Consider the following 54,627-nt stretch of genomic DNA (forward strand, 5'->3'; position numbering starts at 1 on the left):
CCGCCCCCTGCCCCGTCCCCCGTCCCGATCTGCGGAGCCGGTCCCGTTCTGCGGACGTTTCCGCCGGATCTGCCCGCAGATCGGGTCAAGGTCCGCAGATCGGGACGCCGCGGCGCGTGACCCGGGCTCAGGCCTTGTCCGACACCGGAACGGATGCAAGACCGCGCGCCGCCCGTGCGCGATCGACGATCTCCTGGATCACCGCCGTCTTGGCCTCGTTGTACGCGGTGGTGCCCTCCTGAGCCGACACCACGGCCGACTCCTTCGCCTGCTCATAGAGCACGACATCGTCGGGATGCCCGAGCAACCAGTCGCGCAGGATCCGCTGGTTCACGGTCTCCCAGTCCGCCGCGGTGAAGAAGTGCGCGATCGCGACGCGACGCTCGCCGGCCGTCAGGATCATGACGGGATGCGATCGCACGCCGCTGCCGATCTGCCACCCTCTCGCCTCGAGAGCCGGCCGGTGACGCTCGAGGTCGGCGACGGAAGCGATCCGCACCGCGAGATCGATGATGGGCTTGGCGCGCAGTCCGGGCACGGCCGTGGAACCGATGTGCTCCACTGTCCATGCCTCATCACCATGCGTGCGGATCTCCGCGGCGAGCAGCTCGAAGCGCTCGGGCCACGACGGGTCGTAGGCGACGAGCATCCGATCCACCGATGTCAGGAGGCGTCGGCGACCGTCGGGTCCCAGCGACGGTGGCGTTGCTTCTCGTCCAGCAGCCCCCAGACCGCCGGCGTCAGCTCGGGGTACTCGAGGGCGATCTGCCGCAGCACACGGTAGTGTCGAGCGGCGCTCGGACGCACTCCGTCGTTGGCGGCGATGTTGTCGGCGCGCAGCAGGTAGACGACGAGCTCATCGACGCTCGGCAGCTCCTCCATGAACTCCCAGGGGTCCTCTCCCCCCAGGAGTCGCTCCTGAATCAACACGGCGAGTTCGTCCGATGCCTCTGCACGCAGCACTTCGAGGCTGGCGCGGCGGGGAACGGACTCGGTCATGCTTCCAGCCTACGTCGCCTTGCGGGTGCCCCGGCGCTTCACCGTCAGCTCGTCGGTCATCTCCTCGAGCTCCTTGCCCTTGGTCTCGGGGACCTTGAAGTACACGAAGAAGAACGACAGCAGAGCGAAGAACGCGTAGAAGCCGTAGGCGAAGGTCAGACCGATCTCAGCGAACACGGGGAAGGTGGTAGAGATGAAGAAGTTCGCGGCCCACTGCGCGGCCGCAGCGACGGCGAGGGCTCCGGCACGGATCGAGTTCGGGAAGATCTCGCCAAGGAGCACCCAGACGAGCGGTCCCCATGTCGCGCCGAAGAAGACGACGAAGCCGTTGGCGCAGATCAGGGCGACCGTGGCCCACGGGTCGGGCAGCGTCGCCGTTCCCTGCGCGTCGAGCGTGCCGAACGAGAATGCGACGGCCATGAGACCGAGGGTGACGGTCATACCGACCGACCCCACCAGCAGCATGATGCGACGACCGATCTTGTCGACCAAGAGGATGGCGATGATCGTCACCACGATGTTCGTCACCGAGGTGATGACCGAGGTGAGCAGCGCGCTCGACTCGTCGAATCCGACCGACTGCCACAGCGTGGTCGAGTAGTAGAAGATCACGTTGATGCCGACGAACTGCTGGAACACCGAGAGCAGGATGCCGACCCAGACGATCGGCTTGAGGCCCAGGCGGCTGCCACGAAGGTCGCGCAGCGACTCTTTGCGCTCGGTGTCGATGGTGCCGGTGATCTCCTTGATCTTCGCCTCGACATCGAGGGTTCCTGTCACCGTGGTCAGCACCTCGGACGCGCGTTTCAGGTCGCCCTTGCGCACGAGGTAGCGCGGAGATTCCGGCAGGCGGAGCGATACGAGCCCGTAGACGAGCGCGGGGATCGCCGCGACCATGAACATCCACCGCCAGGCGGTGAGGCCCCACAGCGGCTGATCAGCCTCGCCTGCGATGCCCGCCAGCAGTGCGTCAGAGAGCAGCGCGGCGAAGATACCCGTGACGATGGCGAGCTGCTGCAGAGAGCCCAGCCTGCCTCGTACCGCGGCCGGTGAGACCTCTGCGATGTAGGCGGGAGCGATGACGGATGCCGCTCCGACACCGAGTCCGCCGATCACGCGCCAGATGATGAGATCGACGACGCTGAAGGCGAGGCCGGAGCCGATGGCGGAGATGAAGAACATCGCCGCGGCCACCACCATCACCGGGATGCGGCCGCGTTTGTTCGCGATGGGGCCGGCGAACCAGGCTCCCACCGCACATCCGATCAGAGCGGACGAGACGGCGAAGCCCTTCAGCCCGACGCCGAGATCGAAGCCGGAGACGTCACCGGCGAGAGCGTCGACCGCACCGTTGATCACGGCGGTGTCGAAGCCGAAGAGGAATCCTCCGAGTGCCGCGGCGATGCTGACCGCGATCACCTTCCGTTGAATAGCCGGTGTGGGCTGTGACGTGGACATGACTCCCCCTCATCGTGGTGACCACGCGAGTCTATGGGAATACCGGTGTTCTAGGGGGTGGTCACGCCGATCCGAAGCCGGATTCGCCCAGTTCCTCGAGAATGCGATTCAGATCCTGAATCGACGCGAAGTCGATGATCACCTGGCCCTTGCGAGCACCGAGAGAGACCTTGACCCTGGTGTTGAGGCGGTCTCCGAGGTTGCCGGCCACTTCGTCGAGGTACGCGCGTCGCGCACCGGGGGTGGGCTTCGGGGTACGGCCGGCCGATGTCGACGGCTGGCTCTTGGCGGCTGCTTCGGTGGCACGTACGGACAGGTCTTCGTTGATCACCTTGTCAGCCAGACGCTGCATGGCCTCCGGGGTGTCGAGGCTCAGGATCGCGCGCGCATGACCTGCGCTGAGCACTCCGGCCGCGACGCGCTGCTGCACAGGAACAGGCAGCTTGAGAAGGCGGATGGTGTTGCTGATCTGCGGACGCGAGCGCCCGATGCGCGTGGCCAGCTCTTCCTGAGTGATACCGAAGTCCTCGAGCAGCTGCTGGTAAGCGGATGCCTCTTCCAGCGGGTTCAGCTCGGAACGGTGAAGGTTCTCGAGCAGGGCGTCGCGCAGAAGATCCTCGTCTGCGGTCTCTCGCACGACAGCCGGAATCGCATCGAGACCGGCCTCACGGGCGGCGCGGGTACGGCGCTCGCCCATGATCAGCTCGTACTCGCCCTCGGAGTTCTTCCGCACGACCACGGGCTGCAGCACACCGAACTCGCGCACGCTGTGCACGAGCTCCGCAAGATCCTCGGGGTTGAAGTGCGTGCGCGGCTGACGGGGGTTCGGCACGATCTTCTGCGGATCGATCTGGATGAGGTGAATGCCGGGCACGACCTCGAGGTCGGGTTCCTCTTCGGCCACCGTGGCCGCCTGGTCGGTCGCAGGCCGGAGGCTCGCGCCGGGGAAGAACACATCGACCGGACGCTCAGCCTGGTCAGCGGTGGGAATCAGGGCTCCGATCCCCCGGCCCAGTCCAGTGCGCTTCGCCATCATTTCTCCTTGCTCTGCGTCGCTGTGCGCGACGCGATCTCGACGGCAGCCTCGCGGTACGCGACGGCGCCGGCCGATTGCCCATCGTAGGCGATCACGGTCTGACCGAAACTCGGCGCCTCCGATACCCGCACAGAGCGCGGGATGACGGTGTCGAGCACCTGGTCCGGGAAGTGGGTGCGGACCTCATCGGCGACCTGCTGCGCAAGACGGGTACGCCCGTCGAACATGGTCAGCAGGATGGTCGAGAGATGAAGGTCGGGATTCAGATGCTTCTGGATCATCTGGATGCTGCCGAGCAGCTGGCTCAGGCCCTCGAGTGCGTAGTACTCGCACTGGATCGGGATGAAGACCTCGTCGGCCGCGGTGAACGCGTTGATCGTGAGGAGGCCCAGCGACGGCGGGCAGTCGATGATGACGAAGTCCATCGGGTTGTTCTCCAGGTAGTCCTGAAGGGCCCGACGCAGGCGGTGCTCACGAGCCACCTGAGCGACGAGCTCGATCTCTGCTCCTGCGAGGTGGATCGTGCTCGGAGCGCAGAAGAGGTTCGCGTCCTCGGGGCTCTGCTGCACGATGTCGGCGAGAGGAACCTCATCGATGAGAACGTCGTAGACGCTGGGGACGTCGCCGCTGTGTGGGACTCCCAGCGCAGTGGATGCGTTGCCCTGCGGGTCGAGATCGATGACGAGGACCTTCGCACCGAGCCCGGAGAGTGCTGCGGCGATGTTCACCGCGCTCGTCGTCTTTCCGACTCCACCCTTCTGATTGGAGACGGTGAGCACGCGGGTCTCCCCCGTGAACTCGACCTTCACGGAATCGAGCACCCGACGTCGTGCCGAGAGGTCGGCGATCTCGCGCGCGAGCGGCGTATCCATGCCGAAAGAATCCTTCGGTGTTGCCTTGTCGGACTGTTTCACGTGAAACATCCACTCCTTTCGGGGCCGTGTTCCACTCTAATCGCTGAGGCCGACGTTGCCCCGCATGAGTGCTGCCCTGTGGATCCGGTCCAGCCCACCTGCCCTTCGGTACTCTCGTCCTTCCACCGGTGCGCTGCGTGGTGAGGCGCTGGCGCTGGCGCTGGCGCTGGCGCTGGCGCTGGCGCTGGCGCTGGCTGAGCATCGACTCCTCCTGAGGAGTGGGCCGTCCGTGTTACCGCACGTGAGTGGGAGTCGTGGCGACGAACTCCGCGTTGTTTCACGTGAAACGCTGACGGTAGAGGTCGTGCAGGATGTCGACGGTGTCACCGAGAGGTGCTGTCGCGTTGAGCTCCAGCGTCGCCGTCGCACGCAGCAGGGGCTCTACGGACTGTGTGTTCGCGATGATCTCGGCGCGATCCTCCGACGATTTGCCGTACGGGTTGTCGTCGCGCGCGTCGATTCGGCTGAGCATCACGTCGAGAGGTGCCGTGAGCAGGACGACGTGATGCAGTGCGGGGTAGAACTCCCCCTGGTTCGCGACGGTTCCCGAGACGATCACATCGTCATGAGCCCGCAGCAGGTTCGTCATCCTTTCGGTGATCCAGTCGCCAGCGGAATCCTTCCAGCCGACGTCATCTGTGTCGACTGCGAAAGCGCCTCGCCGGGTGAGCTCCCGGATCACGGTTGACTTGCCCACTCCGGACATGCCGGTGACCAGAACTCGTGCCATGTCGACACGATATCCGAGACCGTGCATCGAGCGCGCGAAGTCAATCAGCAGTGCAGATGCATAGTCACGTGGTTTCCGGGTGCCCCAGTGCCAGAATGCCCCAAGCGACGCTCTAGCTGCAGAGAATCAATCTGGGAGCGATCACTCGCGATGTGAGCGCTTCGCAACACCATCGCGAAGATCACTCTGCCTAAGTGCAAAGGACTCGCTCCACGGGTACCGAGAGCGACCATTCAGTGGTGACGCGCGAGTGGCCCTTCACATCACGGTTTAGAAGGAACGCGAGGTCGGAGCAGCTCGCGTTCTGCCGCACCACTCGTCCGCGTCTCGTTCCCGCCGCATCCGAGCCGCATCCGCGCGAGCCGACGGCGTCACTGCTGCAGGTCGTGAAGATATGCCCTCGGCTCATACGGCGCGACGACAGCCACAAAGGAAGGACGGACGATCTCGAGTTGCGCCACTGTTTCACGTGAAACGCGTAGTCGGCGCCCACTTCTCTCCCCGCCGCGGCTCTCACCTCCTCCCTCAGGCCACACGCCAGTGCCCCTTCGACGCCCACATCCTCAGCGTCACAATCGGGAAGCTCCTCGAACCAAGAGAGGGACGCAGCGAACACTCGACAGAGTCAACCCTGCCTGCGAAGGCCACGGTTCCCCTCATTTCCCGAACGTTGCCGCGCCCTGTCCTGTCCTGTCCTGTCCTGCGCTCACATCGACATCCGGAGTGCGTGCGCCTCGCGTAATACACTCGCGAGCGCGTCCCCAAGATGTTGCGCCTTTGTCGTGACGACGGCCACTCCCCTCTCCTCACCCACTCCCCCCCCCCACGCGAGCGCGGTGCCTACAGATCACGCGATACCTGGGTGACTCCGCCCGGCCGCCCGAGACGGCGAGCAGCCAGCTTCACGCTCGTGTGAGACCGAGGTAGATCTCTGCATCTTTGCCAATCTGACGAGACTGCATGCTTCGATTCCTCCACAGCTCGTGCGGCCGGGACAGCAGCCTGAAGTCAGGCTCTCACCGGAAGCCTGACGCCCTCACACCCCGGAAGGTTTCGCATATGTGCCGCGCCTCGTCGGTTACCGCTCCCCGGTCCGGGAAGCGCATAGAGCTGAGTTCATCCCCACTACATGAAGGCCTCGCCGGACGACTCCGGCGGCGACGAATCCGAGCGCGCCCCAGACACCACCACTCGCACGCGTGACCCGCATGATCGTCTGCCGCACCTCAGTCCGCACGCCACGCACCACACTCCACACGCCACACGCCACACGCACCACCACCCTTCAGTTCACACCGTGTGGCGCCGCCGGCGGCGCTCGCACGCGTTGATCCTTCAGGACCAGCGACGCGTGAACCCGTTTCACGTGAAACACCCCGTTGAACGTACTCCCATGCTCCCCGCCGTAGGTGTCGCGCCTCACCGAACAGATGGATCACATCTCGTGCCGTCGAGGTGATGGCATCTACGAGAGGACCAGGCCTCACAGCGATAGCACGGGATCGGTAGATCATTTCTCTTCCGGGCTGGTCCTTCAGGTGAAGATCACCACCCCATCAACGGTGCCTCGATCGATGAGCTGACCACGCGAGCATAGCTACGCAAGGGCGCCGAGGAGTCAAACCCACTCGACCTGATGACCATCGGCCACCCTCACGGCCCCAGGAACGCCTGTCGATTGCAGCGCCATGAGCGTGTGCTCAGTACTCGTGCACACAGCAGATCTCGCGAAGCATCCGAGCCCGGCGGATGCCATAGATGTTTCACGTGGAACACGGAGTTCGCTGGGCTCACTGCCCACGAGGCTGAACGGAGTGATCCGCTCGCGAGGTGGGCGTGCGGACACATTGGACTTTCATGCAGACTGAACACTGTCTCACTCCGGCGTTTCACGTGAAACATGACGCTCTGCAGCATCACGGCGGCTTCCTCGCTCGCTCCGAAGCTGAGGCGTCTACCGTCATGTACGTTGTCAGGGCCACCTCTCCGCGCGGCGATTGGTGGCGACACAGCCGCTCCTCCGGGGGCGGGCTCCATACATCGCTTGTTTCACGTGAAACGTATGGGCATGAATGTTGCAATCAACCGGACCACCCCTCCCCAAGGAGACTGACCGCACGTCGATCCTGGTGTCGTGCAGCCGGTCGGTGCCCGTTGAGCACCGACAAACCCGACAACCAGCTCAGCCCCGAAGACCAGCGAACTCACGTCATAGCGGCGGGCACAAGTGGCCAAGCCTGGCCAGGTGTCTTCGACCGCGATGAAACTCGACCAGCCCTACTCTGTGACGACCGCACGTCAGACAAATCCTCATCAGATCACATCCGCGACAGCAACAAGTGTTCCACGTGAAACACGCAAGTGTCCCTGCGGCACCAGCGGGAGAATGAGCGTCAATCACGCACCCCGGAAGTGCCGGCACGGATGCAGGTCCAGCCACACACCATCTGCGGAGCTTTCCCGTCCCCCTGCCAGCAGATCACGTGAGTGACGCCGGTCCCATCTGTTCTCAGACTCGTCCGCAGCGCGCTGTGTTTCACGTGAAACAACGTGGTTACCCGCGAGCCATCAACGCTCCGCGGTTCACGCCCTCAGTAGAGCATCAGATGAAAACCAACGACCGACGTCACACCTCGGTCGACCGAGTGGCATGACATCAGCACCCGTGAAGCGAATCTCATTGCGTCGAAGTTGCCCCACGGAGACCAGATCCCCTACCCCGCGACACTCCCCACGGCGGGGATACATGACCGCGACGTGTCCACGTCAACGCTCGCACGCAAGCATGGAGCGGGAAGGTCCCGCTGCTCGCGGCGGCACGACCCCCACGACGCCCTCCCCGCGGCAGCTGATGTTTCACGTGAAACGCGCGTCCCCGCAGATCGGATGCACTGCTAAGCCGGACCCACGCGCCGTTGCCGCCGGCAAGCGGTCAGCGAACGCGCGCGCGCAGGACGCGCGTGGTCTCGGGAAGAACGCCCTCGCCCAGTACGTCGACACGAACACTCGACAGTTGGAACTTCTTGATCTGCTTCTGAGCAGCGTCGATCTCGTTCGACACGTTCATCCCCTTGAGCAGCGTGAGCTCACCACCATCGCGAACCAGCGGCGCCGTGAGAGGGATGAGAGTGCGCAGCGCACTCACCGCACGAGCTGTGACGACGTCGAAGCCGTCGGGTCGCTGAACCTCTTCAGCTCGGGCACGAACGACCTCGACGTTCGACAGCCCCAGTGCCGATACCTGCTCATTGAGCCAGGTCACTCGGCGCTCCATCGGCTCGACCAGAGTGAACTGGGCGTCCGGACGCGCGATCGCGAGCACGATACCCGGAAGACCGGCTCCTGACCCGATGTCCGCGACCGACCCGCTGAAGAGCGGAGCGGCGATCGCGCTGTTCAGGATGTGTCGAGTCCAGAGCCGAGGAAGCTCGAGGGGACCGATCAGGCCCCGCTCCTCGCCATGCTCAGCCAGCGCAGCGGTGAACTGACGAGCGAGCTCTATGCGATCCCCGAACATCTCCCCCGCGACGGCGGGCTCGGTCTCCACGACGCTCGTCACCGAGGCATCCGCCCCCGAGAACTCCGACGACATCAGCGACGGCGCAGAACCGTGTGACGATCCGCGCCCTCACCGTACGATTCAGAGACAAGTCCCTGATCAGCGGCAATATCGTGCACCAGCTTGCGCTCGTAGCTCGACATCGCGGGCAGCGAGGCCTGGGAAGCGCCGTCATCGAGCTTGGCCGCAGCCGCGTTCACGAGCGTCTCGAGCTGGCGGCGCCGAGCGTCCCGCGATCCACCGATGTCGAGGATCAGACGAGAGAAGGAACCGGTCTTGTTCTGCACCGCGAGCCGTGTGAGCTCCTGCAGTGCCTGCACGGTGTCGGGTGCCGACAGAAGCGACAGGCCATCGCCCTCAGCCTCCACCGACACGTACGCGCGTCCCTGACGCACGTCGAGGTTGAGATCGCCATCGATGTCCGCGATGTCGAGGAGCTCCTCGAGGTAATCCGCGGCGACGTCGCCCTCGTTCTCCAGCTGAGCCACGGTGGGCTCGACGGTCTCCGTCATGTTCTCGCTCACGCGCCGCCACCCTTCTTCTTCGCACGCTTCTTGCCGACCGGCTGCTGACGCTTCGGAGCCTCGGCCTTGGCCTTCTCGACCTCTTCGAGCAGGCGCTGCTGCTCGGCCTCGTACACAGCCATCGGAACGACCTTGCCCGACGAATCGATCGCCTTGCCCTTGCGCGCCAGGCGCTCCTCACGAGCCTTGGCGGCCTCGGATCCGGGGGTGGGCATCTCGCGGATGACCAGGAACTGCTGACCCATCGTCCACAGGTTCGAGATGAACCAGTACACGACGACGCCGAGCGGGAAGAAGATACCCGAGAAGATGAAGCCCAGCGGCAGGATGTAGAGCATGATCTTCTGCATCTGGTACGCCTGACCGGTCTTGGCCTCGGGCGACAGGTTCTTCGAGATGATCTGCAGCTGAGTGAAGAACTGCGACGCGATCATGAGCACGACGAGAACCACCAGGATGACGATCGCGACGGTGTTGCCGGCGTCGACCGCGTTGCCGAGGGTCTCGTGCAGGGATGCGACCCCGAACAGCTGCGCGTCGTAGAACTGCTCGGTGAGCTCGGCGTTGAGGAGACCCACGCCACCGATGCCGGCCGCGTGGTGCTTCGTCACGTCGTTGAGCACGCTGAACAGCGCGAAGAAGATCGGCATCTGCACCAGCAGCGGAAGACAGCTCGACATCGGCGTCGTGCCGTGCTTCTTGTACAGCGCCATGGTCTCCCGGCTCATGGCCTCGCGAGAGAGCTGATCCTTCTTACCTCGATACTTCTCCTGAACTTTCCGCAGCTCAGGAGCGATTTCCATCATCTTTCGCTGGCTCTTGATCTGCTTCACGAAGAGCGGGATCAGAGCAGCACGCACGACGATGACGAGTCCGACGATCGACAGCACCCACGTGAGACCGGATGCGGCAGGAAGGCCCACCGCCGTCAGCAGCCAGTGCCAGGCGACGAGCACGAGCTCGACCAGCCACTTCAGCGGCCAGAGGATCGTCCCCAGCAGATCGAATCCGCCGGAGGCGGGCGCCGGTGAGGGCGTGGTGCTGGCGAACAGAAGGTCAAGACCCACCGATCAATCCTTTCGGGAAGGGACGACGAAACCGCGGGCGGTCAGGTCATAGCGGAAGTGTTCATGCGGACGGACGTCATCGACGCCGCCGTGGCTCCAGGGATTGCAACGGAGTATGCGCCATGCCGAGAGCATCGTTCCCCGCACGGCACCATGCTGTTGCACCGCACCTACAGCGTAAGCGGAACAGGATGGGTAATAGGCACACACGTCTCCGTACATCGGAGAGATCACTGCCCGGTAGCCGGTCAGGAACCCGAGTACGAGGTTTCTCGGCACCAGTGGGATGCTGCGCACAAGATCTCGGGGCTGCAGTCGTGCGCTTCCGAGTGAGGATGCCGGGAGCGCCGTCATGTCGTCACCGGCGCCAGCCGCCCGAGGCAACGGTTCACATCCGCACTCAGTTCGGCATAGCTCGCGGTCGCGGACGCAGGAAGGGCACGGATGACGACATCCGTGCCCTCGGGAACTCGCGGGAGCGCCTCCGCGCAGACGGCCTTGAGGCGTCGACGGACGGAGTTGCGCACCACTGCGGTGCCAACCTGCTTGCTGATGATGAATCCGAACCTCGCGGCTCTGCTCTCGCCCGTCGTCATCATCGAGGTGACGACGCGCGCCCCGCCACAACGTGTCCCACGTCGAACGACCAGTCGATAGTCGCTACCGCGGGTCAGGCGATACGGGCGGGCGAGCACAGCGGTTTACGCGGAGAGCTCGGTGCGGCCCTTCGCGCGGCGAGCCGACAGGATCGCGCGGCCGGCGCGGGTGCGCATGCGAAGACGGAAACCGTGCTTCTTGGCACGACGACGGTTGTTGGGCTGGAAGGTGCGCTTGCTCATGAAATCACTCCGGGGAAAGCTGCCACCGGGATCATTTTGACCGGAGACATAGGGATCTGCCATTCAGGCATAAGTCAACCGATTAAGGGTACGTCCTGACGGCGCGCAGAGCAAATCTGCGCGCTGGGACACCGGACCTCCTGCACGATCCGCACAGCCATTATCCACAACCCGCGGCCTGCACGTATGCGCAACACGCGCGCGGATTTCCCAGGGCAGGTTGCCGATCACAGCCGCGATGACTACCGTGGCATCCGAAGTTATCCACAGGGAGACGCCCGTCGCCGAACCCTCCCCGATCACCCAGCTCCGGAGCGTCATGTCCTCACCAGCCCAGCCCGACGTCCCGATCTGGACCACGGTGCAGGAGCTGCTCGAAGCCGACGACCGCGTGACGCCCCAGCTCCAGGGTTTCCTGAGTCTGGCGGTCCCGGCCGGAGTCATGGCCGCGACTCTCTATCTCGAGGTGCCGAACGACCTCACCGCAGCCCAGATCAACAAGAGACTCCGACTGCCGATCATGGAGGCTCTCTCGCACATCGGCGACGAGGTCACGTCGTACCGGGTGGTGGTGAACCACGAGCTCGCCGAACAGCCGACCGCGCCGATCGCAGTCCCTGACTTCGGCCGACAGGAGAACGTCCGCATCGAGTCGCCCATGGAGCAGCCCACTCCGATGCGGCACGAGTCGCGACTCAACCCGAAGTACACCTTCGACAACTTCGTGATCGGTCAGTCCAACCGCTTCGCGCACGCTGCCGCGGTCGCCGTGGCCGAAGCGCCGGCCAAGGCCTACAACCCGCTCTTCATCTATGGAGACTCCGGGCTGGGCAAGACACACCTGCTGCACGCGATCGGGGATTACGCACAGTCCCTCTATGCAGGAGTGAAGGTGCGGTACGTCTCGAGCGAGGAGTTCACGAACGACTTCATCAACTCGATCGCGAACAACCGCGGCGCCGCGTTCCAGGCCCGGTATCGCGACGTCGACATCCTCCTCATCGATGACATCCAGTTCCTTCAGGGGCGTGCCGAGACGCAGGAAGCCTTCTTCCACACCTTCAACACACTGCACGACCACAACAAGCAGGTCGTCATCACCAGCGATGTGGCCCCGAAGCACCTGACCGGCTTCGAAGACCGCATGCGCAGTCGGTTCGAATGGGGCCTCATCACCGATGTGCAGGCGCCCGACCTCGAGACGCGCATCGCGATCCTCCGCAAGAAGGCACAGAGCGAGGCGCTCCACATCCCTGACGAGGTGCTCGAGTACATCGCCACGGTGGTCTCCTCCAACATCCGCGAACTCGAGGGCGCCCTGATCCGGGTGTCCGCGTTCGCGAGCCTGAACCGTTCCGCTCTCGACATCTCGCTCGCCCAGACCGTGCTGCGCGACATCATCGACACGGCGGAGGACAACATCATCTCGCCGACCGACATCATCACGGCGACGGCGCAGTACTTCAAGCTCACGGTCGACGACCTGTACGGCTCGAGTCGTTCGCAGCAGATCGCGACCTCACGACAGATCGCCATGTATCTGTGCCGAGAGCGCACGAGCCTCTCGCTGCCCAAGATCGGTCAGCTGTTCGGAAACCGCGATCACACGACCGTCATGTACGCGTACAAGAAGATCAGCGAACTCATGAAGGAACGCCGTTCGATCTACAACCAGGTGACCGAGATCACCACGCAGCTCGGTCGTCGCTGAACGGGCACCGCGACTCCGAAAAGGGGGTCACAGCATCCGAGAGGACGCTGTGACCCCCTTTGCGTGCGTGCGACGCGCCGTGTGAAGAACGGATCGATGCCACTTTGCACATGTGGATAACTTGTGGATGGATGGGGATGAGCTCGGGACGAACATGGGAGAAATCGTCGAACCTGTGGATAACTACGACATGCTCGCGATCGCATCGGATGCTCCCCACCCGCGTAATCCTCAGGGATTCCACAAGTGACAACCGTGTAGTTCCCTACTCGCGTCTGCTTTCCACCGAGTTATCCACAGTATCCACAGCTGTTAACACCGTTAAGGAGTTAATCCAATCCAGGGGCGATCCGATCACCAGACGGTGTGGAAACCCGACCGGTCCCCGGGAATCACATCCGCGTAGGGATCCGTGTGACTCTGGGGCTAGCATGGGAAGCCCTGCACCGGCAGGGACGATGACGACGCGTCTCAGAACGACGACAAGGGAGCACCCGTGAGGTTTCAGGTCAACCGCGATGTCTTCAGCGAGGCTGTGTCCTTCGTCGTCAAGCTGCTTCCGCAGCGCAATCCGCAGCCGATCCTGGCCGGAGTGCTGATCGAGGCCGACGGCTCCGGGCTCACGCTCTCGGCATTCGACTACGAAGCATCGGCGCGCACCACCATCGAGGCCACGGTCGAGGATCCGGGCACGATCCTCGTGCACGGTCGACTGCTCTCCGACATCGCCAGCCGACTCCCGAACGCTCCCATCGAGATCGCCGTCGAAGACGACGGAAGCATCTCGGTCACCTGCGGATCCGCACGCTTCACCCTGGCAGCCATGCCGGTCGAGGAATATCCCTCCATCCCTGAGGTCTCCGGATCCTCCGGAGTCGTCCCCGCAGATGACTTCGGCACCGCGATCGCGCAGGTCGGATTCGCCGCATCGCGCGACGACGTGACCCCGGTGCTCACCGGTGTGCAGCTCGAGGTCTCCGGTCAGAGCCTCAGCCTGGTCGCGACGGACCGCTACCGCGTGTCGCTCCGCGACGTCCCGTGGGACGGAGAGGCCGTTGAAGCCACGGCACTCGTTCCCGCACGCACCCTGCTCGAGGTCGGAAAGACCTTCGGACACGCCGGCACGATCCAGATCGCGTTCTCGGGTGCCGGTGACCGCGAGATCATCGCCTTCACCGCCGGGAACAAGACCGTCACCTCGCTGCTCATCAAGGGGAACTTCCCCCCGGTCCGCCGCCTGTTCCCGGAGCAGACCGACCACTACGCGGTCGTCAACACCGCCGACCTCGTCGAGGCGGTGCGTCGTGTGTCGCTCGTCCTCGACCGGGCCGCGCCGCTGCGGTTCACATTCGCCAGCGACGGGGTGACGATGGATGCGTCCGGCAGCGAGCATGCCCGTGCCTCCGAGTCTGTGGATGCGATCCTCTCGGGTGGTGACGAGGTCACGCTCGGTCTCAACCCGCAGTACCTCATCGAGGCACTCGGTGCGGTCAAGAGCGAGTTCGTGCGTGTGACGTTCACCTCGAGCGACAACGCCAACAAGCTCAGCCCCGTGCTCATCACGAGCCAGACCTCGGTCGACCAGGCGGGACTCGACTCGTTCAAGTACCTGCTGCAGCCGAACCTGCTGCTTCGCTGACCCCGGTACGAACGGGCAGACGCCCGCGACTCCGAGTGTCAGAGGCCGAAGGTAGGCTGACAGCGTGATTGTGGAGCACCTGAGTCTGGTCGATTTCCGCAATTATGCGACCGCCGAACTCACCCTGCACCGCGGGCCGAACGTCCTCGTCGGTCGCAACGGTCAAGGCAAGACGAATCTCGCGGAGGCAGTGGTCTTCCTCGCGACGCTCGGCTCTCACCGTGTGTCATCCGATGCACCGCTCGTGCGCGACGGTCAGGAGTACGCGATCATCCGCGCCCGGCTCTCCCACGGCGAACGCCGGGTTCTCGTCGAGGTGCAGCTCAACAAACAGGGCGCCAACAAGGCGCGCATCAACGGGTCTCCCTCCAAGATCAATGAACTGCCGCGCTATGCGCATGTCGTGCTCTTCGCCCCCGAAGATCTGCAGATCGTCAGAGGCGACCCCTCATCCCGTCGCCGGTTCGTCGACCAGCTGCTGATCCAACGCACGCCGCGCATGGCATCGGTGCTCGGTGACTACGACCGCGTGCTCAAGCAGCGCAACGCCCTGCTCAAGTCCGCTCGAGCTCGCGGGATCAAGGGTGAGGGACTCAGCACCCTCGACGTCTGGGACGACAAGCTCGTCTCGCTCGGCGCCGAGATCATCAACGCCCGCCAGCGCCTCGCGGCAGATCTGCAGCAGCCGGTCGCCGAGGCCTATGCCGCGATCGCCGGTGAGGATCATCGTCCGCAGCTGGAATGGGCGCTGTCGGTGCGCGGCGCAGATCCCGAAGACGGCGAATCCGCTCCGATCGACACCGACGGGGTGCTGAGCACGGCGCAATGCGCCGAGATGTTCCACGCGGCCCTGCTCGCGAAGCGGCCGAACGAGCTCGAGCGCGGTCTCACCCTCACGGGTCCGCATCGCGATGACCTCGTGCTGAGGGTTCGCGACCTTCCGGTGAAGGGCTATGCGTCACACGGAGAATCGTGGTCCGTGGCGCTGGCGCTCCGACTCGCCTCCGCCGAGCTCCTGCGCAGCGAGTCGCCCGCGGGCGATCCGGTGCTCATCCTCGACGACGTGTTCGCCGAGCTCGATGCCGATCGTCGCCAGCGACTCGCCGCTGTGACCGCCGGCTACGAGCAGGTGGTGGTCACCGCCGCGGTGGAGGAGGATATCCCCGAGGTGCTGCATGCACACGTCGTCAGGATCACCGCCGGCACGATCAGCGATGACCGCGAGCGCCAGTCGCCACAGAAACTGAGGGATGCGCGGGACGCAGAACCCGCGGATGCGGCGACAGCCCCCGAGACGACGAGCCCGGCGAGCGAGAAGGACGAGACGGATGACTGACATCGCTCCGGTTCCCGCCGCGGAGACTCCCGAGACCGTGGCGACCTATCTGCGCCTGCGCGGACTGCAGCCCAGCTCGAAGAACTGGAAGCGGAAGCGCCGCGTCGTGGTCGACGACGACAATGCGCCCTTCACTCCCGGTCGCGATCCGGGCACGCTCGGCGCGGTTCTCGACAGGCTCACCCGCGATGCGGGGTGGGAGACGACCCTCGCCCGGGAAGACCTCGTGCGCCAGTGGGGCGACCTCGCGGGAGCGGACACCGCGAAGCACTCCGAACCGGTGTCTCTCGAGCGCGGGGTGCTCACGGTGAAGTGCGATTCGACGGCCTGGGCCAAGAACCTGCAGTTCATGCGAGGCACGATCCTGACCGAGATCGGACGCCGCTATCCGTCGGCCGGCGTCGAGAATCTTCGCTTCATCGGACCCGACGTACCCTCGTGGAAATGGGGTCCCAGAGTCGTTCCAGGGCGGGGTCCACGCGATACCTACGGGTAGGACACCACGCAAGGGGTCCGACACGCTCAGAGGCCCACAGGTGGCCGCTGAGCCGCATCTCGCCACGAAAGACCGCTAGACTGGGAGTTCGTGATATCGATGTGGAGAATGCTCTCTGATGACGCCTGAATCCCCCGCTGACGAGACGGAATCGACCAACGGAGACCCCTCGACGGTCGCCGACTCCGGATCGTCGGCACCCGCACCCAAGGCGAAGCAGCCGGGCGAGTACGGTGCCGACTCGATCCAGATCCTCGAAGGCCTCGAAGCCGTCCGGAAGCGCCCCGGAATGTACATCGGATCCACCGGTCCGCGCGGTCTGCACCACCTGGTCTACGAGATCGTCGACAACTCGGTCGATGAGGCCCTCGCCGGGTACGCCGACACGATCCTGGTCACACTGCTCGAAGACGGCGGCGTCCGCGTCGTCGACAACGGTCGCGGCATCCCCGTCGATCCGCACTCGTCCGATCCGACGAAGTCGACCGTCGAGGTCGTCCTCACGATCCTGCATGCCGGCGGAAAGTTCGGCGGCGGAGCCTATGCCGTCTCGGGCGGTCTGCACGGTGTCGGTTCGTCGGTCGTGAATGCGCTGTCGACCCGGTTCGACGTCGAGGTCAGGCAGAAGGGCTTCGTCTGGCGGCACAGTTTCGCGGACGGCGGAGTTCCGCAGCAGCAGCTCGAGAAGGGCGAGGCGGCCGACACCACCGGCACGACCATCACCTTCTGGCCGGACGGCGAGATCTTCCAGGAGACGCTCGAGTTCGATTACGACACTCTCCGCACGCGCTTCCAGCAGATGGCCTTCCTCAACAAGGGCCTGCGCATCGAGCTCGCCGACGAACGGCCCTCCTCGGCCTACGAGATCGAGGAGAACGGGCAGGCGATCGTCAAGCAGCCCGGCGACGTCTTCTACTACGAGCGCGGTCTCGTCGACTACGTCGAGTATCTGAACAAGGTGCGCCACGCCGAGGTCGTCAACGACGAGATCATCGCGTTCGAGTCCGAGGACACCGAGCGCAAGATCTCGCTCGAGGTCGCGATGCAGTGGACCACCTCGTACACCGAGAACGTCTTCACCTACGCGAACACGATCAACACGCACGAGGGCGGAACCCACGAAGAGGGCTTCCGTGCCGCGCTCACGACGCTCGTCAACAAGTACGCGCGTGCGAACAACCTGCTCAAGGAGAAGGACGACAACCTCTCGGGCGACGACGTCCGCGAGGGACTCACCGCGGTCATCTCGATCAAGCTCGGCGAGCCCCAGTTCGAGGGTCAGACCAAGACCAAGCTCGGAAACACCGAGGCCAAGGCGTTCGTGCAGAAGGTCGTCGGCGATCAGCTCGGAGACTGGTTCGACCGCAACCCGAACCAGGCCAAGAATGTGATCCGCAAGGCGATCGATGCGGCGACCGCGCGTCTCGCGGCCCGCAAGGCGCGTGAGACCGCTCGTCGTAAGAGCGTCTTCGAATCGGCGGCGATGCCCGACAAGCTCAAGGACTGCACCAGCAAGGACCCGTCGATCAGCGAGATCTTCCTCGTCGAGGGTGACTCGGCAGGCGGCTCGGCGGTGCAGGGTCGCGACCCGCACACGCAGGCGATCCTCGCCCTGCGAGGCAAGATCCTCAACGTCGAGCGCGCACGTCTCGACAAGGCTCTGGGCAACAAAGAGGTCCAGGCGATGATCCAGGCCTTCGGCACGGGCATCGGCGAAGAGTTCGACATCGAGAAGGCGCGCTATCACAAGATCGTGCTGATGGCGGATGCCGACGTCGACGGCCAGCACATCACGACGCTCCTTCTGACGCTGCTCTTCCGCTACATGCGCGGGCTCATCGAGGCCGGATTCGTGTATCTCGCGATGCCGCCGCTCTACCGTCTCAAGTGGACCAACTCCGCTCACGAGTATGTGTTCAGCGACGCCGAGCGCGACGCTCTGCTCAAGCACGGGCTCGACAACGGCAAGCGGATCCCGAAGGACGCCGGAATCCAGCGCTACAAGGGTCTCGGTGAGATGAACCCGAAGGAGCTGTGGGAGACCACGATGGATCACACCACCCGCACCCTTCGCCAGATCACGATCGAGGATGCCGCAGCGGCCGACGAGATCTTCAGCGTGCTGATGGGCGAGGACGTCGAGTCCCGACGCAGCTTCATCCAGCGCAATGCCAAGGACGTCCGCTTCCTCGACATCTGACGCCACGCGGGTCCCTGAGCTCGTCGAAGGGTCCCGGATGCTTCGACAGGCTCAGCAACCAGGAAACAGCTCCGCAACCAGGAAATGACACATGACTGACGAAGAACGCCCCGACATCACCGAGGGCCACGACCACGGCAAGATCGATCAGGTCGATCTGCAGTCCGAGATGCAGCGCAGCTATCTCGACTACGCGATGGCCGTGATCGTGGGCCGTGCGCTCCCCGACGTCCGCGACGGACTCAAGCCCGTGCACCGGCGCGTGCTGTACGGCATGTACGACGGCGGGTTCCGCCCCGACAAGTCGTTCTCGAAGTGCGCCCGTGTGGTGGGCGAGGTCATGGGCCAGTACCACCCGCACGGCGACTCGGCGATCTACGACGCCCTCGTCCGTCTGGTGCAGCCGTGGTCGCTCCGGTATCCGCTCGCGCTCGGACAGGGAAACTTCGGCTCCCCCGGCAACATGGGCGCCGCCGCTCCCCGATACACCGAGACCAAGATGGCTCCGCTCGCGCTCGAGATGGTGCGGGACATCGAAGAGGACACGGTCGACTTCCAGGACAACTACGACGGTCAGACCCAGGAACCGACCGTCCTGCCCGCGCGATTCCCGAACCTGCTCGTCAACGGGTCGGTCGGCATCGCGGTGGGAATGGCGACCAACATCCCTCCGCACAACCTTCGCGAGGTCTCGGCTGCGGCCCTGTGGGCGCTCGACAACCCGGGTCTCCCCCGTGAGGAACTGCTCGAGGGTCTGATCCAGCGCATCCCCGGGCCGGACTTCCCGACCGGCGCCCAGATCCTCGGCACCAAGGGCGTGCAGGAGGCGTACCGCACCGGTCGTGGGTCGATCACGATGCGCGCGGTCGTGAACGTCGAGGAGATCCAGGGTCGTACCTGTCTCGTCGTGACCGAGCTGCCGTACCAGGTGAATCCCGACAACGTCGCGGTGAAGATCGGCGATCTCGCCCGTGACGGCAAGATCACCGGCATCGCCGACATCCGCGACGAGTCGTCCGACCGCACGGGTCAGCGTCTCGTCGTCGTGCTCAAGCGCGACGCGGTCGCCAAGGTCGTGCTGAACAACCTGTACAAGCACACCCAGCTGCAGGAGAACTTCGGCGCGAACATGCTCGCGATCGTCGACGGCGTGCCCCGCACCCTCGCGATCGACGGCTTCGTGACGAACTGGATCACCCACCAGCTCGAGGTCATCGTCCGCCGCACACAGTTCCGCCTCGCCAAGGCCGAGCGACGCATGCACATCCTGCGCGGATACCTCAAGGCACTGGATGCTCTCGACGAGGTCATCGCGCTGATCCGTCGCTCCGCGACGGTCGAGGACGCTCGTGAGGGACTCAAGAAGCTCCTCGACATCGATGACGACCAGGCACAGGCCATCCTCGACATGCAGCTGCGCCGCCTTGCGGCACTCGAGCGGCAGAAGATCCTCGACGAGGCGGCCGAGCTCGAGAGGCTCATCGCCGAGTACAACGCGATCCTCGCCGACGAGGGCCTGCAGCGCGGCATCATCCGCGATGAGCTCACCGGAATCGTCGACCGCTTCGGCGACGAGCGTCGCACGCACATCCTGCACGGATTCGACGGCGACGTGTCGATGGAAGACCTCATCGCCGAAGAGGAGATGGTCGTCACCATCACGCGCGCCGGCTACATCAAGCGCACGCGCAGCGACAACTACCGGTCGCAGCACCGCGGCGGCAAGGGCATCAAGGGTGCTCAGCTGCGTGCGGACGACATCGTCGAGCACTTCTTCGTGACGACCACGCACCACTGGCTGCTGTTCTTCACCGACAAGGGTCGCGTCTACCGGGCGAAGACCTACGAGGTCCCCGAGGCCGGTCGCGATGCGAAGGGCACGCACGTCGCCAACCTGCTCGCGCTCCAGCCCGACGAGAACATCGCGCAGGTGCTGGACATCCGCGACTACGAGGTGGCCGACTACCTCGTGCTCGCGACGCGTGACGGCCTCGTGAAGAAGACGAGCCTCGCCAGCTATGACACCAACCGTCAGGGCGGCGTCATCGCGATCCGTCTGAACGACGAGGACGAGCTCGTCTCGGCTCTGATGGTCAACGCCGAGGACGACATCCTGCTCATCAGCCGCAAGGGCATGTCGGTGCGGTTCAGCGCGACCGATGAGGCTCTGCGCCCGATGGGCCGCGCGACCGCCGGCGTCAAGGGAATGAAGTTCCGCGAGGGCGACAGTCTGCTGTCGGCATCCGTCGCAGCCATCGGTCAGTACGTGTTCGTCGTGACCGACGGCGGCTATGCGAAGCGCACCGCGATCGAGGAATATCGCGTCCAGGGACGTGGTGGATTCGGCATCAAGGTCGCCAAGCTGCACGATGACCGGGGCACTCTCGCGGGTGGTCTGATGGTCTCGGAGGACGACGAGGTCTTGGTGGTTCTCTCCAGCGGCAAGGTGGTACGCTCTGCCGTGGCCGAGGTGCCCGCCAAGGGCCGCGACACCATGGGAGTGGTGTTCGCACGGACGACGGAAGCCGACCGGATCCTCGCCATCGCCCGCAACGGTGAGCGGGGCCTCACCGAGGACGACGCGTCGGGTGAGGCGGAGGCGGAGTCCTCCACCACCTCCCCCGAGACGACCGAGAACCCTGAGGAAGCAGACGCATGAGCACGGTAGCCGACAAGCTGGCGAAGAAGTCCACGCGTAAGACCGGAGGCAAGCAGGTCCGCCTGCGCCTCGTCTACGTCGATTTCTGGTCCGCAGTGAAGCTCTCTTTCCTGGGAGCTGTCGCGCTCGCGATCGTCACCATGGTGTCGTTCTTCCTGATCTACCTCGTGCTGCAGGCGACCGGCGTCCTCAACCAGGCAGACGAGTTCATCGGCACGATCACGAGTGACTCGGTGCGGATCTCTGAGCTGGCGGGTCTTCCCCAGGTGATGGCCTTCGCGGCCGTCGTCTCGATCCTCAATCTGATCGTCTTCACGGTGCTCGGCGCGGTCGTCGCCGGCATCTACAACGTCGCGGTGAAGGTGACGGGCGGGCTTCTGGTCGGGTTCACCTCGAACTGACCGGTCGACACACAGACACACAGAAGGGCGGATGCTTCGGCATCCGCCCTTCTCGCTGTCTGAGAGCACGATCTAGACGACTCCCGTCGTGCCGAGCAGCGTCCCGATCAGCCAGGTGGCGAGCAGCGCGAGCGCCCCGCCGATGACGAGTCGTATCGAGGCGCGCCCCGCCGGGGAGCCGCCGATGCGGGCCGACACCGTGCCGGTGAGTGCGAGCGCCAGAAGCACGGCTACGAACGTGACGGGAACCCTCCACTCGGGCGGCGGAAGCAGAATGGCGAGAAGCGGCAGCAGCGCGCCGAGAGTGAACGCCACCGCAGACGACAGCGCCGCATGCCAGGGATTCACCAGATCGTCCTGATCGATGCCGAGCTCGACCTCGAGATGGGCTGCGAGGGCGTCGTGGGCCGTGAGCTCCTGCGCGACCCGACGCGCTGTCTCCTCACTGAGACCGCGTTCGCGGTAGAGGCCCGTGAGCTCCGTCAGCTCGGCCTCGGGCATGGTCTGCAGTTCGGTGAGCTCCTTGGCGATCAGCGCCCGCTCGCTGTCGCGCTGGCTGCTCACCGAGACGTACTCGCCGAGAGCCATCGAGATGGCCCCGCCCACGAGTCCCGCGAGTCCTGCGGTCAGCAGTGCGGCGTTGTCGGTGGTCGCACCGGCGACACCGACCAGCAGCGACGCGACGGACACGATGCCGTCGTTCGCCCCGAGCACTCCGGCGCGCAGCCAGTTGAGTCGCTGTCCGAGCCCCGAGCCGTGCGGTTCACCCTCATGTGCGGTCATGCGCTCAGTGAATCAGAACGGTTGCCACCGCGCTCCCCCTTTCACTCTCACGCGCGACACCGGGGCGGTAGGGAAAACCCGAATCAGGGTGTCGGGATGCCTCGGTGTCGGCGTGATCCGTGCCGCCGTACCGTGGAGACATGACGACACAGACTGCCACGCCACCACCGGCGACGGCCACGAAGCCGCCGCTGCGCATCGTGCTCACGATCCTGCATCTGGCGGGCATCGGGGTCATCGGTGGATTCATCTTCGCGACTCTCTCGGGACTCCTCGGTACGGGGCTGGGACTGCTCTTCGCCGCCGGCGTCGGGATCGTGCTCCTCGTCGGCCTCGTCTACGCGCTCTTCGGCGTGGGCTGGTTCGAGGTCGCTCGGGTCGGTGCGCTCTACAGGACACCGATCGCTCCCCTGCGGTGGCGTCCGCGTGACCGCCCGGGATTCGTCGGGTGGCTGCGGGCGCTCGGACGACAGGCGATCGACGGCCGCATGTGGAGGGCACTGGCGAACTTCGCCATCACGGCCGTCCTCGGCTGGATCGTGCTGCGGCTGGCCTGGGGCGTCGTGTGGTCGATCGTGATCTGCTTCGCTCCCCTGGCGGGCACCGACACGGTGATCGGGCCGTTCGGCGGCGGGGGGATCGACGCCACCTGGGCGCCGCTCATCGGCATCCTCGGGATCGCCGCCTCGATCGCCGGCATGATCGGTCTGGCGCTGCTGCACCGGGTGATCTCACTCGCCGTCGTGATCCGCAGCCGCGAGGCCGAGCTCACCGAGCGCGTGCGCACCAGTACAGCGCAACGGGAGGGCGCGGTGCGTGCGGCCGACCTGGAGCGCACGCGCATCGAGCGGGATCTGCATGACGGCGTCCAGCCGCGACTGGTGTCGGTCGGGATGACGCTGGGGCTCGCCCAGCAGAAGATCGACAACGATCCGGCCGCCGCGAAGGAGCTGATCTCCGAAGCCCACACCTCGACCAAGGCGGCGATCACCGAGCTGCGACAGCTCGCCCGAGGCATCCACGCGTCGGTCCTTGACGACCGCGGACTCGACGCCGCTCTCTCTGCCCTCGCCAGCCGCTCGCACATCCCGGTGAGTCTCGACGTCCGCATGGACCCGTCGACGGGCTCAGGGACCCAGAGGGCTTGTCGAGACGCTGAGGCCGCGGTGTACTTCTCGATCGCCGAGTCGCTCACGAATGCCGCCAAGCACTCCCGTGCCAGCGAGACGAGGGTGACGGTGCGACTGCGTGAGGGAGGCGTGCTCTGGGCCCGCGTCGAGGACAACGGCATGGGCGGCGCGCAGGTGCAGCCCGGTGGTGGCCTCGACGGCATCGCGAACCGCATCCTCGCGGCCGGCGGAACCTTCCGCCTCGAGAGTCCGCTGGGTGGACCGACCAGCCTGGAGGTGAACGTGCCATGCGCATCCTGATCTGCGAGGACTCCGTCCTGCTGCGCGAAGGACTCGTGCGGCTGCTGGAGGATGCCGGCCACAGCGTGGTCGCGGCGCTCCCCGACATCGAGGGCCTCGATGAGGCGGTCGCCGACACCGACCCCGAGCTCTGCATCCTCGATGTGCGGCTGCCGCCGACGTTCACGGACGAGGGCATCCGCGCCGCCCTGCACCTTCGCGACACGAATCCCGCACTCCCGCTGCTCGTGCTCTCGCAGTACGTCGAGGAGCGCTACGCATCCGACCTGATCGCGGCGCAGGGCGGCCCCCTCGGCTACCTGCTCAAGGATCGCGTGGCCGACGTCGCCGAGTTCCTCGGTTCCGTGCAGCGCATCTCCGAAGGCGCGACCGTGCTCGATCCCGAAGTCGTGGCTCAGCTGCTCACTCGGCGCAATCGCGACGACCGGATGCTGCGACTCACCGAGCGCGAGCGCACCGTGCTGGCGCTGATCGCCGAGGGGAAGTCGAACCAGGCGATCGCCGCACTGCTCTTCCTCTCGGAGGCGAGCGTCGAGAAGCACATCACCGCGATCTTCCAGAAGCTGGGCCTCGAGCAGGGCGAGTCGGGCAACCGTCGAGTCCTCGCAGCGCTGGCTCACATCGAGAACACGGGCGGCACGACGCCGACCGGACAGACAGGAGTGGGACGATGACCACGAACGACGACTTCCCGGGCGGCCACACGCCGTACACGCCGCCCCCGGCATCCACGCCGGATGCACAGCCCGCCGACACTCATGCCGCTGTGCCGACCGGGGCCGACTCCTCGACCCAGGTCCCCTCCGGTGGGGGCGGATCCTCGTCGGGAGCGAGGGCGATCATGATCGTGACCGCGATCGTGGGGGGCATCGCGCTGCTCGGCTCGGGTGCCACGGCTGCCGTCGCGGCGACGGGCGGCCTCATCGCCTCGTCGACCGAGGGCACCGACTCACTGCAGACCGCGGACGTCTCGGGACTCCAGGGGCTCGACCTCGATGTGGATGCCGGGGCGATGCGCATCGAGTTCGGCGACGTCGACGAGGCGGAGCTCTCGGTCACGAACAGTCGCGGACCCGGGTGGACGCTCGAGCGCGAGGGGGACGATCTGGTCGTCCGCAGCCCGGAGTTCCGGTTCGGCTGGTGGTTCGGAAGCTGGTTCGGTGACGACGAGTCGGCGGTGCTCACCCTGCCGGAGAGCTTGCGGGATGCTGCACTCGATGCCGACCTGACTCTCGACGCGGGAAGTCTCGACGTGGCGGGTGACTTCGGTGCCCTCGACATCTCGGTGAACGCGGGTGCGCTCGACATCGAAGGCGCCGCGAGCAGTCTGCGCATCGACATGAGCGCCGGTCGCGCCGATGCCGTTCTCGACGGTGTCGACGAGGCGGACCTCAGCGTCGCGGCCGGTGACCTGAACGTCGAGCTGACCGGGCGGGCGCCTTCGCAGACGACCATCGACGTCAGCGCCGGGTCCCTCGATCTCACCGTTCCGGACGAGTCGTACTCGATCATCCAGGACGTGAGTGCGGGGTCTCTCGACGCTCGTGTCGACCAGTCCGGCGGCGCGCGGAACACGATCGAGGTCTCGCTCTCGGCGGGCAGTGCGACCATTCGCCCGGGCGACTGACGCCGGTCGAGGGCGGGGCCCGGTCAGGTCCCCGCCCTCGATTGGGATTTTGTCGAAATCTCCGGTAAAGTTCTGGAGGTTGACGGGCCCATAGCTCAGGCGGTTAGAGCGCTTCACTGATAATGAAGAGGTCCCAGGTTCAAGTCCTGGTGGGCCCACTCCTCAACTCAAGAAATTCCCTCACGGGGCCTTAGCTCAGTTGGTAGAGCGCCTGCTTTGCAAGCAGGATGTCAGGAGTTCGAATCTCCTAGGCTCCACACTGTGTTGAGACAGTTCGAGAAGGCCCCGCTTCGTGCGGGGCCTTCTCGTTTCTGCGTCTCGCGGGCGTTCAAGGGATGGTCTGCTCGGCTTCGGTGAGCTGCACATCGCCCGAGTAGCGGATCCCGAAGGTGCGCACGTCGACGACTTCTCTTCATCGAACCTCCCCCTCCGGCGCCCAGAGCCTCCCCGACGACCTCGACTGTGCCCCTCCTCCACAGGTGTTAACAACCCTGTTAACAACTCCGCGCGCGCAGAAATGGTCCTCCTGATCAGGGAAATCCATCCACAGCTGTGGATGGATCTGTTAACAACTCGGATGTCCACGCAACTTTTCCGGACCCCTGTGCATTCCGAGGCATCGGCATTCATCATGCATCCTTAGCAGTGAGTCGTACCTCGACGATCTCGCGAACGGAGCGCACCCATGAGCACACGACGGACGACCATCGGCGTCGTCGCCGTCATCTCGGCCCTGCTCCTCACATCCTGCTCATCTGATCAGAGTGCCGAGGACTCCACTCCCACCCCCGTTCCGTCGCCGACTCCGGCGTTCACTGAGCCGACCGTCTCGATCACCTATATGAAAGACGGCGAAGCCCACGAGGTGGTCGGGCATCCCACGAAGCCCCTCTGCGACTGGGATCGGTACATCACCGTGATCGCGGAGGACCTGCTTGTGCCCTCGGGGGTGACCACGCAGTACGACGAGGGAGCCGAGTCGAGTATCGCCGCATGGGTGGGTGACGACGGTGTGGCCGCGAAGTTCCAGTCGCGCGGCGAGATCTCGATCGAACGGGGTGAGGAGACGTCCGTGCTCTTCGTCACTGAACTCGAAGGGTATGCCGACATCGCCCCGCGCGAGGTCGGTGTCCCCGCGTCGATCAATACGGTCACCGGTGAGTACGAGCGCGTCGATGCGACGCTGACGTTCGCCGTCACGTGCCCGAACGAATGATCGCAGCCCCTGGGCTCCCCGTCGGTCGAGGACATCGAGACGGTGGATCGTCATCGGGCGACGGCCTGGCGGCGGTGACTCCCCTGCCATGTCGGAGCCTCCTCCACAACCCCCCTTCCCGCGTTCGATGACGGGGCGTAGCGTTCCCGTCATGACTGCGGCGAAGACGATGATCCAGACAGAGGCCATCTTCGACTCGGCGAGCTATCTTCTTGCGCAGGATCAGGACGTCGCGGATCTGCGCCGTCGCATCGAGGAGGCCGCGAAGACCTCCGGAATCTTCGTGGATTTCGTGGTCGTCGGCAATCGCCAGGTGAGTGTTCTGATCACGCAGCACAGTCGGGTGACGATCAGCGTGGCGACGGTGGCGTTCGATGAGCGAGACACCGGCGACCTCGACTTCCCCTACGGCGGGTACTACGACATCCTCTGACTCGGAGGTCGATGACGATCGGTGATTCGATCGACCTCAGATCCGCGGGCCGCGGATGATGCGCACGGGACCACGAGCCTCCCGGATGCTCACCGGCTGCTGCTTCTGAGTGACGATGATCTCGTCCAGATCGGCGAGGTCGGCGGCGACTCTGCGCACATCGGGCATCACCGGACGCCAGGATGGACCTCCGACGGTGCGCGCGACATCGCTCGGACAGATCGACGACTGACCTCGGTGTCGAAGGAGGGTTCGGATCGTCGCCGCGATCCGCTCATCGAAGGTCGCGCCGGTGCGGTCCTCCCACCAGGGTGCACCGCGTTCCCCGAGCGCCGTCTTCGCATCCTGCACCCGCCGACGCGCATCGGACTCGGATGCCTTCACCGCCCGTCGCGCCGCCATCAGCTCGTCCACCAGTTCCTGGCGGAATCCGTCGGGGATCGACGGGTCGGTCGCTCGCCAGCGTCGCCCGTCGATGACGACGTGGTGGCCATCCGCCGTGAGCTCGGGCGCGGGCCTGTCATCGGATGCCATGCGGGAAGTATCCCCTCCCGTGCTCGTGACCCGCAGGGGCTTGACGTGGTGCGGATCAGACGGCGCGGAGGCCGTGCGGCGCCACGTTCAGCCGCTCGCCGCCGGCGCCCGTCACGACGACGATGTCTTCGATGCGGGCACCCCACTCCCCGGCGAAGTAGATGCCGGGCTCGATGCTGAACGCCATGCCCTCTCGCAGCACCAGGTCGTTGCCCGGTGCGATGTACGGCTCCTCGTGCACCGAGACGCCGATGCCGTGGCCGGTGCGGTGCAGGAACGCCTCGCCGAGCCCGGCATCCGTCAGCACCCGGCGCGCTGCGGCATCGACCTGTGCTGCGGTCGCACCCGGTCGTACGGAGTCGACCGCGGCCTGCTGCGCGCGCACCAGCACTGCGATCCGCTCGGCGGCCTCGGGTGCGGGATTCCCGACCACATATGTCCTGGTGCTGTCGGAGTTGTAGCCGCTCGGCACCGCTCCCCCGATGTCGACGACGACGATCTCGCCGTCGCCGATCACGCGGTCGGAGACCTCGTGGTGCGGGTCGGCACCGTTCGGGCCCGAGCCGACGATCACGAACTCGACCGTGCGGTGCCCCTCGGCCACGATCGCCTCCGCGATGTCGGCGGCCACCTCGCGTTCGGTGCGCCCGGCGCGCAGCCACTCGGGTACACGGCGATGCACGGCGTCGATCGCCGCCCCCGCCCGCCGCAGCTCGGCGATCTCGTCTGCGTCCTTGATCATGCGTCCCTCGCGCAGCACAGGGGTCGCCAGCTCGACCCGCACGCCGAGCCTTTCGCCCAGAGGGATGACGTGCAGCGCCGGCAGCGCGTCGGAGACACCCACTCGGCTGACGGAGCCGAGGGCATCCGCGACGAGATCGTACGGGTTCTCTCCATCGACCCAGTCGGACACCGCGAGGCCGAGCGCGCCCACCGCCGTGGTCCGCACCTTCGCGAGTTCCATGCGCGGCACCACGATCGTGGGGGCGAGTCCCGGTCCGAGAACGAGTGCGGTGAGCCGTTCGATCGTGTCGCCCTCGACGCCGACCAGATACTGCAGGTCGGGGCCCGGGCCCACGATGATCGCGTCGAGACCGGCGTCGGCGGCGAGGGCTGCGGCGCGGTCGAGTCGGGCGGCGTACACGGAGGCGGGGAACGGCAGTGTGCTCACGGCATCCACGCTACTGCGCGGGAACTCCCTCGGGAACGGCTGCTCAGCTGACGGCGATACGGATGCGCTCCGCGAGCGCCGTGCGGTTGGCAGCCGTGAGTTCGAGCAGAGCGTAAGCGGTCGGCCACATGGTGCCGTCGTCGAGGTTCGAGATCGGCTCGAAGCCGAAGGTGCCGTAGCGGACCTTGAACTTGCTGGCGGGCTGGAAGAAGCAGAGCACCTTGCCGTCCTTGCCCCACGCGGGCATGCCGTAATAGGTGCGCGGCATCAGCTCGGGCGCCACCTCGGAGACGAGGGCGTGCAGCGCCAACGAGAGCTCACGATCCTTCTCGTCGGGCAGCTTGGCGACCGCCGCCTCGAGGTCGGCCACACCCTCGGCGCGCACCTCGTCGGGGGTCTTCTTCGCCCGGGAGCGCGACTTGCGCTTGTCGGCCGCCGCCTCCTTCATCGCCTCGCGCTCTTCGGCGCTGAAGTTCTTCTCGTTGTCGGCCATGACCGGCTCCTTTCACGGGATGATCTGCGATGGATCTCACACTACGGATGCCGTGGCCCGCTGTGCTTCTCGATTCCTGATCGATCTCGGTCACACGACGACGGCATCGAACGGAACCCGGTTATGGTGAGGTCATGGACATGCGGGTCGCGGCATACGCGGTCGTCACCGATGACGACGGACGCATACTTCTGGCGCGCTGGATCGAGGGACGCCGAGTGGCCTGGACCATGCCGGGCGGCGGTCTCGAGCCGGGCGAGTCTCCGGAGGATGCGGTCCGCCGAGAGCTCCGCGAAGAGACCGGGTACACCGTCAAGGTCGGCGAACTGCTGGGCATCCACTCACGGGTCATCCCGGCGAGCCAGCGGGTGAATACGTCTGATCAGCCGTTGCACACGCTCCGGATCGTCTACCGGGCGACAGTGAGAGGGGGAAAACTCCGCTTCGAGACCGAAGGATCCACCGACAGGGCAGAGTGGTTTACTCTGGCGTCGGTGGCTGACCTGCAGCGGGTGAAACTCGTCGACATCGCTCTGCGGATGGCCGGCATCCTCTGACCGAGGCGGCGCTCGGACTCAGTCTCGAGGCTCTTCGGGCACCGAGATGTCGGCGACGGTCGCGCCGTATGCGGCGATGAGATCATCGGCGTCGACGAACAGGCTGTAGCCGTGCGCACCGGCACCCATCGCGATGCGCTGTCCGACGATCGACTCGTCGGCGTAGATCGGCCAGTCGGTGGTGCTGCCGATGGGGACGATGGTCCCGCGCTCGTAGCCCGTCGCCGCGAGCGCGAGGTCGGGCTCGGGAAGACGCAGCTTGTTGACACCGACGACCGCACGCAGCTTGGGCCACGAGATCGACCGGCCTCCCGGCACCAGCGCGAACAGGTAGGTGTCGTCGGACCGCTTGACGACGAGCGTCTTGACGATGCCGGAGGGCAGGATGCCGAGCAGCTCCGCGGCCTCGAAGAGGCTGCGGGCCTCAGGCCGCTCGCGGATCTCGATGTCGAGACCGCGTGACTCCGCGGCATCCGTCACCCGGGCATGGAGATTCCCCGGCTCAGCGGCCGGGGAATCCGATGTCGAAATCACGCGTCAGGTGCGGAGAGCGGGTCGTCGGCGACCCAGAGCTCGTCGTCGGCGCGCAGGGCCTGCCAGGCGGCGTAGAGAACGCCGACGGCTGCGGCCGCACCGAGGATGATGGCGATGACCGATCCGAGGCCCGGACCCTTGGGCTCAGGCTTGGTGGCCTTCTTGACCTTCTTCACGACACGCTCGCGCTTGGCGTTGGCGACATCCCACGCGGTGAGCGCGGTGCCGACGACTCCACCGACGATCGGGACGACCTTGTCGTCCACCACGTGGTGACCGAGACGCACGCCGCGGTCGACGACCGGCTGGACGCGACGGTTGTAGGTGTCCTGTACGACAGGACCGACCTGCTCGCGGCCGAAGTGGCCGAGCTGGCGACCGGCCTCGCGGGCGACGTCGGCGGCGTGGCCGACCAGGACCTGCTGGTTCTCCCAGAGCTGGTTGGCGTCTTTCTGAAGACGACGCAGCTCCTTCTTCCGCTTGCGGCTGATGCTCACGATGCTCTCCTGTCGATTGGAGTACGGGTTCCCCATCTTGCCACGGGAGGCCGGATGGGGGGAGGGAATCGCCGAACCCTTGCGCTGAGCGGTGAACCGCGCTAGTTCAGGCCGCACACATGGGAAGCTCTGCGAGAATAAGGGCATGGCTCACGCTTCTCATGTCGCAACCCTGCACACCAACCACGGTGACATCGTCATCAACCTCTTCGGCGACCACGCCCCGAAGACGGTCAAGAACTTCGTCGGTCTCGCCGACGGCACCCAGGACTGGACTCACCCGGCCACGGGTAAGCCGGGCGAGGGCGCGCTGTACAAGGACGTCATCTTCCACCGCATCATCCCCAACTTCATGATCCAGGGCGGCGACCCGCTCGGACAGGGCGTCGGCGGCCCCGGCTACAACTTCGACGACGAGATCAACATGGAGCTCAACTTCAACGAGCCCTACATCCTCGCCATGGCCAACGCCGGCCTGCGTCGCAACGCCATCACGGGCAAGGCCGAGGGCACCAACGGCTCGCAGTTCTTCATCACGACCGATCCGACGCCGTGGCTGCAGGGCAAGCACACGATCTTCGGCGAGGTCGCCGACGACGCCTCGAAGGCTGTCGTCGACAAGATCGCCGCTGTGCCGACCGCTGCGGGCGACCGCCCGATCGAGCCGGTCGTGCTGCAGTCGATCGACATCGTCGCGGCCTGACGCCGACGCTGGCCGATCCGGATGACCACGCCTGAGTTCGCGGACAACCGCGACAACTTCTGCTACCGGCATCCGGATCGGCAGAGCTTCGTGCTCTGCCAGCGGTGCCTGCGCACCATCTGTCCCGAGTGTCAGACCCAGGCGGCGGTCGGAGTGATCTGCCCCGAGTGCATGCAGGCCGAGCGCAAGAACCGCACCCCCGCGCAGAAACGTGCCGAGCGCCGCTGGCGCAGTCGACCCGCGATGGCCACGGCACGCGGCGGCAAGCCTGTCGTCACCTACACGCTGCTGCTGATCACCTCGATCATCGGCCTGCTGCAGATGGTGCCGGGCATGGGCGGCGCCATCACGCAGCAGCTGCTCTTCGCCGCCGCGTACCTCTACCCCGATCTCTCGCTCTACCCCTTCGAGCCCTGGCGCCTGCTCACCGCCGTCTTCGTGCACGGCGGGTTCATCCATCTCGCGCTCAACATGCTCGCGCTGTGGATGCTCGGGCAGAACCTCGAGCCCATGCTCGGTCGCGTCCGATACCTCGCTCTCTATCTGATCAGCGGCATCGGCGGCTCCGTGGCCGTCGCGCTCATCGCCCCCGGCACGGCCACGGTCGGCGCCTCGGGAGCGATCTTCGGACTCATGGCCGCGCTGCTCATCGTCGGCAGGCACCTCGGGGCGAACGTCACGGGGATCCTCGTGATCCTCGGCATCAACTTCGTCATCGGGTTCTTCATCGGCGGCATCGCGTGGCAGGCCCACCTCGGTGGCGCGCTCGTCGGCGCGCTGGTCGCGTTCATCCTCACGCGCACCCGTCGACGAGACCAGCGCACCCTGCAGATCGTGCTGCTCTCAGCGGTCGTCGTGGCGCTGCTGGCGATCGTCGCCTTCGTACCTCCGCTGCTCATCACCACGGTTTACTCCTGATCGGGAGTTGTTAACAGGGTTGTTAACGGGTGTGAATAACATCTGTGTAATTCTCCCCATATTGGGGATAACCTGTGGATAACTTCGGTGAAGAACCGAAGAAGGCCCCTCTCGCCGGAGCGAGAGGGGCCTTCAGTACGTGAGCGGCCGGCGTCAGCGCCAGCGAGTGGTCATCAGGAAGCCGATCAGGGCGATGCCGAGTCCGATCGCGAGGTTCCAGTTGTCGAGACCCGGGATCGGGAACTGCATGCCGGAGATGTAGAACACGAGGATCCACGCGAGACCGAGCAGCATGAAGCCGACCATCACCGGCTTGAACCACACGGCGTTGGGGGTGGTGTCGCCCTCGCTGCGGGGTGCTTCGGGCTCTTCGATCTTGCGGTCACGTGCCATTCCGACATTGTACCCATGAGTTCTTTCGAAGATGGGACCGGGTCTCAGGGGCGTTCGTTCAGGCGGTCGGGATAATATCGGCGCATGACTGCATCCGTCGTCTCGGGGGAGCGACGAGCACGGAACCGCCGCCCTCGATCGCGCGCCACGTTCACGAGCGTCCTCGGCGAGCTCCTGCTCACCGCGGGCGTGGTCGTGCTGCTGTTCGTCGCGTGGCAGATGTGGATCGGCGACATCATCATCAGCGCGCAGAAGAACGACGAGGGCGCCCAGGTGTCGCAGCAGCTCGCTGACGCGCCTGCTCCCGAGCCCCCGCCGCTCGTCGAGGCCGAAGACGGAACGACGTACTACGAGCCGGTGATCCCCGCGCACCCCGCAGACGCGCAGTGGATGGCACAGATGCACATCCCGCGCTTCGGCTCGGAGTACAACGTCGGCATCTACGGCGGAACAAGCCGCGCTCGCACGCTCGACGATCTCGGCATCGGCGTCTACACCGACTCGAAGATGCCCGGAGAGGTCGGGAACTTCGCGATGGCGGGGCACCGCACGACCTGGGGCAAGCCGTTCAACCAGATAGACAAGCTGCAGCTGGGCGATGCGATCGTCGTGGAGACGCCGGACGGATGGTTCACCTACCGATTCCGCACGCTGGAGTACGTGAAGCCCACGCAGACCGAGGTGCTTCTCGACGTGCCGCAGATGCCCGGGGTCGAGACAGGAGAGAGGTACATCACGTTGACGGCATGCTCGCCCCTGTACTCGCTCGCCGAGCGCATCGTGGCGTACGGCGTGTTCGAGAGCTTCCAGCCCCGCGCCGAAGGACCTCCTGCCGCGCTCACCGACCCGCCGCCGCCCCCGGCCGCTCCGTCGATCTGACCGAAGGGAACGACGACATATGTACGCCGCGATCTGGCGCATCCTGCCCGGCCCCTGGTGGCTGCGACTCTTCATCGTGCTCGCGCTGGTCGCCGCCGTGCTCTACGCGCTCTTCTGGTTCGTCTTCCCCTGGGTGAGCCCGCTGATCACACCGGGCGAAGTCGACCTCGAATGACCCGCGTGCTCGTCGTGGACAACCACGACAGCTTCGTGCATACGCTCGTCGGCTACCTGCGCGAACTCGGCGCCGAGGTCACGATGATCGAGTCGGATGCCGTCGACACGGCGGCGTTCAGCGCACTGCTTCCCGGTGTCGACGGCGTGATGATCTCGCCGGGTCCGGGAACCCCCCGCGAGGCGGGCATCACGGTGGATGCCGTGCGCCTCGTCGCCGGGCTCGGGATGCCGCTGCTCGGCGTCTGCCTCGGACATCAGGCCATCGGTGAAGCGTTCGGCGCTCCCGTGGTCGAGGCGCCCGAGCTCATGCACGGGATGGTGTCGAGCGTCGTGCACGACGGATCTGCGCTGTTCGAGGGCATCCCCTCGCCGTTCCACGTCGGCCGTTATCACTCGCTCGCGCTCACCGAGAGCGACCTGCCCGCCGAGCTGCACGTGTCGGCGCGCACCGCCAGTGGCACCGTCATGGCGCTCGCGCACACCGAGCTGCCGATCGTCGGAGTGCAGTTCCACCCCGAGAGCGTCCTGACCGAGGGAGGCTACCGTCTCATCGCGAACTGGCTCGCACAGTGCGGTGATGCTGATGCCGTGGCGCGGGCGGCGGAGCTGCATCCGCTGCAGCACTGACGTCGCGGGCGGCGCTGATCCGCGGCGGGGTCAGGAGTGGCGTGTCATTCGCCGGCAGCACCGCAGAAGCGCAGCTCGACTGTCGATCCGATCGGCACGTCTCCCGGGGCGGCGGACATCGAAGCGACGGTGGGAGGGGTGACCGGGGTGCAGTCGGTCAGCTCGACGGGCTGGGCGACGAGGCCCAGGCTCTCGAGCTCTTCGGTGGCGGACTCGATCGTCCAGCCGACCATGTTCTTGATGGTGACCCGACCACTCGCGACGACGAGATTCACGACGGTGTTCGGGGCGACCTCGGCATCCGGCTCCTCGCTCGCCTCCATGACGGTATCGGCGGCGAGACCCTCGTCGTTGCGAGGGATGACGGTACCCAGCTGCAGGCCGGCCTGTGCCAGGGCATCCTTCGCGGCCGTCAGCGACAGCCCCGTGAGCGTCGGCACGACGACGGTCTCCTTGCCCGACGAGACGTAGACGGTCACGGAGTCGCCTTCGCTCACCGCGGTTCCCGAGGTCGGATCGGTGCGGGTGACGTTGCCCTCGGCGATATCGGTGCTCGACTCGAGCACGAGCTTCGCCGTGAGATCCAGCTCGCCGAGGTCCTGCTGTGCGCGCTCGGACGACACGTTCACGAGGTCGGGGACCGTGCGCGAACTGGTCGGGACGTCGCTCGGGCGCATGCTGATCGTCCACACCCAGAACAGGACGGATGCCAGGAGCACGGCCAGCAGCGCCACGCCCGCCCAGATCCACGCGACCGGGGGACCGGACTGGGTGCGCGCCATCGTGCTGTCGGTGCTGAGCTGACGCAGCGACCGCGCGGTCTCCTGAGCCTGGCGGGGGCTCGGACCGTACAGTTCGGTCGTCAGGGCGCCGAGCTCCTTGCGGCTCGGCGCGCGGCCGGCCACGGCGGAATCCAGGGCGGCGCGGAAGTGCGCGGCATCCGGGTACCGCTGGTACGGGTCCTTCGCGAGAGCGCGGAGCACGATCGGGTCGAGGGCACCGGGGGCGTCTTCGTTGACCTCGGTGGGAGGCACCGGGGTCTCGCTGACGTGCTGGTAGGCGACGGCCACAGGGGACTCGCCCCGGAACGGCTGTCGACCCGTGAGCAGCTCGTAGAGCACGACGCCGGTGGAGTAGAGGTCGGCTCGGGCGTCGACCGGCTCGCCCTTGGCCTGCTCGGGAGAGAAGTACGCCGCGGTGCCGATGATCTGCGTCGTCTCGGCGACGGTCGACGACGAGTCGGACACGGCTCGGGCGATGCCGAAGTCCATGACCTTGACCTGGCCCTTGTCGGTGACCATCACGTTGCCGGGCTTGATGTCGCGGTGCACCACACCGGCGCGGTGGGAGTAGTCGAGCGCCTCGAGGATGCCGTCGACGTAGCGCACGGCGTCCTCGACGGGCACGGGACCCCGGGCGATGATGTCCTTCAGCAGCGTGCCGCTGATGAGCTCCATGACGATGTAGGGCGGCTCGTCCGCGCCGGATCCCGAACCGGTCGACGGGTCGCCCGCGTCGTACACCCGCACGATCGACGGGTGTGACATGCGCGACGCGGACTGCGCTTCGAGCCGGAATCGCGTGCGGAAGGCCGTGTCGCGTGCGAGCTCGGGGTCGAGGATCTTGATGGCGACCTGGCGGCCCAGGGTCAGGTCGTGACCGCGGTACACCTTGGCCATGCCGCCATGCCCGATGAGCTCATCGACGCGGTAGCGTCCCGCGATGACGCGTGGCTCTGTCGACACGTACTGACCCCCTGGTTACGACCTGATGAATGCTCTCACAGACTACGACGCCACGTTGTTAGTCGGCTGTGGCGGTGCCCGTGCCGTTCGAGCCGGTCGTGGCCGTCGCGGTGCCGGAGCCACCGTTCGAGGAGCCGGTTCCGCCGTTCGCGGCTGCCGTTCCTGCTGCGGCGTCGTCATCATCGGCCGCGGTGATCTGCTCGGCCATCTGGGGCGAGTTGCCCGAGGGGCGGTCGCCGCAGAACGCGCGGTACGTGGCCGTGACCTGCAGCGCCGGGTCGTCGGCCGGAGTGATCTGGGCGTTCAGCTGGCCCTGGAAGCTCCGCGTGGTCTTGCCGTCGCTGAAGGTCGCGTTCGTGATCGTGACCTCGTATGAGCTGAGCGCGTCGGCGCCCGAGGGGCACGAGAACGCGGTCCAGTTCAGGGTGACGGGCTCACCGGCGACCGGCGTTCCCGAGAGGCTCGGAGCGGATGCCGGGGCTCCGATGTCCACGCGGGGGGCATACGCGGTCAGGGTGATCGAGTCGCCCTCTTCGAGGAGTCCGCGCGGCTCGACCGACTCCACGACGTCGACGAGGTCGTCGGACGGAGCCGGAGTGGTGCCCACGCGGCACTGCGGCACGAGGCCCGCTTCGGTCGCGGCTGCCAGGGCCTCCTGGCAGGGGAGACCGATGAGTCCCAGTGCGTCGACGTTGATCGGCGTCGCGGTGGGGGTCGGCTCCTGAGAGGGAGTGGGAGTCTGCGACTGCGTCGTCGGCGGCGGGGTCGTCGCGTCGGCGTCGGGATCGCCCATGTTCATGAAGGCGAACACGGTTCCACCGAGAACGAGGGCGAGCAGCACGATCAGTGCGATCAGCGGCCACGTCCACGGACTGCGCTTCTTCTTCTCGCGCTCCTCCTCGGCATCCGCGGCCGCCCCGGTAGGAAGCTGCGCGGTGGTGGGGAGGATACGGGTGGTGCCGTCGTCGCCGGTGGCGGTCAGCATCCGCGTCGCGTCGTCGTCACCCGCGATGCCTCCGGTGGCGATCGCGGGCACTGCGATCGCGGCCGAGTTCAGATCGCCGCGGCGCAGGGCCTGCGCGGCTCGCGCCACGGTCGCCGACGACGACGGGCGGTCTGACGGCTTCTTGGCGATCATCGCCATGACGAGGTTCTGCACGGGGATCGGCACGGTCGGCGGCAGCGGCGGAGGCTGCTCGTTGATCTGCGCCATCGCGATGGCCACCTGCGACTCACCCGTGAACGGGCGCTTGCCGGCGAGGCACTCGTACGCGACGATCCCGAGCGAGTACGTGTCGGTCGCGGGGGAGGCCGGGTGGCCCGAGGCCTGCTCCGGCGACAGGTACTGCACGGTTCCCATCACCTGACCGGTTGCCGTCAGCGGCACCTGGTCGGCGATGCGGGCGATGCCGAAGTCGGTGATCTTGACGCGTCCGTCGGGCGTGATCAGCAGGTTCCCCGGCTTGATGTCACGGTGCACGAGCCCCGCCGCGTGGGCGGCCTGCAGTGCTGACGCGGTCTGCGCGACGATGTCGAGCGTCTTGTCGGCGCTCAGCGAGCCGTCGCGTTCGATGATCGTCGAGAGCGCCTCACCGGGCACGAGCTCCATGACGAGGAAGGCGCTGCCGTTCTCCTCGCCGTAGTCGAAGACGCTGGCGATGCCCTCGTGGTTGACGAGCGCGGCGTGGCGCGCCTCAGCGCGGAACCGCTCGAGGAACCCGGGGTCCCCCATGTACTCGTCCTTGAGGATCTTGATCGCGACGGTACGTCCGATGACGTGATCCGTCGCCTCCCACACCTCGCCCATGCCGCCGATCGCAATACGCGACTGCAGCTCGTAGCGACCACCGAACGACACACCCTGCGTCGGTCTCATCTGCCCAGCACCGCCTCTATGACCTTCTTCGCAATCGGAGCGGCGATGGTGTCGCCGGATCCTGATTGCCCCTGTCCGCCGCCGTCTTCGACGAGGACCGCTACTGCGACCGCCGGGTCTTCTGCCGGCGCGAATCCCGAGAACCACAGTGTGTACGGCTTGTCGCCGTTCTCTGTCGTCCCGGTCTTCCCGGCCACATCGACCCCGTCTATTCTTGCACCCTGCGCCGCGCCCGTTGAGACGCTCGCCACCATCGACGACGTGACCTCGTCGGCGACGGTCTCGTCGAGCGCCCGACCGTACTCCTTGTTCTCATACGACCGCACGACCGAGAGGTCGTTGCCGATCACCGTGTCGACGAGACGCGGGTTCATGACCACGCCGTCGTTGGCGATGCCGGCCGCCACCATCGCGATCTGCAGCGGCGTCGCGGTGACCTGTCCCTGACCGAAGCCGGTGAGTGCCGTCTGGGGGTCGTTGAGCCCGGAAGGGTAGCTCGAGGGCGTGGACTCCAGCGGGGTGGAGAAGCTCTGGTTCCACCCGAACTTCTCGGCCATCTCGCGGATCTTGTCGTCGCCCAGCTGCACCGCGAGCTCGGCCATCGGGATGTTGCAGCTCAACCGGATCGCCTCGGCGATGGTCACGGTCTCGCCGGGGCCGCACGTTCCGCCCCAGGCGTTCGCGACCGTGTTGTTCGACTGCGGCAGCTGGTAGCGAGCGGGGTTCGGCAGGGTCGAATCCGGCGTGAAGTCGCCGCTCGCATAGGCCGCAGCGGCCACCACGAGCTTGAACGTCGATCCCGGGGGATTGAGGTCACCCGCGATCGCGCGGTTCGAGAGCGGCTTCAGCGGGTCGTCGACGAGCTGGTCGTAGGTCGCGTTCGCGGCATCCGCATCGTGCGTGGCGAGGGCGTTCGTGTCGAATCCCGGAGTCGAGACCATCGCGAGGATGCGCCCCGTGTCGGGCTCGATCGCGACGACCGCGCCGTTCAGGCCCTGCAGGGCGTCGTACGCGGCGCGCTGTGCGGCGGTGTCCAGCGTGAGCTCGACACCGAAGCCGGTCTGCGGCTGGCCCGACAGGATCCGCTCGATGTCCGAGAAGAAGGCGCTCGATCCGGTGCCCGAGAGGTCGGCGTTGAGGGCGCGTTCGATGCCGGTCGCCGACTGCAGCGCCGGGTTGAAATATCCGGTCACCGGCTCCCACATCGCGGCATCGGTGTAGACGCGCTGGAACTGGTACCGGTCGTTCGAGGGCACGGACGAGGCGATCGCGACGTCGTCGACGATGATCGACCCGCGCTGGATCTCGTAGCTGTCGAGCAGGGTGCGGCGGTTGTTGCTGTCCTGGGCGAGGTTGTCGGCCTCGACGACCTGGATCCAGCTGGTCGCGACGAACAGCGACAGGAACATGAACAGCATCACGATGCTGAGGCGGCGGAGCTCTTTGGTCATGCGACGCCCCCCGGGGCGGAGTGCCGGCCGGTCACTGAGCGAGGAGCGGAGCGACGAGTCGAAGAGTTGGTCATGTCAGCCGATCACCGTCCTGGGTTGGCTGCGGACGCCGTCGGAGATGCGCAGCAGGATCGCGACGATCAGCCAGTTGGCGACCAGCGACGAACCGCCGGCGGCGAGGAACGGCGTGGTGAGGCCCGTCAGCGGGATCACCCGGGTCACCCCGCCGACCATGATGAACACCTGCAGCGCGATCGTGAACGAGAGTCCGGTGGCCAGCAGCTTGCCGAAGTCGTCCTGCCCCGCGAGTCCGACGCGGATGCCGCGGCTGATGAACACCATGTAGAGGCACAGGATGGCGAAGAGGCCGATCAGGCCGATCTCCTCGCCGAGGCTCGTGATGATGTAGTCGCTGTGCGCGAGCGGAGTGACGTTCGGGCGACCCTGGCCCCAGCCGGTGCCGAGCAGGCCGCCGTGTGCGAGACCGAACAGGCCCTGCATGGGCTGGAATCCGGCAGCTTCGGGGTCGACCTGGGAGGGATCGAACAGGAAGAGCCAGTTGATGAAGCGTCCCCGCACGTAGCTGAGGATCTGGGTCGCGACCGCGACGCCGGCGGCGACGAGCGCGAGGCCGATGAGCACCCAGCTGGTCTTGCCCGTCGCGACGTAGAGCATCGCGACGAACATGCCGAAGATGAGGGTTCCGGTGCCGAGGTCGCGCTGGATCACGATGATGCCGAGCGAGATGGCCCAGACCACGAGCACGGGACCGAGCTCGCGCATGCGCGGCCACGTGATGCCGAGGAATCGTGTGCCCACCGAGGTCAGGCTCTCGCGCGTGCGCACCAGGTAGCCCGCGAAGAAGATCGCGAGGCAGATCTTCGCGAGCTCACCGGGCTGGAAGGCGAACATGCCCCCGAGCGAGACCCAGACCTGCGCGTTGGCGTCGGGGATGCGCAGCCCCGGCACGAAGGGGAGCAGCAGCAGCAGGATGCCGGAGAGGCCGAAGACGTAGGTGTACCGGAACAGGACGCGGTAGTTGCGCAGCAGGATCACGACTGTGATCGCTCCGGCGAGGGAGATCGCGGTCCAGGCGAGCTGCTTGGTCGAGTAGGCGTTCCAACCGGTGAGCGACTCCGCGATGTCGATGCGGTAGATCATCGCGATGCCGAGACCGGTCAGCAGGGTCGCGATGGGGAGGATGAACGGGTCGGCCGCGGAGGCGACGGCGCGCAGCACGAAGTGCAGGGCGAATGCGAGCACCGCGAGACCGCCGCCGATCGCGAGGATCATCGGGTCGATGAGACCCAGGGCGCCCAGCTGCACGAGAGTGAGCGAGGCTCCGCTGATCGCGACGGCGAAGAGCAGCAACCAGAACTCGCGGTTGCGCTGCGTCTGCGGCATCCGCATCTTCTTGAGGGCCTTGATGACGCTGGTGTCGGCCGAGACGTCGGTGCTCATCCGGCTCCGTCCGTCGGCTCGGGACTCGGGGTCGGGACCGGTGTCGGCAGCGGAGTCGAGTTGATGACCCGGTCGGCGCCGGCCTGCAGTCGCGCGACGATCGCCTCGGCGTCGGAGAGCGAGCGGGCGGTGATCGTGCGCTCCACGGAGTCGCGCTGGTACGGCGGCAGATCGGCGAGCAGGATGTCGGTGTCCTGCAGCGGCGTCGAGAGGACGATCGGCCCGATGTTCTGCTGCACGCCCTGATAGATCACGACGCTGTCCTCGTCGGCGCCCACGAAGTAGCGCGTCTGGGTCCAGCTGTATGCGGCGAAGGCCGCGAACGCGAGAGCGGCGAGCACGACGAGCATCCCGGCGAACCAGCCGAGCCGCCGCCGGCGCGCACGCCGACGATCCTCTTCGATGAGCTCCTCGAGGTACTCGGGCGCGGGCTCGAAGTGGCTGGGCTCGTTGGCGGCCTGGCGCACCGGATGCAGCCAGCTGCTGCGCGGGGCGCGCACCGGCGGCACCGTGATGTTCTCGGGGTTCGAGGCCGAGCCGACGATCGTCGCTGTGCCCGAGTGCATCGCATGCTGTCCGCCGACGTCGACGAGCACGATCGTGACGTTGTCGGGGGCTCCGCCGTCGAGAGCCTGCTTGAGCAGGTTGTCCGCCGTGCGGCCGGGGGCCATGCCGAGTCGCATCGCCTTGAGGATGTGCGCCTCGTCGACGACGCCCGAGAGCCCGTCGGAGCACAGCAGCCACCGGTCGCCCGGCTGGGTGTGCATCACGAACATGTCGAGCTCGGGATCGGCGTCCATGTCGCTGAGCACCCGCATGAGAACCGAACGGCGCGGGTGGTAGCGCGCCTCTTCCGGCGTGATGCGACCGGAGTCGACCAGGCGCTGCACGAAGGTGTGGTCGGCCGTGATCTGCGTGACCGCGTCGTCGCGGTACAGATAGATGCGCGAGTCGCCGATGTGGCCGATGACGGCGTAGTCGTCGACCATGATGATCGCGCTGAGCGTGGTGCCGAGGCCCGCGAGCTCCGGGCGGTCCTTCGCGGCGCGGATCAGGTCGCCGGCGGCGGTGGTGGCCGCCGCCTGCAGAGACGCCTGCGCGTCGTCGACCGACGTGTACGGCTGATCGAGTGGCTGCATCCGGTGGATGGCGATGCTCGAGGCGACGTCTCCTCCGGCGTGGCCGCCCATGCCGTCGGCGACGACGAACAGGTTCGCCCCGGAGTACCCGGAGTCCTGATTGTTGGAGCGGACCTTCCCGGTGTGGGAGATCGCGACGCTCGAGCCTTCGAAGACCATGCCGGGGTCAGGCTCGCAGCTCGAAGGTCGTGGCGCCCACCTTGATGGGAGTGCCGAGCGAGAGCGAGACGGGGTTGCCGCTCACCCTCTGCCCGGCGACGAACGTGCCGTTGGTCGAGTCGAGATCCTGGATCGCCCAGCTGTCGCCCCGCAGCAGGAGTCGCGCGTGGTGGCTGGACGTGTAGTCGTCGCGGATGACGAGAGCGGATTCGCTCGATCGTCCGATGGTCAGGGTCTCGGAGCCGAGCGCCAGCTCGAGTCCGGCCTTCGGGCCCGATGTGATCACGAGGCGCTTCGCGGTGGCGACCGTCGCGGGACCGGTGGTCGCCGGCTTCGACGATGCGGGCTTCGCGGCCGCGGGTCGCGCGGGCGCCGGGGGAGTGGACGGCGCGGGAACCGCGGCGGCGTCACCGTCGGCGGGGAGCTTGCGCACCTTCATGCCGAACAGGTCGGCGCGCAGCGAGTAGACGACGCCGAAGACGAAGAACCAGAGCAGCAGGAGGAACCCGATGCGCAGCAGGAGCAGGACGAGCTCGCTGGGCGTGGTCACGAGATCGCTCCGAACGCGCGGGTCGCGTCGTCGTCGCGCGGACGCGGCGGACGGGACGGAGTGGCGACCGGGACGACGCGGAAGACGAGGTCGGTGCGGCCGATCGTGATGGTCGTGTCGGTGGTCAGGGATGCTTCGCGCACCTTCTGGCCGTCGACCTTGGTGCCGTTCGTGGAGCCGAGGTCGCGCATCATGGCGCGCTCGCCGTCCCACAGCACCTCGACGTGCTTGCGGCTCGAACCGGCATCCGAGATGGTGATGTCCGCGTCGGATCCGCGGCCGATCACGGTGCGGGCACGGGTGATCGAGTGGCGGCGACCGTCGACGTCGATCACGGCCTGCCAGTTGACGCGTCCCTCGACGGTGCCCGAGGTCACGTTCACGGTTCCGGTGGCGATCTTGTCGTCGGCCTCGAGAGAGATCGACAGCGGCCCGGCGAAGCTGTAGCCCTGAGCCTTGCCGTGCTTCGTGAGTAAAGCGTGCAGTTCGTCGGTCAGGGCTCCACCCAGGCCTCGCATGCGCCCGGCGTCGTCGGTGCTGAGCCGCACGACGTAGTTGTTGGGCGCGATGATGCGGTCGCGGCTCACCACAGCCGCGTTGGTGTCGGCCTCGCGGCGCAGCGCGGAGGCGATCTCAACGGGCTGGATGCCGCTGCGAAAGGTCTTGGCGAAGGCGCTGTTCACAGCGCGTTCGAGACCCTTCTCAAAGCTGTCAAGTAGTCCCACTGGGCTCCTCTGGCATGCCGACCGGTAGGGACATCGTAGCCAGGTGTCCTGGGTGTACGCCGTCGAGAGGCGTGATTCCGGGTGTCTTGGCGGGTTCGGAGGGTCCGTTGCGCGGGACTGTGGGCGTCTTGTGGGCGGAGATCTCCCTGACGGGCGGAGGCTTCGCGCCGCATCCTCCGCCCTACAAGGAGTTCTCCGCCCGGCGCGGTGCGGCACCGGTTTCATCGCGGGGCGGAACGCGTGATATCCTCGCAAAGTTGACTTCTTCGGAATGAGACACTCGCGCGAGTGGCGGAATGGTAGACGCGCTGGCTTCAGGTGCCAGTGTTCGCAAGGACGTGGGGGTTCGAGTCCCCCCTCGCGCACAGAGACAGAGGATCGTGATGATTCTCGTCTGACTTCTTTACGACGAAGGCCCGGTTCACTTCTGTGAGACCGGGCCTTCGTCGTTCTTCGGCACGCAGCCGCAGGCTCACTCGCGGAAGCGCGCCCGTCTATCGCGGTGTGCGCCTACGACCGATGACGAAGTCCGCCGCGGCGGCGGCACCGCCCCCCAGCGCGTAGGCGACCAGGTCGCCCGGATCGAAGCCGACCCCGAGCACGAGTCGCACCGGCCAGAAGCCCTGCGCCCACAGCGCCGGCAGGCCGGTCAGTTGGAAGACCTCGATCGCCGCGCAGAGTGCCAGTGCAATCACGCCGACGATCACGACGCTCGCGCGCGGGAAGGCGACGGCGATGACGAGATAGACCATGACGGCGTACAGGGCATCACCGGCTCGGTCGGCGATCGGTCCCGATCCCACGAGATGCGTGAGGAGGCCGGCTGCGATCACCAGACCGGCGCTCGCCAGCAGACGCCAGCGTCGAGCGGCTGCTCCCGTCTCACGTGACGAAGGGGAGTGCATCCGTTCACCCTAGATCGCCGCGGTTGGATGCCGCGAGCAACCGCCAGGACCCGGCGATTCGGTCACTTCTCCGTCAGGACCGGCGCTCCGCGTTTCTTCTGAGAGCGATTGGGCTGACGGGAGAGCGGATATTTCTCGTCGAGCCGGGGCTCCAGCACGATGCGCTGGAGAGCGATGATCGCGATGAGTCCGCCCGACCAGTAGGCGATGATGATGGCCGCGGCCGCGCCGCCCAGAGGGAAGCTCAGGATCGTCACGGCGATCCCGACGCCGATGTAGAGCATCCGCCACGCGCGAAGCGTGCGGTTGCGGGCGGCCTGCTGCTCTTCGATGCGCCGATCGAGCGACTCGAGACGATCGGTCTCGTCCATCTCATCGGAGGGTTGGAAGAGGTCGGTGACGCTCACGCTGAGCGCGTTGGCGATGAGCGCGAGCGATTCGAGGCTGGCGTCCTGTCCGGCCTCGAGTCGTTGCACTGTGCGGAGCCCGACACCGCTCTCGAAGGACAGCTTCTCCTGCGTCCATCCCTGATCGCGTCGGAGCTCGGGGATTCGTGTGTTGTTCATGTCTCCATCGTTTCCGCCGGGGTGAACGGCGCACCACGCCATCCACCCGCCATCCTGCCGTCAGTCGCCCGCCACCGATCCGCCAACGCGCTGCGGAGCCGAGATCGAGGAGGTACGAGCGAGCCACTGTCACCAGGAAGCCTGCTTTCGCCGCCGGGATCGAGTGTCGCTTATCGAGCGGCGAACCGAAGACGGAGAGTTACGTTCCGAGTAGAGAACTGAGAATGCGATCAGACCGACGGACAGCATCGCGAACGCGGAGATCCAGGCTGGCGGGCTCCGCCCTTCCGCCAGCACAAAACCGACCACCTGCCCTCCGGGGAATTGCCCCATATCGAACGCGATCGGAACAACGACAACGGGAAGCGCACATATCGCGCCGAGTCGCATGTCGGTGAAGGCCACCACGATGAGCGCCACACCGAAGAGACCCATGAATGCTCGCATCGGTGCCAGTGTCCCGGCGGTGAGACTCTCCGGGGCGCCCGCCGGGCCGAGCAAGGAGACAAGGCAAGCCCCGAGCGTGCCGACGATGACCAGGACGCTCGCATTGAAGAACCGAAGGAGCCTAAGCGGCCGCACCCCGGGGAACTCGAACTGCTCGGACCTGCCGCTGAGACCAAGGGTCAGGATTCCCACGACCAAGATCTGCAACGGCGTCGCGGGTGCGAAGGTCACGATGCCTGAATCGTGGTAGATCACGAGTGGTTTCGAGCCCAGTACGAGGACAAGCGATTCAATCACCATCGATGCCAGAATGACCAGCACCGTGTGACGCGTCTTGAAGTAGATATGCATCGGGGGTCACGGAAAGTCTGACAGATCAACGGTGCAGTTCGCGTATGCGTCGAAGTTCGCTGACATCCATGCTCGCGACGCATCGTCGTCGAGCGCGCGGAGCTCAGCCAGAGCCTCCAGGTGCTCGCTCATCAGCTGCGCATTGGCTTCGGCGCCGGGTCCAGCGAGCCAGATGTCGACGAGAGATGTCTCGAACGTCATCGATGTCTCACAACTCGAGGTATGCAGGTCGACCAGGGACTCCAGCACGGAATGAACCGCGATGGAATGACTCGCGGGGTTGAGGTAGATGGTGCGGAGCGCACGGACCTCCTCTGTCGGCGCGGGGTGTGAGTCGGTGGTCTGTTCGAGTTCGGTGAAGGCAGCAGGGGTGTTGCGCATAATGCTCTGAACACGCTCCCAACGCTTCAGAAGGTCGTCCTTTACGGGCAGGTATGTCGGCAGAACCGACAGGGCGAGGCTTCCGTCTTCGGATGCGATCCGTGACGTGCGGCTCGCAGCATCCAGGACGGGCACTCCCCACCGCTCGTCCTGGCCATCGACGATCGCTGCTCCGGTCGCACAGGCTCCCAACGCCAGTGCCGCGATCGTCATGCCCCACCAGCGGTCCTGGGAGGAGAAGATGGCGGTTACGCCTATCAGCAACCCGAGAAGGCCACAGATGAACAGAAGCTGGCCCAGGAAGAACGGAGGGTTCGACTTGAGGAAATCACCGCCCGCGCGGTTCCCGAACGGAAGCAAACTTCGCGCGAGACCCGTGCCTTGGCCGAGCAACGCGTAGCCGTAAAGCGCCGCAGGCAGGCCAGCCGCCACCAGAACGGCACCCCAACGCCGCAATGCCCCCGCGGTGACATACCCCCAGCCGGCCGCCAGACAGAGGGTCGCGAACGAAACCCCAAGGTTCGCCCAGAGAGGTTGATCTGCAAGAGTGAACAGCAGCCCTCGGCCATGCAGGACCACAACGATCGCGATGTATACAGCTGCTGCGTACGACACACCAGCGGCAAACTGCAGGAGGAGGATTCTCGCAGCCGGTTGGGTTGCAGTGTCGAGAACTGGCGCTCCGCCGTGCCGGAACTCGCGAAGTCCATCCCACGCGGCGAATCCGGCGATCACCGGAGCGAGAACCGCACTCGTCGATGCGGCGACGTTCGCAATGTTCGCTGCGGACGAGACGGAAGGATACGAAGCATTCCAGGCGATCAAGGCGCCCGCCAGCGCGAGCGCAGGCGCCGCCACGAGAAAGATGGAGTGGCGAATGTGCAACGAGTAAGGGCTCATCGGATCGCCGATACGTCGCCTATGTGAGTTGCGAGGTGGAGCCCTGTATAGGCGCGCTCAATCGGCGTATTTCCGGGAGCCTGAGCGACGTCGAGAGAAGAGAGCGCCGCGGGGGTGCCGTGAAAGGCGACCCTGCCCTCGATGACCATCAGAATCTGATCGGAATGCAAAGCGGCTTCGTCGATGAGATGTGTGCTCGTCAAGACGGTGCGGTCGCGTCCGAGGTCGTCGACGAGCCGCCGAAGCATGATTCGTTGTTCGGGGTCGAGGCCGGAGGCGGGTTCATCCAGGATCAGGATTGATGGGTCGTTCACGATCGCCTGTCCTATGCCTGCGCGGCGAAGCATCCCTCCTGAGAGCGCGCCGAGCTTGGTGTCGCGGTTCTTGTAAAGGTCCACGCCATGGATCGCAGCTTCGATGCTTGCTCTTCGCTCTTTACGGGGGACGCCTTTGAGCCACGCACAGTAGCTGATGAACTCGGTCACCGTAAGCGACGGAGTGAAGGTGAAACTCTGCGGCAGGTACCCCGTCTGTCGACGGATCACCGCGCGCCCATGCCTGAGGAGCGGATCCTCTCCGAGGATCTTGACGTTGCCCCGATAACGCTGATGGAGTCCAGCGAGGACCCTGAGTGTCGTGGATTTTCCGGATCCGTTCCGACCGACAAGGGAAGTGACTCCCTTGTCGAGCTGGAACGAGACCCCATCGAGCGCTGGCGTCGACTCTGACTTGTATGACACCGTGAGCTCGGAAACGGTGATGCTCTGAATCAAAGGATCAATCACAGATGGAGAGCTCGCCCGTGTTCCCACTGAGGACAGCGCTGTACCCGGAGAAGTAGGACTGACCGAAGTACTGGCGGGTACCAGAGCCAGAGCCTGCATCACACTTGGTCGTTGAGCCCCAGTAGCTGGAACGATTGCCCGACCAAGAGAACGTGCTCACCGTCGGGTGCCACCAGCCTTCGCTTCGGTGAATCTCGTACACCCATGTGCGCTGCGCGCTCGTGCTGCAGGTGCCGGACCCAGAACCGGTGATCTGGCTACCGCTCTTGTATGGCACGCCTGCGTAGACGGAACATCCCGCAGGCTGCGCGGCCTGAGCTGCGCCGGCGCTCACAGCAATGCCAGCAACCGCAAGTGCGATTGTGATCAGCGCGGCACCCACACGGCTTCTTCTCGTCGATGAGATGGCTTCTCGCATTGTCCAACTCCTTCCAAGCACGCAGAGACTCTCTCTGCGTGGCCAACGATCCACGAGTTCGAGAGCGCACAAAAACGTCACGCGGAGTGAGTGCTGGCATCCCGGAATGGCATCCATCCGCCAACGCGCCGCGGAGCGGAGATCGAGCTGCGAAGGACCTAGGCCGAGCGTGATGGCCTAGCATCGTCCTGTTCGATCAGATCGGCGGTGCGTGAGATGAAGCCTGTGTACGTGGTGGGTTCCGCCAACATCGACCGCTGCTACTCGGTCATCTCCTTCCCTCGCGCAGGCGAGACGCTGAATGCGACCGCTTACACGGAGTCGCTCGGCGGCAAGGGCGCCAATCAGGCGGCCGCGTCGGCGCTCGCGGGTGGCCTGGTCCGGTTCATCGGCGCGGTCGGGGACGACGCCGGCGGAGCATCCGTTCTGCACGCTCTCGAGGCTCGCGGCGTCGAGACGACCCACCTCACTCGGCGCGATGGCACGGCGACCGGCACTGCCGCGGTCGTGGTGGATGAGACGGGCGAGAACCTGATCATCGTCGCCGGTGGGGCGAACCTCGTTCTCTCCGGAGACGACGTGCGCTCGGCGCTGGATCGCGCGGAGTCGGGGTCGCTCGTCGTCGCACAGGGGGAGATCCCGGTCGAGGCGATCGCCGCGGCAGCCGAGGTGGCGCAGTCACGCGGGTTGTCGTTCCTGCTGAACCTCGCACCCTTCGTGCCCGTGAGTGAAGAGGTCCTCCGTTCGGCGTCGCTGCTCGTCGTCAACGCCACCGAGGCGATCGACACGGCAGCGCACCTCGGTCTCGGTGAGCCGTCGGATGCGACCGACGCAGCAGCGCGGCTGCGCGACCATCTGCGCATCGACGTGATCGCGACGCTCGGGGGAGAGGGGTGCGTCGTGATGGCGACGGACGGCGACTCGACGGCGATCGGCTCACCCGCGGTGGAACGGGTGGTCGACACGACCGGAGCGGGTGACGCCTTCGTCGGCATCCTCGCCGCTCGACTGGCCAGAGGCGACGACCTCGTCACCGCCTCTCGTGTCGCCACCGTCGGGGCCTCGTTCGCGGTGCAGCGACAAGGCACGGCCGAGTCGTACCCGGACGCCGATGAGCTCGATGCGCTCGTCGCCTCGATCGGGACGGTGCCACGGTGATCCGTTCGTCGACGCGCTTCCCCCGCTCGGTCTACTCGGTGGGCGACGAGCCCGATGCACGTTTCACCCTCGCGAACGAGCGGACCTTCCTCGCGTGGATTCGCACAGCGCTGGCGCTGCTCGCGGGAGGTGTGGCCCTCGATCTGCTCGGCCTCGACCTGCAGTCCGGATTCCGGCTCGCCGCATCGCTCACCCTCGTTGCTGCAGGGATCGTGCTGCCGCTCTTCGGATGGCTGAACTGGGCCGCGACCGAGCGGGCCCTGCGACGCGGCGACGCTCTTCCCGGTTCGTGGCTCGGGGCGTTCCTCGGGGTCGCGGTCACTCTCGCCGGCGTGCTGCTCGCTCTCGCGATCCTGCTGCGCTGATGACGGTCTTCGACCCCGGACTTCAGCCTGAGCGCACCGATCTCGCGTGGCGTCGCACCGCGCTCGCCGTCGGAGTCGGCTCGCTGGTGTCGATGCGCCTCCTGCCAGCCGTTCTCGGCGACGCGGCGTGGGCGCTCTGCGGTGTAACGGGAGTGCTCTTCTCGGTGTGGCTGTGGTCGATGGCGCAGCGCCGCTATCGCGAGATCGATCGCCGTCTGCACGTGCAGGGCGACCACGCGGCCCTCCCGGGCGCGCTACCGCTGCTCGTGCTGGCCGTCGTGGTCGGGGCCGCGGGGACTGTCGCGCTCGGGGTCATCGCTGTCGGGTGGAGGGCGTGATGCCAGAGGACCGCGGGATGACCCCCTTCCGCGAGCGGAGCACGGGGCCCGGATGGATGCCGATCGCCGGCATCCTCACGTTCGCTCTGCTGGCGTTCGTCGCCTGGCTGGCGATTCCCGAGCTGGTCGCCCACCCGGAGTCGATGAACGGCTGGCTGCTCGCGGTGGTCGTGGGTGCGACCATCATGGTGCTCATCGCCGTTCTGCTGTTGATCATGCGCCGGGCGACCGTCGTCGTCACGGCCACCCATGTCGACGTGTACCTCGATCCATTCCGGATCATGCATATATCCCACGAGGTGATCGAGAGCGTCGAGGAGACGCATGTCTCGTTCGCCGATGCGCAGGGGTGGGGCTGGCGCCTCGCCGGCACGGAGCAGTACCTGCTCTGGTCGGCAGGGCCCGCCGTGCGGCTGCAGCTGACCCGCGGCGGGGCTCGGATCCTGCGCAGCGATCGCACCGCAGAGCTGATGACGGCGATCGCACAGGCGCGGTCCGACCCGAGCCACAGCTGACCACGGCAGACTGGAGTGGACGACACCCCCCCACATCAGGAGACCCGATGACAGATCAGCCTCGGAAGGCACCGAGCCAGGCGGTACTCACGGTGCAGGAGGTCGAGCAGATCAGTCCCGACCTCATCCGCATCACCGCAGGCGGAGAAGGCTACGAGGCGTTCATCGACAACTCCTCCACGGACAAGTACGTGAAGATCCTGTTCGCCGACCCGGCTCACGGACTCACGCCGCCGTACGACCTGACACAGCTGCGTGCCGAGAGCCCCGAGAAGCTCCCGACTCGCCGCACGTACACGGTCCGAGCGACGGATGTCGCGCGGCAGCGCCTCGTGATCGACTTCGTCGTGCACGGCGATGAGGGCGTGGCCGGGCCCTGGGCTCGCCGCGCGCAGCCGGGAGACACCCTCGTGGTCAGCGGTGCGGGCGGCGGGTATGCCCCCGACCCGACGGCGCCGTGGCATCTGCTGATCGGCGACCACACGGCTCTGCCGGCGATCTCGTCGGCAGTCGAGGCGTTCGCCCCGGGTGCTGTCGGGTACATCGTGCTGTCGATCGCGGATCCCGCCGACCGCATCCTGCCCGAGGTGCCGGCAGGGGTGTTGGTCCACTGGACGCAGACCGACGACGAACTGCTGTCGGTGGTCGGGAGCCTCGCGTGGCGCGACGGGGACCCGAGTGTCTTCGCTCACGGTGAGCGCGGAACGATCAAGGCAGTTCGAGCGCTGCTGAAAGAGCACGCCGTGCCGCGCGAGCACCTCTCGATCTCGGCCTACTGGGCCCGTGGGCGTGCGGAAGACCAGTTCCAGGCCGAGAAGCGCGAGCCGATCGGTCAGATCGAGTAGACGCCGCGGGGATCGGTCTCGCTAACGTCGGCTCCGCGGCCCTTCGAGGGGATTGCTGACCTCGTGGCTCAGAATCCCTCCGCCTCCCGCGGAGTGTAGGCGCTCTCGAGTGCCCCGATCTCGGAGGGCTCGAGGCGGATGCCGGTCGCGGCGACGGCATCCGCGATGTGGCTCGCCTTCGTGGCACCCACGATCGGCGCGGTGACGGCCGACTGCTGGGCGACCCAGGCCAGCGCGATCTGCGCGCGGGAGACTCCCCGCCCCTCGGCGACGCGCGCGACGGCCTCGACGATCGCCCGGTTCGAGTCCTCCTCTCGGCGATAGAGCGTCTTGCCGAAGGCATCTGTCTCGGTGCGCGCGGTCGTCTCATCCCAGTCGCGCGTGAGCTTGCCTCGGGCGAGAGGCGACCACGGCAGCACGCCGACACCCGAGTCGAGACAGTACGGGTGCATCTCCCGCTCCTCCTCGCGCTGCAGCAGGTTGTACTGATCCTGCATCGAGACGAAGGGTGTCCACCCGTTCTGCGCGGCGACATGCTGGGCCTTGGCGAACTGCCAGGCCCACATCGACGAGGCGCCGATGTACCGGGCCTTGCCCGAGCGGACGACGTCGTGCAGCGCCTGCATGGTCTCTTCGATGGGCGTCTCGGGGTCCCAGCGGTGGATCTGGTAGAGGTCGACATGGTCGGTGCCGAGTTGCATCAGGCTCGCGTCGATGCCGGAGAGGATGTGCGCGCGGCTGAGTCCGGCCTGATTGGCGCCGGGGCCCATGCGCCCATGGACCTTGGTCGCGATGACGATCTCGTCGCGCTGAGCGAAGTCGGCGAGTGCGCGCCCCACGATCTCCTCGCTGGTCCCGTCGGAATAGACGTCGGCCGTGTCGAAGGTGGTGATCCCGGCCTCGAGGGCCTGCTTGATGAGCGGGCGGCTGGTCTCTTCGTCGAGAGTCCACCCGTGCGCTCCGCGATCGGCGACGCCGAAGCTCATGCATCCGAGCACGATCTTCGAGATCTTCAGGCCGGAGCGGCCGAGCCGCACGCTGTCAGAAGTGTCGAGCATCCGTTTTCTCCTCGCATCGTCGGGTGGGGGTGTGTCGATGCTCTCACGCCTCGGGGAGTGCAGTCGGTGAGATGTTTCGTCTTCCGCGTCATGAAACGGCGGAATCCGCGTCCTGATCAATGGCGGTGCGACATCGGACTCGTGATCTGACGTCGTGTCGCCGCGTGGACGGCACGGGTGTTCCGGGGGGAGCCCCGTCGTCGTTCGCGATCAGAGGTGGCGGGCGTCGTGGGGGCCCCGCCACCTCACCCTCCCGACTGCGGCACATCGGGATGTCGCGACTTCTCCGCTCGTCAGACTGCCGAAGAGCCCGCCACAGCGCCTCCCGAGGCCTGTGCGCGCTCGCGTCCGCGCTTGCAGATCCACGTCATGGAGTACGCGACGACGAGCGCCGCGACGATGTAGAGCGTGACCCACAGGCCGCCCTCAGGATCGAGGGCGAACTGCACCGACTCGTCGGCCTGGGCGTTCTTGCGACCGCCGCCGAGCACGAGGAACCAGAACAGGCCGAACAGCAGCGAGGCGATCGTGGCCACCCACGCGAAGAAGCCGCCGACCGAGTAGCGACGGAGCACAGTGAACAGCACGGCGAGGAACAGCACGAGGATGTGCCCGCCGACGATCGCGAGGAACGTGGGGTCCTGAACAGCGAGAGCGAAGTCCATGGGGAGCCTTTCGAGGAGTCGAGTGCGTCGCGCGAGCGGTCGTCGCGCGTCCTTCTCCTAAGACGAGAGGACTGCCCGCGGTGTGACAGATCCGATCGCCACGGGCGGGAATCCTCCTCGCCCTGAACCGAGCTGTCAACCGCCCTGCGCTCGCCGCAGAACCGAGGGATCATGGGCAACTCGGAAACGAACTCAGGAGGCACCATGACGAACATCGATGCATTCGCGAACAGTCTGCCGCCGGAGATGCCGGGCATCCCTCCGGTCGACGGCTTCACCGACGGCACCTTCCCCACCGACACCGAGGCGCCCGAGACCCAGGGAGAGGATCCGCTCGAGGCGGAGTTGGGCGAAGACGGACAGGGAGATCTCGCACCCGAGGACGACCCGGATGCCGCCAGCGGCGATGCGCCCCGTGACCTGAGGGACGGCACCGAGTGAGCGGCGGAGCAGGACCCGAGGCGAGCGACGCCGAGAAGCGCATCGCCGAGCAGATGAAGGAGCGGGGCGCAGAGGATCCGCATCTCGTCCAGGGCATCCCGGCCGGAGGCGGTGGAGCCGATTCCGGGCCCGCCGAAGCGGTGCGGGTGGAGCCGGATTCGTGGGATGAGAACGCCGAAGGCGTCGACACCGAGCAGTCGGTGCACAATGACGAGCCGGGCGTCGGCCCGCGCGGCGCGGACTGATCTCGAGGGGCTTCGAGCCTGTCGCGTCGACGTCGACAGGCCGGAGCCCCACCACACGTAGGATGCTGCGCGTGACCGACGTACTGGATGACGGACCCTTCTTCCACGGGACCAAGGCCGACCTCAGACCGGGTGATCTGCTGACCGCCGGATTCCCCTCGAACTACCGCCCCGAGATCGTGATGAATCACATCTACTTCACGGCGGTGGCCGACGGCGCCGGCCTTGCGGCCGAGCTCGCTCCCGGCGACCGCGAGCCGCGCGTCTACGAGGTCGAGGTCACGGGTGAGTTCGAGAACGACCCGAACGTGACCGACAAGAAGTTCCCCGGCAACCCGACCCGTTCGTACCGCAGCAGCGAGCCGCTGCGGGTGATCCGCGAGGTGCACGACTGGACGCGCCTGGCTCCCGAGGCGCTCGCCGCATGGCGCGAACGGCTGGCCGTGATCCGCGACGAGCGCGGCGAGATCATCAACTGACCGCTCGTGCGCTCCGACGCACGAGAGCCGCGAGTACGCGGTCGATCACGACGAACACCAGGCCGACGAGGATGAGTGCCACGGTCAGCGCCACGACCCATTGGGCGACACCGCCGATT

Annotated in this window: 60 protein-coding genes and 3 tRNA genes (1 of these 63 cut by a window edge); 29 read left to right on the forward strand and 34 right to left on the reverse strand. The window is 66.4% G+C overall.

The window, feature by feature from the left end:
* Positions 1-127 precede the first annotated feature (127 nt).
* The 12 genes from IXW21_RS11355 to rpmH all read right to left on the reverse strand — a co-directional run bounded on the left by IXW21_RS11355 (position 128) and on the right by rpmH (position 11,126).
* A complete protein-coding gene (locus IXW21_RS11355) occupies positions 128-649 on the reverse strand; it encodes a GrpB family protein (protein WP_194764370.1) in 522 nt (173 codons plus the stop codon).
* 14 nt (positions 650-663) lie between these two features.
* On the reverse strand, positions 664-999 hold the full coding sequence (locus IXW21_RS11360; RefSeq protein ID WP_194764371.1) for a tryptophan synthase subunit alpha: 336 nt from the start codon (positions 997-999) through the stop codon (positions 664-666).
* Between the two features lie 9 nt (positions 1,000-1,008).
* Positions 1,009-2,457: a sugar porter family MFS transporter gene (locus tag IXW21_RS11365; RefSeq protein WP_228528444.1), complete on the reverse strand. Its 1,449-nt coding sequence runs from the start codon at positions 2,455-2,457 to the stop codon at positions 1,009-1,011.
* Positions 2,458-2,518: 61 nt separating this feature from the next.
* Positions 2,519-3,490 carry a ParB/RepB/Spo0J family partition protein gene (locus IXW21_RS11370; RefSeq protein ID WP_194764372.1) on the reverse strand — a complete coding sequence of 324 codons (972 nt, stop codon included), beginning with the start codon at positions 3,488-3,490 and terminating at the stop codon, positions 2,519-2,521.
* Positions 3,490-4,365: a ParA family protein gene (locus IXW21_RS11375; protein WP_323742231.1), complete on the reverse strand. Its 876-nt coding sequence runs from the start codon at positions 4,363-4,365 to the stop codon at positions 3,490-3,492. The genes IXW21_RS11370 and IXW21_RS11375 overlap by 1 nt, the downstream gene beginning before the upstream one ends.
* A 319-nt stretch (positions 4,366-4,684) precedes the next feature.
* Positions 4,685-5,137, reverse strand: coding sequence for an AAA family ATPase (locus IXW21_RS11380; RefSeq protein ID WP_194764373.1), 453 nt, complete (start codon positions 5,135-5,137; stop codon positions 4,685-4,687).
* A 2,932-nt stretch (positions 5,138-8,069) separates the two neighbouring features.
* Complete coding sequence (rsmG, locus tag IXW21_RS11385) at positions 8,070-8,729, reverse strand: 16S rRNA (guanine(527)-N(7))-methyltransferase RsmG (protein WP_194764374.1); 660 nt, start codon at positions 8,727-8,729, stop codon at positions 8,070-8,072.
* Positions 8,729-9,208: a protein jag gene (locus tag IXW21_RS11390; RefSeq protein ID WP_194764501.1), complete on the reverse strand. Its 480-nt coding sequence runs from the start codon at positions 9,206-9,208 to the stop codon at positions 8,729-8,731. Before IXW21_RS11390 ends, rsmG begins: the two co-directional genes overlap by 1 nt.
* A gap of 8 nt (positions 9,209-9,216) precedes the next feature.
* On the reverse strand, positions 9,217-10,287 hold the full coding sequence (gene yidC, locus IXW21_RS11395) for a membrane protein insertase YidC (protein ID WP_194764375.1): 1,071 nt from the start codon (positions 10,285-10,287) through the stop codon (positions 9,217-9,219).
* A gap of 3 nt (positions 10,288-10,290) precedes the next feature.
* Positions 10,291-10,641 carry a membrane protein insertion efficiency factor YidD gene (gene yidD / locus IXW21_RS11400; RefSeq protein ID WP_194764376.1) on the reverse strand — a complete coding sequence of 117 codons (351 nt, stop codon included), beginning with the start codon at positions 10,639-10,641 and terminating at the stop codon, positions 10,291-10,293.
* Positions 10,638-10,982: a ribonuclease P protein component gene (rnpA, locus tag IXW21_RS11405; protein WP_194764377.1), complete on the reverse strand. Its 345-nt coding sequence runs from the start codon at positions 10,980-10,982 to the stop codon at positions 10,638-10,640. Before rnpA ends, yidD begins: the two co-directional genes overlap by 4 nt.
* A gap of 6 nt (positions 10,983-10,988) precedes the next feature.
* Entirely contained in the window at positions 10,989-11,126 is a 138-nt protein-coding gene (gene rpmH / locus IXW21_RS11410) for a 50S ribosomal protein L34 (protein ID WP_022889115.1), read from the reverse strand.
* A 319-nt stretch (positions 11,127-11,445) separates the two neighbouring features.
* On the opposite strand from rpmH, the gene dnaA reads away from it, so the two are divergent.
* From dnaA to IXW21_RS11445, 7 genes are all read left to right on the forward strand, one after another.
* The gene (gene dnaA, locus IXW21_RS11415) at positions 11,446-12,837 is read left to right on the forward strand and encodes a chromosomal replication initiator protein DnaA (RefSeq protein WP_194764378.1); all 1,392 of its coding nucleotides are present in this window, start codon (positions 11,446-11,448) and stop codon (positions 12,835-12,837) included.
* Positions 12,838-13,333: 496 nt separating this feature from the next.
* Positions 13,334-14,476, forward strand: coding sequence for a DNA polymerase III subunit beta (gene dnaN / locus IXW21_RS11420; protein ID WP_194764379.1), 1,143 nt, complete (start codon positions 13,334-13,336; stop codon positions 14,474-14,476).
* A 64-nt stretch (positions 14,477-14,540) separates the two neighbouring features.
* The gene (gene recF / locus IXW21_RS11425) at positions 14,541-15,812 is read left to right on the forward strand and encodes a DNA replication/repair protein RecF (RefSeq protein ID WP_194764380.1); all 1,272 of its coding nucleotides are present in this window, start codon (positions 14,541-14,543) and stop codon (positions 15,810-15,812) included.
* The gene (locus IXW21_RS11430) at positions 15,805-16,308 is read left to right on the forward strand and encodes a DUF721 domain-containing protein (RefSeq protein WP_194764381.1); all 504 of its coding nucleotides are present in this window, start codon (positions 15,805-15,807) and stop codon (positions 16,306-16,308) included. The genes recF and IXW21_RS11430 overlap by 8 nt, the downstream gene beginning before the upstream one ends.
* Positions 16,309-16,426: 118 nt before the next feature.
* Positions 16,427-18,508, forward strand: coding sequence for a DNA topoisomerase (ATP-hydrolyzing) subunit B (gene gyrB, locus IXW21_RS11435; protein WP_194764382.1), 2,082 nt, complete (start codon positions 16,427-16,429; stop codon positions 18,506-18,508).
* Positions 18,509-18,599: 91 nt separating this feature from the next.
* Positions 18,600-21,167 (forward strand): DNA gyrase subunit A, encoded by a 2,568-nt coding sequence (gene gyrA, locus IXW21_RS11440; protein WP_194764383.1) that lies wholly within the window; start codon positions 18,600-18,602, stop codon positions 21,165-21,167.
* The gene (locus tag IXW21_RS11445) at positions 21,164-21,568 is read left to right on the forward strand and encodes a DUF3566 domain-containing protein (RefSeq protein WP_194764384.1); all 405 of its coding nucleotides are present in this window, start codon (positions 21,164-21,166) and stop codon (positions 21,566-21,568) included. Before gyrA ends, IXW21_RS11445 begins: the two co-directional genes overlap by 4 nt.
* 72 nt (positions 21,569-21,640) lie before the next feature.
* Here IXW21_RS11445 and IXW21_RS11450 read toward each other — a convergent pair whose 3' ends face one another.
* Positions 21,641-22,351: a VIT1/CCC1 transporter family protein gene (locus tag IXW21_RS11450; protein ID WP_194764385.1), complete on the reverse strand. Its 711-nt coding sequence runs from the start codon at positions 22,349-22,351 to the stop codon at positions 21,641-21,643.
* 140 nt (positions 22,352-22,491) lie between these two features.
* Between IXW21_RS11450 and IXW21_RS11455 the strand changes: the two genes are divergently transcribed.
* The 7 genes from IXW21_RS11455 to IXW21_RS11485 all read left to right on the forward strand — a co-directional run bounded on the left by IXW21_RS11455 (position 22,492) and on the right by IXW21_RS11485 (position 27,057).
* Entirely contained in the window at positions 22,492-23,781 is a 1,290-nt protein-coding gene (locus IXW21_RS11455) for a sensor histidine kinase (RefSeq protein ID WP_194764386.1), read from the forward strand.
* Positions 23,769-24,455: a LuxR C-terminal-related transcriptional regulator gene (locus IXW21_RS11460; RefSeq protein WP_194764387.1), complete on the forward strand. Its 687-nt coding sequence runs from the start codon at positions 23,769-23,771 to the stop codon at positions 24,453-24,455. Before IXW21_RS11455 ends, IXW21_RS11460 begins: the two co-directional genes overlap by 13 nt.
* On the forward strand, positions 24,452-25,408 hold the full coding sequence (locus IXW21_RS11465) for a DUF4097 domain-containing protein (RefSeq protein ID WP_228528446.1): 957 nt from the start codon (positions 24,452-24,454) through the stop codon (positions 25,406-25,408). Before IXW21_RS11460 ends, IXW21_RS11465 begins: the two co-directional genes overlap by 4 nt.
* A gap of 84 nt (positions 25,409-25,492) precedes the next feature.
* Positions 25,493-25,566, forward strand: a tRNA-Ile gene (locus tag IXW21_RS11470).
* A gap of 26 nt (positions 25,567-25,592) precedes the next feature.
* A tRNA-Ala gene (locus IXW21_RS11475) sits at positions 25,593-25,665 on the forward strand.
* A 428-nt stretch (positions 25,666-26,093) separates the two neighbouring features.
* On the forward strand, positions 26,094-26,624 hold the full coding sequence (locus tag IXW21_RS11480) for a hypothetical protein (RefSeq protein WP_194764388.1): 531 nt from the start codon (positions 26,094-26,096) through the stop codon (positions 26,622-26,624).
* A gap of 151 nt (positions 26,625-26,775) precedes the next feature.
* Positions 26,776-27,057: a hypothetical protein gene (locus IXW21_RS11485; protein WP_194764389.1), complete on the forward strand. Its 282-nt coding sequence runs from the start codon at positions 26,776-26,778 to the stop codon at positions 27,055-27,057.
* A gap of 36 nt (positions 27,058-27,093) precedes the next feature.
* On the opposite strand, the gene IXW21_RS11490 is transcribed toward IXW21_RS11485, so the two are convergent.
* From IXW21_RS11490 to IXW21_RS11500, 3 genes are read right to left on the reverse strand one after another with little or no spacing between them, the layout of a single operon-like run.
* Positions 27,094-27,591 carry a DUF3253 domain-containing protein gene (locus IXW21_RS11490; protein ID WP_194764390.1) on the reverse strand — a complete coding sequence of 166 codons (498 nt, stop codon included), beginning with the start codon at positions 27,589-27,591 and terminating at the stop codon, positions 27,094-27,096.
* A gap of 55 nt (positions 27,592-27,646) precedes the next feature.
* A complete protein-coding gene (locus IXW21_RS11495; RefSeq protein ID WP_194764391.1) occupies positions 27,647-28,762 on the reverse strand; it encodes a M24 family metallopeptidase in 1,116 nt (371 codons plus the stop codon).
* A 43-nt stretch (positions 28,763-28,805) separates the two neighbouring features.
* The gene (locus IXW21_RS11500) at positions 28,806-29,255 is read right to left on the reverse strand and encodes a DUF1801 domain-containing protein (protein ID WP_194764392.1); all 450 of its coding nucleotides are present in this window, start codon (positions 29,253-29,255) and stop codon (positions 28,806-28,808) included.
* A 134-nt stretch (positions 29,256-29,389) separates the two neighbouring features.
* On the opposite strand from IXW21_RS11500, the gene IXW21_RS11505 reads away from it, so the two are divergent.
* Positions 29,390-29,812, forward strand: a complete 423-nt coding sequence (locus IXW21_RS11505; RefSeq protein WP_194764393.1) for an NUDIX hydrolase — start codon at positions 29,390-29,392, stop codon at positions 29,810-29,812.
* Between the two features lie 18 nt (positions 29,813-29,830).
* Here the strand turns inward: IXW21_RS11505 and IXW21_RS11510 are convergent, their stop codons facing one another.
* Positions 29,831-30,292 (reverse strand): aminoacyl-tRNA deacylase, encoded by a 462-nt coding sequence (locus tag IXW21_RS11510; RefSeq protein WP_194764394.1) that lies wholly within the window; start codon positions 30,290-30,292, stop codon positions 29,831-29,833.
* 50 nt (positions 30,293-30,342) lie between these two features.
* The gene (locus IXW21_RS11515) at positions 30,343-30,843 is read right to left on the reverse strand and encodes a DNA helicase (protein WP_194764395.1); all 501 of its coding nucleotides are present in this window, start codon (positions 30,841-30,843) and stop codon (positions 30,343-30,345) included.
* A gap of 145 nt (positions 30,844-30,988) precedes the next feature.
* Between IXW21_RS11515 and IXW21_RS11520 the strand changes: the two genes are divergently transcribed.
* Positions 30,989-31,546: a peptidylprolyl isomerase gene (locus tag IXW21_RS11520; protein WP_194764396.1), complete on the forward strand. Its 558-nt coding sequence runs from the start codon at positions 30,989-30,991 to the stop codon at positions 31,544-31,546.
* 21 nt (positions 31,547-31,567) lie between these two features.
* Positions 31,568-32,464, forward strand: a complete 897-nt coding sequence (locus tag IXW21_RS11525; RefSeq protein WP_194764397.1) for a rhomboid family intramembrane serine protease — start codon at positions 31,568-31,570, stop codon at positions 32,462-32,464.
* 153 nt (positions 32,465-32,617) lie between these two features.
* Here the strand turns inward: IXW21_RS11525 and IXW21_RS11530 are convergent, their stop codons facing one another.
* Complete coding sequence (locus IXW21_RS11530; RefSeq protein WP_194764398.1) at positions 32,618-32,857, reverse strand: cell division protein CrgA; 240 nt, start codon at positions 32,855-32,857, stop codon at positions 32,618-32,620.
* Positions 32,858-32,941: 84 nt separating this feature from the next.
* Between IXW21_RS11530 and IXW21_RS11535 the strand changes: the two genes are divergently transcribed.
* From IXW21_RS11535 to IXW21_RS11545, 3 genes are read left to right on the forward strand one after another with little or no spacing between them, the layout of a single operon-like run.
* Positions 32,942-33,736, forward strand: coding sequence for a class E sortase (locus IXW21_RS11535; RefSeq protein ID WP_194764399.1), 795 nt, complete (start codon positions 32,942-32,944; stop codon positions 33,734-33,736).
* 19 nt (positions 33,737-33,755) lie between these two features.
* Entirely contained in the window at positions 33,756-33,911 is a 156-nt protein-coding gene (locus IXW21_RS11540) for a hypothetical protein (protein WP_194764400.1), read from the forward strand.
* Positions 33,908-34,540: an anthranilate synthase component II gene (locus IXW21_RS11545; protein ID WP_194764401.1), complete on the forward strand. Its 633-nt coding sequence runs from the start codon at positions 33,908-33,910 to the stop codon at positions 34,538-34,540. The genes IXW21_RS11540 and IXW21_RS11545 overlap by 4 nt, the downstream gene beginning before the upstream one ends.
* A 44-nt stretch (positions 34,541-34,584) precedes the next feature.
* On the opposite strand, the gene pknB is transcribed toward IXW21_RS11545, so the two are convergent.
* The 7 genes from pknB to IXW21_RS11580 all read right to left on the reverse strand — a co-directional run bounded on the left by pknB (position 34,585) and on the right by IXW21_RS11580 (position 43,646).
* Positions 34,585-36,285, reverse strand: a complete 1,701-nt coding sequence (gene pknB, locus IXW21_RS11550; protein ID WP_194764402.1) for a Stk1 family PASTA domain-containing Ser/Thr kinase — start codon at positions 36,283-36,285, stop codon at positions 34,585-34,587.
* A gap of 58 nt (positions 36,286-36,343) precedes the next feature.
* Positions 36,344-38,161 (reverse strand): serine/threonine-protein kinase, encoded by a 1,818-nt coding sequence (locus tag IXW21_RS11555; RefSeq protein WP_194764403.1) that lies wholly within the window; start codon positions 38,159-38,161, stop codon positions 36,344-36,346.
* Positions 38,158-39,612 (reverse strand): peptidoglycan D,D-transpeptidase FtsI family protein, encoded by a 1,455-nt coding sequence (locus IXW21_RS11560; RefSeq protein ID WP_194764404.1) that lies wholly within the window; start codon positions 39,610-39,612, stop codon positions 38,158-38,160. Before IXW21_RS11560 ends, IXW21_RS11555 begins: the two co-directional genes overlap by 4 nt.
* A 75-nt stretch (positions 39,613-39,687) precedes the next feature.
* Positions 39,688-41,073 carry an FtsW/RodA/SpoVE family cell cycle protein gene (locus IXW21_RS11565; RefSeq protein ID WP_194764405.1) on the reverse strand — a complete coding sequence of 462 codons (1,386 nt, stop codon included), beginning with the start codon at positions 41,071-41,073 and terminating at the stop codon, positions 39,688-39,690.
* On the reverse strand, positions 41,070-42,371 hold the full coding sequence (locus tag IXW21_RS11570) for a PP2C family protein-serine/threonine phosphatase (protein ID WP_194764406.1): 1,302 nt from the start codon (positions 42,369-42,371) through the stop codon (positions 41,070-41,072). Before IXW21_RS11570 ends, IXW21_RS11565 begins: the two co-directional genes overlap by 4 nt.
* A gap of 7 nt (positions 42,372-42,378) precedes the next feature.
* Positions 42,379-42,921 (reverse strand): FHA domain-containing protein, encoded by a 543-nt coding sequence (locus IXW21_RS11575; RefSeq protein ID WP_194764407.1) that lies wholly within the window; start codon positions 42,919-42,921, stop codon positions 42,379-42,381.
* A complete protein-coding gene (locus tag IXW21_RS11580) occupies positions 42,918-43,646 on the reverse strand; it encodes an FhaA domain-containing protein (RefSeq protein ID WP_194764408.1) in 729 nt (242 codons plus the stop codon). The genes IXW21_RS11575 and IXW21_RS11580 overlap by 4 nt, the downstream gene beginning before the upstream one ends.
* 282 nt (positions 43,647-43,928) lie before the next feature.
* Here IXW21_RS11580 and IXW21_RS11585 point away from each other — a divergent pair.
* A tRNA-Leu gene (locus IXW21_RS11585) sits at positions 43,929-44,011 on the forward strand.
* Between the two features lie 129 nt (positions 44,012-44,140).
* On the opposite strand, the gene IXW21_RS11590 is transcribed toward IXW21_RS11585, so the two are convergent.
* The 5 genes from IXW21_RS11590 to IXW21_RS11610 all read right to left on the reverse strand — a co-directional run bounded on the left by IXW21_RS11590 (position 44,141) and on the right by IXW21_RS11610 (position 47,936).
* Positions 44,141-44,551 (reverse strand): DUF2809 domain-containing protein, encoded by a 411-nt coding sequence (locus IXW21_RS11590; RefSeq protein WP_194764409.1) that lies wholly within the window; start codon positions 44,549-44,551, stop codon positions 44,141-44,143.
* 62 nt (positions 44,552-44,613) lie between these two features.
* On the reverse strand, positions 44,614-45,117 hold the full coding sequence (locus IXW21_RS11595; RefSeq protein ID WP_194764410.1) for a helix-turn-helix domain-containing protein: 504 nt from the start codon (positions 45,115-45,117) through the stop codon (positions 44,614-44,616).
* 129 nt (positions 45,118-45,246) lie between these two features.
* Complete coding sequence (locus tag IXW21_RS11600; RefSeq protein WP_194764411.1) at positions 45,247-45,915, reverse strand: hypothetical protein; 669 nt, start codon at positions 45,913-45,915, stop codon at positions 45,247-45,249.
* A 6-nt stretch (positions 45,916-45,921) separates the two neighbouring features.
* A complete protein-coding gene (locus tag IXW21_RS11605; protein ID WP_194764412.1) occupies positions 45,922-47,196 on the reverse strand; it encodes a hypothetical protein in 1,275 nt (424 codons plus the stop codon).
* The gene (locus tag IXW21_RS11610) at positions 47,193-47,936 is read right to left on the reverse strand and encodes an ATP-binding cassette domain-containing protein (RefSeq protein ID WP_194764413.1); all 744 of its coding nucleotides are present in this window, start codon (positions 47,934-47,936) and stop codon (positions 47,193-47,195) included. Before IXW21_RS11610 ends, IXW21_RS11605 begins: the two co-directional genes overlap by 4 nt.
* A gap of 694 nt (positions 47,937-48,630) precedes the next feature.
* Here IXW21_RS11610 and IXW21_RS11615 point away from each other — a divergent pair.
* From IXW21_RS11615 to IXW21_RS11635, 5 genes are read left to right on the forward strand one after another with little or no spacing between them, the layout of a single operon-like run.
* The gene (locus IXW21_RS11615; RefSeq protein WP_194764414.1) at positions 48,631-49,557 is read left to right on the forward strand and encodes a ribokinase; all 927 of its coding nucleotides are present in this window, start codon (positions 48,631-48,633) and stop codon (positions 49,555-49,557) included.
* Positions 49,557-49,922 carry a YidH family protein gene (locus IXW21_RS11620; RefSeq protein ID WP_194764503.1) on the forward strand — a complete coding sequence of 122 codons (366 nt, stop codon included), beginning with the start codon at positions 49,557-49,559 and terminating at the stop codon, positions 49,920-49,922. Before IXW21_RS11615 ends, IXW21_RS11620 begins: the two co-directional genes overlap by 1 nt.
* Complete coding sequence (locus IXW21_RS11625) at positions 49,922-50,260, forward strand: DUF202 domain-containing protein (RefSeq protein WP_228528449.1); 339 nt, start codon at positions 49,922-49,924, stop codon at positions 50,258-50,260. The genes IXW21_RS11620 and IXW21_RS11625 overlap by 1 nt, the downstream gene beginning before the upstream one ends.
* Before the next feature lie 17 nt (positions 50,261-50,277).
* On the forward strand, positions 50,278-50,775 hold the full coding sequence (locus IXW21_RS11630; protein WP_194764415.1) for a hypothetical protein: 498 nt from the start codon (positions 50,278-50,280) through the stop codon (positions 50,773-50,775).
* 47 nt (positions 50,776-50,822) lie between these two features.
* Positions 50,823-51,620 carry a siderophore-interacting protein gene (locus IXW21_RS11635; protein ID WP_194764416.1) on the forward strand — a complete coding sequence of 266 codons (798 nt, stop codon included), beginning with the start codon at positions 50,823-50,825 and terminating at the stop codon, positions 51,618-51,620.
* Between the two features lie 68 nt (positions 51,621-51,688).
* On the opposite strand, the gene IXW21_RS11640 is transcribed toward IXW21_RS11635, so the two are convergent.
* Positions 51,689-52,678 carry an aldo/keto reductase gene (locus IXW21_RS11640; protein ID WP_194764417.1) on the reverse strand — a complete coding sequence of 330 codons (990 nt, stop codon included), beginning with the start codon at positions 52,676-52,678 and terminating at the stop codon, positions 51,689-51,691.
* 293 nt (positions 52,679-52,971) lie between these two features.
* Positions 52,972-53,343: a hypothetical protein gene (locus IXW21_RS11645; RefSeq protein ID WP_194764418.1), complete on the reverse strand. Its 372-nt coding sequence runs from the start codon at positions 53,341-53,343 to the stop codon at positions 52,972-52,974.
* A 204-nt stretch (positions 53,344-53,547) separates the two neighbouring features.
* Between IXW21_RS11645 and IXW21_RS11650 the strand changes: the two genes are divergently transcribed.
* From IXW21_RS11650 to arr, 3 genes are all read left to right on the forward strand, one after another.
* Positions 53,548-53,784 (forward strand): hypothetical protein, encoded by a 237-nt coding sequence (locus tag IXW21_RS11650; RefSeq protein ID WP_194764419.1) that lies wholly within the window; start codon positions 53,548-53,550, stop codon positions 53,782-53,784.
* Positions 53,781-54,029: a hypothetical protein gene (locus tag IXW21_RS11655; protein WP_194764420.1), complete on the forward strand. Its 249-nt coding sequence runs from the start codon at positions 53,781-53,783 to the stop codon at positions 54,027-54,029. Before IXW21_RS11650 ends, IXW21_RS11655 begins: the two co-directional genes overlap by 4 nt.
* A 62-nt stretch (positions 54,030-54,091) precedes the next feature.
* Entirely contained in the window at positions 54,092-54,508 is a 417-nt protein-coding gene (gene arr / locus IXW21_RS11660) for an NAD(+)--rifampin ADP-ribosyltransferase (RefSeq protein WP_228528450.1), read from the forward strand.
* On the opposite strand, the gene IXW21_RS11665 is transcribed toward arr, so the two are convergent.
* Positions 54,501-54,627, reverse strand: partial view of a Pr6Pr family membrane protein gene (locus IXW21_RS11665; RefSeq protein WP_194764422.1) — the final stretch only. The gene runs 641 nt beyond the window's last position; 127 of the gene's 768 nt are visible here — the last part of the coding sequence; its start codon lies beyond the right edge, outside the window; it ends in the stop codon at positions 54,501-54,503. The two genes, arr and IXW21_RS11665, sit on opposite strands and share 8 nt — an antisense overlap.

The organism is Microbacterium sp. UFMG61 (genome assembly GCF_015354505.1).
In the GTDB taxonomy this organism is placed as follows: domain Bacteria; phylum Actinomycetota; class Actinomycetes; order Actinomycetales; family Microbacteriaceae; genus Microbacterium.

What these genes read in the sequence shown, in the direction of transcription:
- dnaA (WP_194764378.1), top strand. Translation starts at nt 11,446, where the DNA reads ATGTCCTCACCAGCCCAGCCCGACGTCCCGATCTGGACCACGGTGCAG.
- IXW21_RS11455 (WP_194764386.1), top strand. Translation starts at nt 22,492, where the DNA reads ATGACGACACAGACTGCCACGCCACCACCGGCGACGGCCACGAAGCCG.
- IXW21_RS11570 (WP_194764406.1), bottom strand. Translation starts at nt 42,371, where the DNA reads ATGGTCTTCGAAGGCTCGAGCGTCGCGATCTCCCACACCGGGAAGGTC.
- IXW21_RS11555 (WP_194764403.1), bottom strand. Translation starts at nt 38,161, where the DNA reads ATGAGACCGACGCAGGGTGTGTCGTTCGGTGGTCGCTACGAGCTGCAG.
- IXW21_RS11445 (WP_194764384.1), top strand. Translation starts at nt 21,164, where the DNA reads ATGAGCACGGTAGCCGACAAGCTGGCGAAGAAGTCCACGCGTAAGACC.
- gyrA (WP_194764383.1), top strand. Translation starts at nt 18,600, where the DNA reads ATGACTGACGAAGAACGCCCCGACATCACCGAGGGCCACGACCACGGC.
- IXW21_RS11540 (WP_194764400.1), top strand. Translation starts at nt 33,756, where the DNA reads ATGTACGCCGCGATCTGGCGCATCCTGCCCGGCCCCTGGTGGCTGCGA.
- IXW21_RS11640 (WP_194764417.1), bottom strand. Translation starts at nt 52,678, where the DNA reads ATGCTCGACACTTCTGACAGCGTGCGGCTCGGCCGCTCCGGCCTGAAG.
- IXW21_RS11565 (WP_194764405.1), bottom strand. Translation starts at nt 41,073, where the DNA reads ATGAGCACCGACGTCTCGGCCGACACCAGCGTCATCAAGGCCCTCAAG.
- IXW21_RS11490 (WP_194764390.1), bottom strand. Translation starts at nt 27,591, where the DNA reads ATGGCATCCGATGACAGGCCCGCGCCCGAGCTCACGGCGGATGGCCAC.
- IXW21_RS11390 (WP_194764501.1), bottom strand. Translation starts at nt 9,208, where the DNA reads ATGACGGAGACCGTCGAGCCCACCGTGGCTCAGCTGGAGAACGAGGGC.
- IXW21_RS11625 (WP_228528449.1), top strand. Translation starts at nt 49,922, where the DNA reads ATGACGGTCTTCGACCCCGGACTTCAGCCTGAGCGCACCGATCTCGCG.
- IXW21_RS11650 (WP_194764419.1), top strand. Translation starts at nt 53,548, where the DNA reads ATGACGAACATCGATGCATTCGCGAACAGTCTGCCGCCGGAGATGCCG.
- gyrB (WP_194764382.1), top strand. Translation starts at nt 16,427, where the DNA reads ATGACGCCTGAATCCCCCGCTGACGAGACGGAATCGACCAACGGAGAC.
- IXW21_RS11560 (WP_194764404.1), bottom strand. Translation starts at nt 39,612, where the DNA reads ATGACCAAAGAGCTCCGCCGCCTCAGCATCGTGATGCTGTTCATGTTC.
- IXW21_RS11595 (WP_194764410.1), bottom strand. Translation starts at nt 45,117, where the DNA reads ATGAACAACACACGAATCCCCGAGCTCCGACGCGATCAGGGATGGACG.
- arr (WP_228528450.1), top strand. Translation starts at nt 54,092, where the DNA reads ATGCTGCGCGTGACCGACGTACTGGATGACGGACCCTTCTTCCACGGG.
- IXW21_RS11365 (WP_228528444.1), bottom strand. Translation starts at nt 2,457, where the DNA reads ATGTCCACGTCACAGCCCACACCGGCTATTCAACGGAAGGTGATCGCG.
- IXW21_RS11605 (WP_194764412.1), bottom strand. Translation starts at nt 47,196, where the DNA reads ATGAGCCCTTACTCGTTGCACATTCGCCACTCCATCTTTCTCGTGGCG.
- IXW21_RS11380 (WP_194764373.1), bottom strand. Translation starts at nt 5,137, where the DNA reads ATGGCACGAGTTCTGGTCACCGGCATGTCCGGAGTGGGCAAGTCAACC.
- IXW21_RS11530 (WP_194764398.1), bottom strand. Translation starts at nt 32,857, where the DNA reads ATGGCACGTGACCGCAAGATCGAAGAGCCCGAAGCACCCCGCAGCGAG.
- IXW21_RS11505 (WP_194764393.1), top strand. Translation starts at nt 29,390, where the DNA reads ATGGACATGCGGGTCGCGGCATACGCGGTCGTCACCGATGACGACGGA.
- IXW21_RS11480 (WP_194764388.1), top strand. Translation starts at nt 26,094, where the DNA reads ATGAGCACACGACGGACGACCATCGGCGTCGTCGCCGTCATCTCGGCC.
- rpmH (WP_022889115.1), bottom strand. Translation starts at nt 11,126, where the DNA reads ATGAGCAAGCGCACCTTCCAGCCCAACAACCGTCGTCGTGCCAAGAAG.
- yidD (WP_194764376.1), bottom strand. Translation starts at nt 10,641, where the DNA reads ATGACGGCGCTCCCGGCATCCTCACTCGGAAGCGCACGACTGCAGCCC.
- IXW21_RS11600 (WP_194764411.1), bottom strand. Translation starts at nt 45,915, where the DNA reads ATGCATATCTACTTCAAGACGCGTCACACGGTGCTGGTCATTCTGGCA.
- IXW21_RS11545 (WP_194764401.1), top strand. Translation starts at nt 33,908, where the DNA reads ATGACCCGCGTGCTCGTCGTGGACAACCACGACAGCTTCGTGCATACG.
- rsmG (WP_194764374.1), bottom strand. Translation starts at nt 8,729, where the DNA reads ATGTCGTCGGAGTTCTCGGGGGCGGATGCCTCGGTGACGAGCGTCGTG.
- IXW21_RS11520 (WP_194764396.1), top strand. Translation starts at nt 30,989, where the DNA reads ATGGCTCACGCTTCTCATGTCGCAACCCTGCACACCAACCACGGTGAC.
- IXW21_RS11535 (WP_194764399.1), top strand. Translation starts at nt 32,942, where the DNA reads ATGACTGCATCCGTCGTCTCGGGGGAGCGACGAGCACGGAACCGCCGC.
- IXW21_RS11485 (WP_194764389.1), top strand. Translation starts at nt 26,776, where the DNA reads ATGACTGCGGCGAAGACGATGATCCAGACAGAGGCCATCTTCGACTCG.
- IXW21_RS11450 (WP_194764385.1), bottom strand. Translation starts at nt 22,351, where the DNA reads ATGACCGCACATGAGGGTGAACCGCACGGCTCGGGGCTCGGACAGCGA.
- IXW21_RS11635 (WP_194764416.1), top strand. Translation starts at nt 50,823, where the DNA reads ATGACAGATCAGCCTCGGAAGGCACCGAGCCAGGCGGTACTCACGGTG.
- IXW21_RS11360 (WP_194764371.1), bottom strand. Translation starts at nt 999, where the DNA reads ATGACCGAGTCCGTTCCCCGCCGCGCCAGCCTCGAAGTGCTGCGTGCA.
- IXW21_RS11355 (WP_194764370.1), bottom strand. Translation starts at nt 649, where the DNA reads ATGCTCGTCGCCTACGACCCGTCGTGGCCCGAGCGCTTCGAGCTGCTC.
- IXW21_RS11375 (WP_323742231.1), bottom strand. Translation starts at nt 4,365, where the DNA reads ATGGATACGCCGCTCGCGCGCGAGATCGCCGACCTCTCGGCACGACGT.
- IXW21_RS11500 (WP_194764392.1), bottom strand. Translation starts at nt 29,255, where the DNA reads ATGGCCGACAACGAGAAGAACTTCAGCGCCGAAGAGCGCGAGGCGATG.
- IXW21_RS11430 (WP_194764381.1), top strand. Translation starts at nt 15,805, where the DNA reads ATGACTGACATCGCTCCGGTTCCCGCCGCGGAGACTCCCGAGACCGTG.
- IXW21_RS11460 (WP_194764387.1), top strand. Translation starts at nt 23,769, where the DNA reads ATGCGCATCCTGATCTGCGAGGACTCCGTCCTGCTGCGCGAAGGACTC.
- IXW21_RS11590 (WP_194764409.1), bottom strand. Translation starts at nt 44,551, where the DNA reads ATGCACTCCCCTTCGTCACGTGAGACGGGAGCAGCCGCTCGACGCTGG.
- IXW21_RS11630 (WP_194764415.1), top strand. Translation starts at nt 50,278, where the DNA reads ATGACCCCCTTCCGCGAGCGGAGCACGGGGCCCGGATGGATGCCGATC.
- IXW21_RS11645 (WP_194764418.1), bottom strand. Translation starts at nt 53,343, where the DNA reads ATGGACTTCGCTCTCGCTGTTCAGGACCCCACGTTCCTCGCGATCGTC.
- IXW21_RS11465 (WP_228528446.1), top strand. Translation starts at nt 24,452, where the DNA reads ATGACCACGAACGACGACTTCCCGGGCGGCCACACGCCGTACACGCCG.
- IXW21_RS11525 (WP_194764397.1), top strand. Translation starts at nt 31,568, where the DNA reads ATGACCACGCCTGAGTTCGCGGACAACCGCGACAACTTCTGCTACCGG.
- IXW21_RS11370 (WP_194764372.1), bottom strand. Translation starts at nt 3,490, where the DNA reads ATGGCGAAGCGCACTGGACTGGGCCGGGGGATCGGAGCCCTGATTCCC.